General features: G+C 37.5%; 60 protein-coding genes, 1 tRNA gene, 1 pseudogene and 2 riboswitches (2 of these 64 running past the window's edge). Of the genes and pseudogenes, 9 read left to right on the forward strand and 53 right to left on the reverse strand.

From position 1 onward, the window contains the following. From dltC to AB3I34_RS08620, 6 genes are all read right to left on the reverse strand, one after another. Positions 1–35, reverse strand: the beginning of a protein-coding gene (dltC, locus tag AB3I34_RS08595; RefSeq protein ID WP_002356389.1) for a D-alanine--poly(phosphoribitol) ligase subunit DltC. The gene continues 202 nt to the left of window position 1, outside the view; 35 of the gene's 237 nt are visible here — the first part of the coding sequence; its start codon is at positions 33–35; its stop codon lies beyond the left edge, outside the window. Positions 36–67: 32 nt separating this feature from the next. Then, on the reverse strand, positions 68–1,273 hold the full coding sequence (gene dltB, locus AB3I34_RS08600; protein ID WP_002382500.1) for a D-alanyl-lipoteichoic acid biosynthesis protein DltB: 1,206 nt from the start codon (positions 1,271–1,273) through the stop codon (positions 68–70). Continuing rightward, complete coding sequence (gene dltA / locus AB3I34_RS08605; protein ID WP_002368807.1) at positions 1,270–2,790, reverse strand: D-alanine--poly(phosphoribitol) ligase subunit DltA; 1,521 nt, start codon at positions 2,788–2,790, stop codon at positions 1,270–1,272. Before dltA ends, dltB begins: the two co-directional genes overlap by 4 nt. Positions 2,791–2,804: 14 nt before the next feature. Next, a complete protein-coding gene (locus AB3I34_RS08610) occupies positions 2,805–2,954 on the reverse strand; it encodes a teichoic acid D-Ala incorporation-associated protein DltX (RefSeq protein ID WP_002356384.1) in 150 nt (49 codons plus the stop codon). A 203-nt stretch (positions 2,955–3,157) separates the two neighbouring features. Beyond that, positions 3,158–5,254, reverse strand: coding sequence for an ABC transporter permease (locus AB3I34_RS08615; RefSeq protein WP_010712766.1), 2,097 nt, complete (start codon positions 5,252–5,254; stop codon positions 3,158–3,160). Continuing rightward, entirely contained in the window at positions 5,244–6,011 is a 768-nt protein-coding gene (locus AB3I34_RS08620; protein WP_002356382.1) for an ABC transporter ATP-binding protein, read from the reverse strand. Before AB3I34_RS08620 ends, AB3I34_RS08615 begins: the two co-directional genes overlap by 11 nt. Positions 6,012–6,416: 405 nt before the next feature. On the opposite strand from AB3I34_RS08620, the gene nrdD reads away from it, so the two are divergent. Continuing rightward, positions 6,417–8,600 (forward strand): anaerobic ribonucleoside-triphosphate reductase, encoded by a 2,184-nt coding sequence (gene nrdD / locus AB3I34_RS08625; protein ID WP_002385686.1) that lies wholly within the window; start codon positions 6,417–6,419, stop codon positions 8,598–8,600. Between the two features lie 33 nt (positions 8,601–8,633). Continuing rightward, positions 8,634–9,230, forward strand: coding sequence for an anaerobic ribonucleoside-triphosphate reductase activating protein (gene nrdG / locus AB3I34_RS08630; protein ID WP_002376495.1), 597 nt, complete (start codon positions 8,634–8,636; stop codon positions 9,228–9,230). A 44-nt stretch (positions 9,231–9,274) separates the two neighbouring features. Here the strand turns inward: nrdG and dinB are convergent, their stop codons facing one another. Continuing rightward, positions 9,275–10,390, reverse strand: coding sequence for a DNA polymerase IV (gene dinB, locus AB3I34_RS08635; protein WP_287045479.1), 1,116 nt, complete (start codon positions 10,388–10,390; stop codon positions 9,275–9,277). 149 nt (positions 10,391–10,539) lie between these two features. On the opposite strand from dinB, the pseudogene AB3I34_RS08640 reads away from it, so the two are divergent. After that, positions 10,540–11,127, forward strand: a pseudogene (locus AB3I34_RS08640) (IS30 family transposase); the annotation flags it as partial. A 161-nt stretch (positions 11,128–11,288) separates the two neighbouring features. Here AB3I34_RS08640 and AB3I34_RS08645 read toward each other — a convergent pair. From AB3I34_RS08645 to AB3I34_RS08730, 18 genes are all read right to left on the reverse strand, one after another. Next, positions 11,289–11,774, reverse strand: a complete 486-nt coding sequence (locus AB3I34_RS08645; protein WP_010712768.1) for an immunity protein YezG family protein — start codon at positions 11,772–11,774, stop codon at positions 11,289–11,291. A 16-nt stretch (positions 11,775–11,790) separates the two neighbouring features. Beyond that, positions 11,791–13,461 carry a DNA/RNA non-specific endonuclease gene (locus AB3I34_RS08650; protein ID WP_085444108.1) on the reverse strand — a complete coding sequence of 557 codons (1,671 nt, stop codon included), beginning with the start codon at positions 13,459–13,461 and terminating at the stop codon, positions 11,791–11,793. Then, positions 13,455–13,817 carry a hypothetical protein gene (locus AB3I34_RS08655; RefSeq protein ID WP_010712770.1) on the reverse strand — a complete coding sequence of 121 codons (363 nt, stop codon included), beginning with the start codon at positions 13,815–13,817 and terminating at the stop codon, positions 13,455–13,457. The genes AB3I34_RS08650 and AB3I34_RS08655 overlap by 7 nt, the downstream gene beginning before the upstream one ends. Before the next feature lie 2 nt (positions 13,818–13,819). Then, complete coding sequence (locus tag AB3I34_RS08660; RefSeq protein WP_010712771.1) at positions 13,820–14,095, reverse strand: TIGR04197 family type VII secretion effector; 276 nt, start codon at positions 14,093–14,095, stop codon at positions 13,820–13,822. 216 nt (positions 14,096–14,311) lie between these two features. After that, positions 14,312–15,070 carry an iron export ABC transporter permease subunit FetB gene (gene fetB / locus AB3I34_RS08665; protein ID WP_002356377.1) on the reverse strand — a complete coding sequence of 253 codons (759 nt, stop codon included), beginning with the start codon at positions 15,068–15,070 and terminating at the stop codon, positions 14,312–14,314. After that, positions 15,054–15,716: an ATP-binding cassette domain-containing protein gene (locus AB3I34_RS08670; protein ID WP_002395630.1), complete on the reverse strand. Its 663-nt coding sequence runs from the start codon at positions 15,714–15,716 to the stop codon at positions 15,054–15,056. Before AB3I34_RS08670 ends, fetB begins: the two co-directional genes overlap by 17 nt. 14 nt (positions 15,717–15,730) lie before the next feature. After that, positions 15,731–16,603: a 16S rRNA (cytidine(1402)-2'-O)-methyltransferase gene (gene rsmI, locus AB3I34_RS08675; protein ID WP_002356373.1), complete on the reverse strand. Its 873-nt coding sequence runs from the start codon at positions 16,601–16,603 to the stop codon at positions 15,731–15,733. A gap of 112 nt (positions 16,604–16,715) precedes the next feature. Then, positions 16,716–17,063 carry a DNA replication initiation control protein YabA gene (locus AB3I34_RS08680; RefSeq protein ID WP_002356372.1) on the reverse strand — a complete coding sequence of 116 codons (348 nt, stop codon included), beginning with the start codon at positions 17,061–17,063 and terminating at the stop codon, positions 16,716–16,718. Beyond that, entirely contained in the window at positions 17,056–17,895 is an 840-nt protein-coding gene (locus tag AB3I34_RS08685) for a stage 0 sporulation family protein (RefSeq protein ID WP_002356371.1), read from the reverse strand. The genes AB3I34_RS08680 and AB3I34_RS08685 overlap by 8 nt, the downstream gene beginning before the upstream one ends. Before the next feature lie 116 nt (positions 17,896–18,011). Then, positions 18,012–18,962, reverse strand: a complete 951-nt coding sequence (holB, locus tag AB3I34_RS08690; protein WP_002384059.1) for a DNA polymerase III subunit delta' — start codon at positions 18,960–18,962, stop codon at positions 18,012–18,014. A gap of 1 nt (position 18,963) precedes the next feature. Then, complete coding sequence (locus tag AB3I34_RS08695; protein ID WP_002356367.1) at positions 18,964–19,293, reverse strand: cyclic-di-AMP receptor; 330 nt, start codon at positions 19,291–19,293, stop codon at positions 18,964–18,966. Between the two features lie 19 nt (positions 19,294–19,312). After that, positions 19,313–19,951 carry a dTMP kinase gene (gene tmk / locus AB3I34_RS08700; protein WP_002356366.1) on the reverse strand — a complete coding sequence of 213 codons (639 nt, stop codon included), beginning with the start codon at positions 19,949–19,951 and terminating at the stop codon, positions 19,313–19,315. Between the two features lie 208 nt (positions 19,952–20,159). Further along, positions 20,160–20,756: a recombination mediator RecR gene (gene recR, locus AB3I34_RS08705; RefSeq protein ID WP_002356363.1), complete on the reverse strand. Its 597-nt coding sequence runs from the start codon at positions 20,754–20,756 to the stop codon at positions 20,160–20,162. Positions 20,757–21,068: 312 nt separating this feature from the next. Beyond that, a complete protein-coding gene (locus AB3I34_RS08710; protein WP_228759704.1) occupies positions 21,069–21,359 on the reverse strand; it encodes a hypothetical protein in 291 nt (96 codons plus the stop codon). Between the two features lie 31 nt (positions 21,360–21,390). Further along, the gene (gene tenA / locus AB3I34_RS08715; RefSeq protein ID WP_010712772.1) at positions 21,391–22,074 is read right to left on the reverse strand and encodes a thiaminase II; all 684 of its coding nucleotides are present in this window, start codon (positions 22,072–22,074) and stop codon (positions 21,391–21,393) included. A gap of 11 nt (positions 22,075–22,085) precedes the next feature. Further along, complete coding sequence (locus tag AB3I34_RS08720) at positions 22,086–22,739, reverse strand: CbiQ family ECF transporter T component (RefSeq protein WP_010712773.1); 654 nt, start codon at positions 22,737–22,739, stop codon at positions 22,086–22,088. Further along, the gene (locus AB3I34_RS08725) at positions 22,730–24,088 is read right to left on the reverse strand and encodes an ABC transporter ATP-binding protein (RefSeq protein WP_010712774.1); all 1,359 of its coding nucleotides are present in this window, start codon (positions 24,086–24,088) and stop codon (positions 22,730–22,732) included. Before AB3I34_RS08725 ends, AB3I34_RS08720 begins: the two co-directional genes overlap by 10 nt. Beyond that, positions 24,085–24,648, reverse strand: coding sequence for an ECF transporter S component (locus AB3I34_RS08730; RefSeq protein ID WP_002359429.1), 564 nt, complete (start codon positions 24,646–24,648; stop codon positions 24,085–24,087). Before AB3I34_RS08730 ends, AB3I34_RS08725 begins: the two co-directional genes overlap by 4 nt. A 104-nt stretch (positions 24,649–24,752) precedes the next feature. Continuing rightward, positions 24,753–24,843, reverse strand: a riboswitch (TPP riboswitch). Between the two features lie 178 nt (positions 24,844–25,021). Between AB3I34_RS08730 and AB3I34_RS08735 the strand changes: the two genes are divergently transcribed. Beyond that, positions 25,022–25,807, forward strand: coding sequence for a TraX family protein (locus AB3I34_RS08735; RefSeq protein WP_002356353.1), 786 nt, complete (start codon positions 25,022–25,024; stop codon positions 25,805–25,807). 163 nt (positions 25,808–25,970) lie between these two features. Continuing rightward, a complete protein-coding gene (locus AB3I34_RS08740; RefSeq protein ID WP_010712775.1) occupies positions 25,971–27,332 on the forward strand; it encodes an MFS transporter in 1,362 nt (453 codons plus the stop codon). 49 nt (positions 27,333–27,381) lie between these two features. Here AB3I34_RS08740 and AB3I34_RS08745 read toward each other — a convergent pair whose 3' ends face one another. Next, a complete protein-coding gene (locus tag AB3I34_RS08745; protein ID WP_010712776.1) occupies positions 27,382–28,572 on the reverse strand; it encodes an MFS transporter in 1,191 nt (396 codons plus the stop codon). A gap of 144 nt (positions 28,573–28,716) precedes the next feature. Between AB3I34_RS08745 and AB3I34_RS08750 the strand changes: the two genes are divergently transcribed. Beyond that, positions 28,717–29,073: a helix-turn-helix domain-containing protein gene (locus tag AB3I34_RS08750; protein ID WP_002356348.1), complete on the forward strand. Its 357-nt coding sequence runs from the start codon at positions 28,717–28,719 to the stop codon at positions 29,071–29,073. A gap of 92 nt (positions 29,074–29,165) precedes the next feature. On the opposite strand, the gene thiD is transcribed toward AB3I34_RS08750, so the two are convergent. From thiD to galE, 8 genes are all read right to left on the reverse strand, one after another. Then, a complete protein-coding gene (gene thiD / locus AB3I34_RS08755; protein ID WP_010712777.1) occupies positions 29,166–29,996 on the reverse strand; it encodes a bifunctional hydroxymethylpyrimidine kinase/phosphomethylpyrimidine kinase in 831 nt (276 codons plus the stop codon). Then, positions 29,993–30,628 carry a thiamine phosphate synthase gene (thiE, locus tag AB3I34_RS08760; protein WP_002368794.1) on the reverse strand — a complete coding sequence of 212 codons (636 nt, stop codon included), beginning with the start codon at positions 30,626–30,628 and terminating at the stop codon, positions 29,993–29,995. Before thiE ends, thiD begins: the two co-directional genes overlap by 4 nt. After that, positions 30,625–31,443, reverse strand: coding sequence for a hydroxyethylthiazole kinase (locus AB3I34_RS08765; RefSeq protein WP_085444109.1), 819 nt, complete (start codon positions 31,441–31,443; stop codon positions 30,625–30,627). The genes thiE and AB3I34_RS08765 overlap by 4 nt, the downstream gene beginning before the upstream one ends. Then, positions 31,427–31,915 (reverse strand): energy coupling factor transporter S component ThiW, encoded by a 489-nt coding sequence (thiW, locus tag AB3I34_RS08770; protein ID WP_002376474.1) that lies wholly within the window; start codon positions 31,913–31,915, stop codon positions 31,427–31,429. Before thiW ends, AB3I34_RS08765 begins: the two co-directional genes overlap by 17 nt. Positions 31,916–32,055: 140 nt before the next feature. After that, positions 32,056–32,144, reverse strand: a riboswitch (TPP riboswitch). Positions 32,145–32,290: 146 nt separating this feature from the next. Then, a complete protein-coding gene (locus AB3I34_RS08775) occupies positions 32,291–32,605 on the reverse strand; it encodes a YbaB/EbfC family nucleoid-associated protein (protein WP_002384048.1) in 315 nt (104 codons plus the stop codon). A 20-nt stretch (positions 32,606–32,625) separates the two neighbouring features. After that, positions 32,626–34,386 (reverse strand): DNA polymerase III subunit gamma/tau, encoded by a 1,761-nt coding sequence (dnaX, locus tag AB3I34_RS08780; protein WP_010712779.1) that lies wholly within the window; start codon positions 34,384–34,386, stop codon positions 32,626–32,628. 71 nt (positions 34,387–34,457) lie between these two features. Next, on the reverse strand, positions 34,458–35,708 hold the full coding sequence (locus AB3I34_RS08785) for a UDP-glucose--hexose-1-phosphate uridylyltransferase (protein WP_025189421.1): 1,251 nt from the start codon (positions 35,706–35,708) through the stop codon (positions 34,458–34,460). Further along, entirely contained in the window at positions 35,689–36,681 is a 993-nt protein-coding gene (gene galE, locus AB3I34_RS08790) for a UDP-glucose 4-epimerase GalE (protein WP_002388439.1), read from the reverse strand. Before galE ends, AB3I34_RS08785 begins: the two co-directional genes overlap by 20 nt. 267 nt (positions 36,682–36,948) lie before the next feature. Between galE and AB3I34_RS08795 the strand changes: the two genes are divergently transcribed. Continuing rightward, positions 36,949–37,116, forward strand: a complete 168-nt coding sequence (locus AB3I34_RS08795; RefSeq protein ID WP_002356337.1) for a DUF3042 family protein — start codon at positions 36,949–36,951, stop codon at positions 37,114–37,116. A 162-nt stretch (positions 37,117–37,278) separates the two neighbouring features. Here AB3I34_RS08795 and AB3I34_RS08800 read toward each other — a convergent pair whose 3' ends face one another. From AB3I34_RS08800 to AB3I34_RS08835, 8 genes are all read right to left on the reverse strand, one after another. Further along, positions 37,279–39,117: an FAD/NAD(P)-binding domain-containing protein gene (locus AB3I34_RS08800; RefSeq protein ID WP_010712781.1), complete on the reverse strand. Its 1,839-nt coding sequence runs from the start codon at positions 39,115–39,117 to the stop codon at positions 37,279–37,281. Positions 39,118–39,130: 13 nt separating this feature from the next. Beyond that, positions 39,131–39,481 carry a DUF488 domain-containing protein gene (locus tag AB3I34_RS08805; protein ID WP_002362343.1) on the reverse strand — a complete coding sequence of 117 codons (351 nt, stop codon included), beginning with the start codon at positions 39,479–39,481 and terminating at the stop codon, positions 39,131–39,133. 121 nt (positions 39,482–39,602) lie between these two features. Beyond that, positions 39,603–40,001: a rhodanese-like domain-containing protein gene (locus AB3I34_RS08810; RefSeq protein WP_002356334.1), complete on the reverse strand. Its 399-nt coding sequence runs from the start codon at positions 39,999–40,001 to the stop codon at positions 39,603–39,605. Positions 40,002–40,016: 15 nt separating this feature from the next. Then, a complete protein-coding gene (locus AB3I34_RS08815; protein WP_002356333.1) occupies positions 40,017–40,988 on the reverse strand; it encodes an ROK family glucokinase in 972 nt (323 codons plus the stop codon). Beyond that, the gene (locus AB3I34_RS08820) at positions 40,989–41,207 is read right to left on the reverse strand and encodes a YqgQ family protein (protein WP_002356332.1); all 219 of its coding nucleotides are present in this window, start codon (positions 41,205–41,207) and stop codon (positions 40,989–40,991) included. 17 nt (positions 41,208–41,224) lie between these two features. Next, a complete protein-coding gene (locus AB3I34_RS08825; RefSeq protein WP_002362481.1) occupies positions 41,225–41,935 on the reverse strand; it encodes a rhomboid family intramembrane serine protease in 711 nt (236 codons plus the stop codon). Positions 41,936–41,945: 10 nt separating this feature from the next. Further along, entirely contained in the window at positions 41,946–42,488 is a 543-nt protein-coding gene (locus AB3I34_RS08830) for a 5-formyltetrahydrofolate cyclo-ligase (protein ID WP_002362346.1), read from the reverse strand. Positions 42,489–42,575: 87 nt separating this feature from the next. Further along, entirely contained in the window at positions 42,576–43,346 is a 771-nt protein-coding gene (locus tag AB3I34_RS08835; RefSeq protein WP_002376460.1) for an alpha/beta fold hydrolase, read from the reverse strand. Positions 43,347–43,510: 164 nt separating this feature from the next. Here AB3I34_RS08835 and AB3I34_RS08840 point away from each other — a divergent pair, with 164 nt between their 5' ends. Then, positions 43,511–44,086, forward strand: a complete 576-nt coding sequence (locus AB3I34_RS08840; RefSeq protein ID WP_010712782.1) for a DUF805 domain-containing protein — start codon at positions 43,511–43,513, stop codon at positions 44,084–44,086. Between the two features lie 90 nt (positions 44,087–44,176). Continuing rightward, positions 44,177–45,748, forward strand: coding sequence for a membrane protein (locus AB3I34_RS08845; RefSeq protein ID WP_025189422.1), 1,572 nt, complete (start codon positions 44,177–44,179; stop codon positions 45,746–45,748). A gap of 86 nt (positions 45,749–45,834) precedes the next feature. On the opposite strand, the gene AB3I34_RS08850 is transcribed toward AB3I34_RS08845, so the two are convergent. The 11 genes from AB3I34_RS08850 to AB3I34_RS08900 all read right to left on the reverse strand — a co-directional run. Beyond that, positions 45,835–47,001 (reverse strand): CHAP domain-containing protein, encoded by a 1,167-nt coding sequence (locus tag AB3I34_RS08850; protein WP_010712784.1) that lies wholly within the window; start codon positions 46,999–47,001, stop codon positions 45,835–45,837. 88 nt (positions 47,002–47,089) lie between these two features. Then, complete coding sequence (locus AB3I34_RS08855) at positions 47,090–47,470, reverse strand: hypothetical protein (RefSeq protein ID WP_010817627.1); 381 nt, start codon at positions 47,468–47,470, stop codon at positions 47,090–47,092. 705 nt (positions 47,471–48,175) lie between these two features. Then, a complete protein-coding gene (locus AB3I34_RS08860; RefSeq protein ID WP_010712786.1) occupies positions 48,176–49,240 on the reverse strand; it encodes an FUSC family protein in 1,065 nt (354 codons plus the stop codon). Between the two features lie 255 nt (positions 49,241–49,495). Beyond that, positions 49,496–49,747 carry a hypothetical protein gene (locus AB3I34_RS08865; protein WP_002389274.1) on the reverse strand — a complete coding sequence of 84 codons (252 nt, stop codon included), beginning with the start codon at positions 49,745–49,747 and terminating at the stop codon, positions 49,496–49,498. A gap of 89 nt (positions 49,748–49,836) precedes the next feature. Next, positions 49,837–49,926, reverse strand: a tRNA-Ser gene (locus tag AB3I34_RS08870). A 95-nt stretch (positions 49,927–50,021) separates the two neighbouring features. Continuing rightward, positions 50,022–50,171 (reverse strand): 50S ribosomal protein L33, encoded by a 150-nt coding sequence (rpmG, locus tag AB3I34_RS08875; RefSeq protein WP_002356321.1) that lies wholly within the window; start codon positions 50,169–50,171, stop codon positions 50,022–50,024. A 125-nt stretch (positions 50,172–50,296) separates the two neighbouring features. Beyond that, positions 50,297–52,432 (reverse strand): penicillin-binding protein 2, encoded by a 2,136-nt coding sequence (locus tag AB3I34_RS08880; RefSeq protein ID WP_002359399.1) that lies wholly within the window; start codon positions 52,430–52,432, stop codon positions 50,297–50,299. Between the two features lie 165 nt (positions 52,433–52,597). Then, positions 52,598–54,535, reverse strand: a complete 1,938-nt coding sequence (gene thrS / locus AB3I34_RS08885) for a threonine--tRNA ligase (RefSeq protein ID WP_368027842.1) — start codon at positions 54,533–54,535, stop codon at positions 52,598–52,600. Positions 54,536–54,931: 396 nt separating this feature from the next. Then, positions 54,932–55,111 carry a 2-hydroxymuconate tautomerase gene (locus tag AB3I34_RS08890; protein WP_002356318.1) on the reverse strand — a complete coding sequence of 60 codons (180 nt, stop codon included), beginning with the start codon at positions 55,109–55,111 and terminating at the stop codon, positions 54,932–54,934. A gap of 165 nt (positions 55,112–55,276) precedes the next feature. After that, positions 55,277–56,722, reverse strand: coding sequence for a L,D-transpeptidase family protein (locus AB3I34_RS08895; RefSeq protein WP_010817630.1), 1,446 nt, complete (start codon positions 56,720–56,722; stop codon positions 55,277–55,279). 146 nt (positions 56,723–56,868) lie between these two features. After that, on the reverse strand, positions 56,869–57,263 hold the end of the coding sequence (locus AB3I34_RS08900; RefSeq protein ID WP_085444262.1) for an aminoglycoside 6-adenylyltransferase. Its footprint extends 469 nt past the window's final position; the window shows 395 of its 864 coding nt (coding positions 470–864); its start codon lies off the right edge, out of view; it ends in the stop codon at positions 56,869–56,871.

Raw genomic sequence — 57,263 nt, forward strand, 5'->3', positions numbered from 1 at the left:
TCTAAAATGTTTAATACTGTTTCTTGAATGTTCATTGTAAATTGCCCCTTTATATTTTTATTTTTGTTTATTTAAACCATAGTTTGTCTAAAAATCCTGAGAAAATCAGGAAGCTGACACAAACCGCTTGGAAAGTTAAAAAGACTGCAAATGCATGTGTAAATTTGTTTGATGGTATCTTGTCTTTATGTTTTTTCTTAAAACGTAGCCAAGCATCTGTTACACAAATTAGTGTTGCATGGTAGAGCCCATAAGCGATGTAGAACCACGTTAATCCATGCCAAATGCCCATAATTAAGAACAATGCAAAGTAACCAATATTAGAAGTCACAATCCGACTTTTAAAGACTTTCTTTTTCATTAAGAAAAACATTAAGCGCATGTAAATGTAATCACGGAACCAAAAAGATAAGGTCATGTGCCAACGATTCCAGAATTCTTTAATATTCCAACTTAGGAACGGTTTGTTAAAGTTCATTGGTGTATCATAGCCCATTAAATAACTTGTGCCAACGGCCAGTAAACTATAGCCTGCGAAATCAAAGAATAGATACAAACTGTAATTATACATATAGCCGACTGTCCACCAAGATAAACCACCTTGTGCCAAGGCCATTTTTTCCACATGTGGTAAAAAGACACCACCAAGATAATGACTGATAATAAACTTATATAAAAATCCTAGAAATAAATAAAAAATTCCTTTTTCTAAAAAGTCTAAATATTTCTCCGCACTCGGCGGATTTTTCAAATCTTTTTCAAAGCGCCGATAACGATCGATGGGTCCTGAAGAAATAGTCGGGAAAAACAAGAGAAACTGAATGTAACGAAACGGATGATATTCTTTCATTACGCCATCCCGTAAATCCATGACCACTTGGACCGCTTTAAAGGTTAAATAAGAAATCCCTAAAAAGCCAAGTAAAGTTGTTTTGCCTGTCATGAAGGGAGAAACTTTCACCCAAACAAGCGGTAATATAGCTAAAAAGACAGCCAGATAAAAGACCCAACCTGCATTTTTATTTTTTCGATAAGCCGCATAGCCCCACGTTAGTAACGTTTGATAAATAACATATACAATCAGAGCGACTCCTTGTTGCCAAAATTCGCCACCAAAACTGATATATAGAAAGACCAGTGTCACGAGTGTTTGGTACCAAGGCCAACGTGTCCCTTTAATGGCTAAAGTTAAAATCATCGGCAACAAGGCCGCAATTAGCAGAACAAAGTAATACGGCGCATTATAGGGAATCATATGAGGAAAATTCATCATGTGGCATTCACCTCATTCATCAACCCTTTCCGATCAATTTTGCCATTACTTGTCAAAGGTAATTGTTCAACATATACAAATTTTTGCGGAATCATATAGTCCATTGTCAACGTGGCTAATTCTTGTTTAATTGCCTTAGTTAATTGAAAATCACTTGAAAATTCATGTGCTTGCGGAACGACATAGGCAATTAATTGTTGGACTTTATTTCCTTGATATTTCGGCACAACGACTGCTTGTTTCACGTAGGAAACATTCGTTAAGTGATGATCTACTTCTTCTAACTCAATGCGGTAGCCATGCAATTTAATTTGAAAATCTAAGCGTCCCTCATACTGCAATAGGTTATCGACTAACTTTCCAGCATCGCCTGTGCGATAAGCTGGTACGCCATCTAATTGGAAAAAAGCTTCAGCTGTTTTCGCAGGATTATTTAGATAGCCTTTGGAAACACTTGGTCCAGCAATGACGATTTCACCAATTTCACCTGCAGGTAATTTTGACATACCTTCCATAATATAAATTTGCGTATCCTCTTTCACATACCCGATTGGTAAACGTTGAACACTTTTTAAAACTTCTTGAGTGATTTCAATGGCACTAATCGCTACAGTCGCTTCTGTCGGCCCATACGTATTATAAATATGCGCAGTTGGGAAACGAGCGGCTAATTTCTCAGCCGTTGGTTTTGGTAATTCTTCTCCACAGAATAAAAACGTGCGCAGTGCTGGTAGATGTTCACCATCGAAGCTTGGTTCCATTAGACACAATTCAATAAAGGACGGTGTTGAAACCCAGACGTCGATTGTTAATTGTGGCAAACGCGTAAATAATTGTTTAAAATCGTTAATGATTTCATTGGGTAACGGAGTTAATGAGCCGCCTAACGCCAATGCGGGATAAATAGACATCACCGATAAATCAAACGAATAAGGTGCCTGTGCTAAAAAGCGGGCCCCTTCTTCTAAACCAAAATCTTGCAACAACCAATTCGTAAAGCTAACTAAATTATCATGGCTGATTTGCACACCCTTTGGTACACCAGTTGTCCCTGAAGTGAAAATGATATAGTAATTACTTGCTCCTGTGACAGGCGTCAACGCAGGCGCATGTCGGGGTGCATGCATCATCATTTCTGTTAATTCTTCCGCCGTAATTACTGGCACTTCGGTGGCTAACTCAGGCCATTCATGCACAGCAATCACTGCGGTTGGTTTGGCTACGTTTAGAATTAGTTCAATGCGTTCTTTTGGTGTATGTGCATCAATGGGGATATAGCTAAAACCAGCTTTCGATGCGCCTAGAAAACTCACAATCATTTCAAAATCTAATTCTCCGTATACGACAATCGCTGACTTGTCCGTTTTCAGCTCGGCTAAATAAGCGGCTAGATTGTCTGACTTTTCTTTTAACTCTCCATACGTAGAGACTTTTTCTTCGGTTAAATAAACAGGACGTTGGGGTTCTTTACGTGCCCATTCATCAATCGTTTGAATCATATTAATTACTTTTTCCATATATAGCCGCCTCCTTAAAACTCGTTATAAATGAAGGTTCCTCCATTGATATTCTTGTAATGATAAAGATAAATTAATGCAATGACAATGAAAGAATAAAATAACGTTTTACCGATGAATTTAAGACTTTCGTTATTGAGAATTTTCTGAAAAGTTGTTTTCATTATCATTCACCTCCTAAGGTTAATCGCTATCCATTATTTTATGCTATATTTCAGCAAAGTCCATTGAAATTTCTTACAATTTAATAAAAAAACTAACAATTTCGTCACTTCTTAAATTTTCATGATTTTCATAAACGGAACTCTCATAATTTTTTCGCATAAAGAAACTGTAAAAACCGCTTCACAACGGCTTTTACAGTTTTTTAAAAATGGATGTGTCGAATCATCCGCGCATAAATGGCAGACGTTAAAATATAAAAAATTAGATAAACAATTATTAAGATTCCACAAGAAAGATATACTAACAAATATCCTGGACTCTTAATAAATTGGCTTAACAAATAAATAGCAAAGGTGGTATGCAAAATCCCAATGACCATCGGCGGAAAGAAAATCAAACTATTCTGTCGATAAATTTGCTTAGTTATCGCTTTACTAGAAACACCCATCCGTTTTAAAGTCACGTAATCTTGACGCTCACTTACAGCTGAAAACAGTTGTCGTAACATCAAAATACTGCCCGTAATAAACAACGCTAAAATTGCCACAAACATGGAGACATATAAAGTCAAGCCGTTAATTTTTCGTTCATAGCGTAAAGAGGCGTAGCGATCATTCATATTTAGCCGCCAAGTTTCTGTGACATCATCTTGCGTATTCTTTGCCTCTTCGTTAGGCATTTGTTTGGCAAAACCACTCAACTGCTGGTTATTTTTTTCATACTTATACAAAATTGGCGCTTGCCATTCTGTGGCAATCTGTTTATTTACAGCTTCATAAAGTTTTTCACGGCTTTTCGTGTCAACATTTACGGCGTTAATCTGATACTGAATGGAATTTTTTGTCACTTTCTGATAAAGGGCATCGGAAACGACAATCGTTGGTAAGGAATATTGCAATAAAAAATTGCCTAGATAGTTAGGCAGCACTTGTTGTAATTGTGCCTTCTCCCCTTCAACAAATTGCAGTTTCGATTCATAACGAGACATACCACTTAAAATATTGGTAAAGCTATCCATATAGATAACACTTTGGTCATTTTTTAAATGTAAATCGTTTAAATAAGGATTAATTTTTTGATAGTTACGGTAGTTGGAGAAAGATAAAACATTAACTGCTTCAATCGTTTCTTGTTCCTCTGGCGCTTGACCAATTCGCAAACTGCGTTCAATTCCAGTAATTTTATAAGAAAGTGTCACTTCATTTTTTATTTTGGTGTCCTTCGCTTCATCGAGAACTTTCTTCAATTTAGGATAGCTTTCCTGTGAAACTAAAAAGTCCACGGGGCCATCACTGTTGACCGTGTGCATACTAATCGTATACACAAAAACCATCACGCCGATCCCACTCAAGGCCGTCGCAATTAACAAGGTCAAACCAGTGAGTGTTTTGCTACTTTTAAATAAGTAGCGTTTGGCATTGCCTAAAGTAATCATGCGTAAATCTTGGTAATACCATTTTTTTCTATGATTAAATAAGCGAATGATAAAATACATGGTATAACGGAAAAATAAATACGTTCCCACCACACAGAGACCCAAAATGATAAAAGGCGTCAACGTAATAATCATTGGAATCGAGATATCCAATGAATCATTTAATTGTTTATACACAATACCTGTCGCTAAATTACGAAAATCAAACGCGATAAAATAACCGGCCAGTAAACAAATAGGACCTAAAATACCTAGAAACTGCCGCCGTTTCGTTAAACGACTATAATTAATTTGACCAATTTTTTCTTGGTGCATAAGCTGCGACAATGGATAACGATAAATCATCCAAATACTTCTTAAGCAGACAATCAAAATCATAAATGCAAAAGCTACACCGGTTTCAATAACGGAACGCCAAGAAATATAGAAGAAACTGGGCACTTCTAAAAACATAACTTTGGCTAAAATCATTGAAAACAACTTGGTGAAAATCACTCCTAAAATAATCCCATTAATTAGTGAAACAAAGCCTAAAACTAAATTTTCCACTAAAAAAATTAGTGAAACTTGGCTCTTTCTCAAACCAATTAATCGATACAAGCCAATTTCTTGGCTACGTTTGCCAATAAAAAAGCGATTTGCTGCCAACATAAAGCCTAAAATAATAATGGTGACTAAGGTACTACCGAGTCCTAAAGATCGCTTAATTTCGATATCACGGCCTGCACCTGCGACAAGAGGCTGGTTGTAAGCGATCGCACGGAAACAATAATAAACGACCGCTGCAAAAGTCATACTAATGTAATAAACCAGATAATTAGGTACATGAGCTTTTAAATTTTTTAATGATAGTTTAAAAATCATTTGCGCGCCCGCCTCCACCAATCGTTGCTTGCATATCTATCACACGATTAAAAAATTCCTTACGTGATCCTTGACGAACAACTTCTGAGAAAATCGCACCGTCTTTAATGAATAAGATGCGATTGCAAAAACTGGCCGTGTACGGGTCATGTGTCACCATCAAAATTGTGGCATCATCATGTAGATTAATTTCAGCTAAATATTTCAACAATTCTGTTGCTGATTTTGAATCCAGCGAGCCAGTTGGTTCATCTGCAAAAATAATTTTAGGGTTCGTAATCAAAGCACGAGCAGCTGCTACCCGTTGTTTTTGTCCCACAGATATCTCTGGTGGATAAGCAGATAAAAGCTCCTGAATCCCCAAAATCGAAGTCACATGTAACAAACGTTTATCCATTTCTTCTAATGAAACTTTTTCTACAGCTAAAGGCAACAGAATATTGTCCTTCACATTTAACGTATCAATTAGGTTAAACGATTGAAAAATAAACCCCATTTCGTTTCTCCGAAAATCACTTAATTGATTATCTCGCATTTTTAAAATGTCTTGTCCGGCAATGCGCACGATTCCTGCGGTTGGCAAAATAATCGAGGATAAGACATTCAACAGTGTCGATTTACCAGCACCACTGGGACCCATAATCCCCACAAATTCGCCTTCATCAACGGTAAACGAAATATTATCTAATACTTCTGTTTTATTATTTAAACGACCATATGTCTTGCTGACATGATTTACTTCTACAATTTTTTTCATTTTTCTCGCTCCAACGTTTTGTTATTACTCTTATTTTACCAAGAAAAAATCTGAATGAACATCGTTTTATCTTACAATATCGTTCGGTAGTCAAAGAATAATTGGCATTTCGTGAATAAATCTGCAAACAATTATTATTTAATAATTGTTATTTTTTAGTGTTGCTTTTAGCAATTTGGCAAAAAACTCTTTGCTGTTTTTTAATTTGGACAAAGAATTTTTTTCACGCAAAAAAATTTGCTCAATCCTTTTCTTCATTTGTTTTCATATTTTTTCAAAACAGCACAAGCACAATATATAGTGTTTGTCTAGTGATATTTTACTAAAAATACGCAATATATCGATTGAATTTAGCCGATCTTTGTATTAGGATAGTTACTAACGAGATATAAGGAGCTGGATAAAATGATGAAGATTACTGATGAAAAAGCCGAGGATGTTAATCTCTCAACAATTAAAGTCGTCAAACGAGATGGTCGTTTAGTGACTTTCGATGATCAAAAAATATACGACGCTTTGATCAAAGCTGAACAAAAAATACATGACCAAGTCACTCCTTTGACACATCAAAAAGTCCAATCGATTGTTGCCGATGTCAATCGAGAAATTGCCGAACGTTTTACCAATAACGTAAAAATTTATGAAATTCAAAATATTGTGGAACATACTCTGCTATCCAACAATGAATATGCCTTAGCCGAAGAATACATTCATTACAGAACCCAACGTGATTTTGAGCGTAGTAAAGCGACTGATATTAATGTATCTATCGGCAAATTAATTAATAAAGATCAGACTGTCGTGAACGAAAATGCCAACAAAGACAGTGACGTTTTTAATACGCAACGTGATCTAACCGCTGGGATTGTTGGAAAATCAATTGGTTTAAAGATGTTGCCTTCACATGTGGCTAATGCCCATCAAAAAGGCGACATTCATTACCACGATTTAGATTATCATCCATATACGCCCATGACAAACTGCTGTTTAATTGATTTTAAAGGCATGCTAAACAATGGCTTTAAAATTGGGAACGCTGATGTCGAATCACCAAAATCAATTCAAACGGCCACTGCACAAATTTCTCAAATTATTGCCAATGTAGCTTCCAGTCAATATGGTGGTTGCTCTGCCGATCGGATTGATGAATTATTAGCGCCTTTTGCGGAACGTAATTATGAAAAACATTTAGCAGATGCGCAAGAATGGATTGAAGGAGAAGAACGCCAAAAAGCATTCGCTCGGAAGAAAACGAAAAAAGATATTTTTGATGCCATGCAAAGTCTTGAGTATGAAATTAATACTTTATTTACTTCCAATGGACAAACCCCTTTTACTTCTCTGGGATTTGGTTTAGGTACCAACTGGTTTGAGCGAGAAATTCAACGGGCGATTTTACAAATCCGAATTAATGGTTTAGGGATTGAAAAACGAACAGCTATTTTCCCAAAACTGATTTTCACAATTAAACGCGGCGTCAATGCGCAACCTACTGATCCAAACTACGATATTAAACAACTGGCACTTGAATGCGCAACAAAACGCATGTATCCTGATGTTTTAAACTATGATAAAATCGTTGAACTAACAGGTAGTTTTAAGGTACCAATGGGCTGTCGTTCCTTTTTACAAGGCTGGAAAGACGAACAAGGTGAAGAAGTAAATGTTGGCCGAATGAATTTAGGCGTTGTGACCTTGAACTTACCAAGAATCGCTTTAGAAGCGCAAGGAAGTCAAGAAAAGTTCTGGCAAATTTTAAATGAACGTTTGGCGATCGTTAAAGATGCTTTGGTTTATCGGGTTGAACGTGTTAAAGAAGCTAAACCAGCGAATGCACCGATTTTATACATGTATGGTGCATTTGGAAAACGTTTAGCTACACAGGATGCCGTAGATGAACTGTTTAAAAACAAACGTGCCACGGTTTCACTTGGCTATATTGGCTTGTATGAAGTGGCTTCTGCCTTTTACGGCGGTGCTTGGGAGGACAATCAAGAGGCCAAAAACTTTACACTGGATATTTTAAAAGAACTGAAAAAAAATGCCGACAACTGGGGCAACGAATACGGCTATCATTTTAGTGTCTACTCTACACCGAGCGAAAGCTTGACTGACCGTTTTTGTCGTTTAGATACTGAAAAATTTGGCATCGTCGAAAATATTACAGATAAAGAATATTACACAAATAGTTTCCATTATGATGTACGCAAAAATCCAACGCCTTTTGAAAAACTTGATTTTGAAAAGGATTATCCAAAATACTGTTCTGGTGGTTTTATCCACTACTGTGAATACCCCATGTTACAGCAAAATCCCAAAGCACTTGAAGCTGTCTGGGATTACGCTTATGACAAAGTTGGCTATTTAGGAACCAATACGCCAATTGATCATTGTTATGCCTGTGGTTTTGAAGGGGACTTCCATCCAACTGAACGTGGCTTTGAATGTCCAGAATGTGGCAATCATGATCCTAAGACTTGTGATGTCGTTAAACGGACTTGTGGTTATTTAGGTAACCCGCAAGCTCGCCCAATGGTACACGGTCGTCACAAAGAAATTTCCTCTCGTGTGAAACATTTAAAAAATTAAACTCGATTATTCCTATAGAAAGAAGTTTTGCTGATGCGTAATCCGAAACCACAAGAATGGAAAACCGAAGACTACAGCCAAAAAAAGATTGCCGATTACAAAGCGTTCAACTTTGTTGATGGCGAAGGTGTACGCAATAGTTTATATGTGAGCGGCTGTCTCTTTGCTTGTGAAGGTTGTTTTAACAAAGCTGTCCAAAATTTCAATTACGGAACGCCGTTTACAGAATCTTTAATGAATCAAATTATTGAAGATTTGTCCCATGACTATGTCCAAGGTTTGACTCTTTTGGGTGGTGAACCTTTTCTGAATACAGATGTTTGTCTTAGTGTAGTCAAACGTGTGCGGGAAACATTTGGCTCAACCAAAGATATCTGGTCTTGGTCAGGGTATACCTTTGAAGAACTACTTTTAGAAACGTCTGATAAGCTTGAACTACTCCATTCAATTGACATTTTAGTTGATGGGCGCTTTGAACTGGCAAAACGTAATTTAAATTTACAATTTCGTGGCAGCAGTAATCAACGGATTATTGATGTACCCAAATCACTTGCTGCTGGCAAAGCTGTTATTTGGGAAAAATGTCATGACGCCGAAACGTCTTATGAACAAATCAAAAAATCAATTTAAAAAAGTTAGCCCTTTAGCCATCTCTTGAGGATGTGTCTAAAGGGCTAACTTTTTTCCCATAAAGGTAAAACAATGTTTTCATACGCTAGTGGATCTAAATTCGTTAAGGTAATGCCTAATAAACGGATTCCTTGTTCTAAACCTAAAACATCTTCCCAAATTAAATTTGCTTGATAGAAAAGTTCTTCTTTTTTAGAAATATATTCAGGTAATGTCACACGTTTCGTAATCGTCGTATAGTCAGTATAACGAACTTTTAGGACTACTGTTTTGCCATGTTTTTGCACTCGTTGCAATGCACGCTCTACTCCTGCTGCTAATTGTCTCAATTGAGCCGTAACCTGCTCTTCCGTCGTTAAAGGGGTGCCGTAAGTATGTTCTTTCCCTACCGACTTACGATCTCTAGTCACTTGAACTGGCGCATCATGGATACCGCGGACTTTACGATACAATGAATAACCCATTTTACCGAATAACCGAATCAACGTCATCTCATCTTGCTTGTATAAATCTGCTCCAGTAAAAATCCCTAGTTCATGCATTTTAGGCACTGTTTTTTTGCCGATTCCGTGGAAATCTTCAATCGGTAATGCTTTCAAAAAATCTTCGGCCTCTTCTGGTAAGACAACCGTCAGGCCCTTTGGTTTCTGGAAATCTGATGCTAACTTGGCTAAAAACTTATTGTAACTAACACCTGCCGAGCAAGTTAACTGCAATTCATGCCAAATATCATATTGAATCATTTTCGCAATTTTAATAGCCGACTTACTGTTGACCTTATTTTCAGTTACATCTAAATACGCTTCGTCAATAGATACTGGTTCAATCACATCTGTATAGCGGCGAAAAATTTCACGTATTTCTTGAGAAATTTCACTATATTTCTGATAATTACCTGGCTTAAAAATGGCACTTGGACATAGTTCATACGCCTTTTGAGCACTCATAGCCGAGTGAATACCGTACTGTCGAGCAATATAATTCGCTGTAGTCACCACTCCTTTGCCCCCAGTATCACTTGGATGGCGCGCAATAACTAACGGATGTCCTACTAACTCTGGATGATCTCGTTCTTCAACTGAAGCAAAAAACGCGTCCATATCTATATGTATAATTTTTCTCGACGTATCTTTTTTTAAGGGAAAACGTAATTCGCTCATCATTTTGATTCGCCTCCTTCTTCTATTATATACGAACGTCCGTTCTTTTTCAAATGACAGATTTACAATTTAAGTGCAACACAAAAATCATAGATAAAATTCTTGTCTAATGGTGTAGACTAACACGAGCATTTGGGGGAATTTTATCTATGAATTTATATACACATCTTACTACACAAAAGCGAGAGATAATATTTTTATATCATAGTTTTGGTTTTTCTTTCAGAAAAATAGGTCGGTTAATCAAATGGTCGCCCTCAACAGTTACGAGGGAAATTAAACGACATTCCGCAAAAATAAAACCGTATTCTCCTTCTTTAGCGCAGAAAACTTATCAAAAAAACAAACAAAAATGTGGTAGAAAACGTGTCTTGGATACTTCTCCGCTTAAAGAAACGGTTTGTAAACTTTTCCTAGAAGATCAATGGTCTCCTGAACAAATAGCGAATAGAATTAAAATGGAAAAACATACAACGATTAGCTACAATACTATTTACCATTCCATTTATCGTGGTTTGTTTAATAAAGGATTCACTAAAGACAGTCGTGGTATTCGTAGAAAACTTAGACGAAAAGGAAAAACTAGAAGCAAACGATTAGAGGAAGGCCGTGGAAAATTCAATGATACTCCTACAATACATGAGTATCCACTTGAAGCTGAGAATAGAAAGAACTTAGATCATTGGGAAGCCAACACAGTTATTGGTGCAAAAGGAAGAGCCTGTTTCGTTACATTAGATTAAAAATAATAAAATTTAACATTTTATAAAACTACGAAATAAGTACTAAAAAATATCATTTTACATCAAAAAACTCTCTTTTAGTTTGACTGAAAGAGAGTTTTTTATTCGATTAAATAAAAAAATATTTTAAATATCGAAATAGAAAAAATGAAATTCTATTCAAATCCAAATTCCAATGGTGGATTTTCTACCTCTTTTTTTACTTCCTCATACCAAGCCATGAAAATATCTGAACTATGAAGATCATCAGTGTTAGAATACTGTAAATCATATTTATATTCCATTTTTAAATGTTCACTTTTTATATCATATACTAACTTAAATTGGGTAGGAACAGGTTTATCATATTCTTCAAATACTCTTTCTAGCTTCTGCAAACATTCTAATCCTGCATCTAAAGTGGCTAATTGTTCATCATCAGATACATCATATTTTTTTTCATTGTTTTCAAGAGCATCGTTTACTTTACTCATAAAAACAATTTTATTGTTAATTTGATAAAATACATTAAAAGAAAGTACTCCTTCTTCAATCGAAGCATATAAATAAATTTTATCAGCTCTTCCTTCAATGTACTGAAAGGCACTATCAACCATATCAACTTGTAAATCTGTTATTTTATCTTCGAATATTTTAGTCATATATATTCTCCTAAAATTAATTTGTATTTTTTATAATTTCATTGGTCCAATTACCATCAATTTTGTAATCAATTTTATATGTTGATGGTCTGAAAGAATTTCCTTCATAATTAATTTTCACTTTTACAAATACTTCTTTTCCTTCCTGGAGCGCCTTCTTCCAGATTCGTTCTAATCGTCCATATTCTTTCAAATTTACGTTTTTAGCTTGCGACAATAGATTGTTTAATTCTGGAGAACCGCCAAACATATCTGCAAAAATATGTCCCGCATGGTCATCAGGTTGTTTATCTGGTGTATTCGGATTGTGTCGTTTTCTACCTTGATGTGTCTTGAGTTTCAAGTTAGCATCTGCATTTGAAACCCTTCCCAACTCATCTGTCTTATACCCACAATCATGTTCCCCTGATTTGTATTCATTATTCGGTTTCAAATCTTTATGCTGCTGTCCATAATTCCGTGCAAAGCTATAGCTCACCGAAGAAGTCGCCACACCCATTTTCCGAATAGCGTCTGTGACAGTAATGGCTCCTGCGCCCATAGTTGTGGCACCCGCCACCATTCCTGCTTGGCTGACACCAACAGCTGCCAGCGTTCCGCCAGAGAAATACGTGCCTACCAAGTCCAAACCAGTAATCCCTAAGCCAGTTAAAGTTGTCACTACGCCTGTTGCCAGTTGCAACAATGAGTCATTCAATGATTCCCATTGTTTTTTGTCTAGTTCTTTGTTGGCTTGCTCGGTCAATTCCTTGTCATTCTTGCCATTTTTCAGGATAATCACGCCATTACCTGCACCAAAATTAACCGGCATCACTCGTAAAATGTTGCCTTTATCATCAAACAATAACAGCTGATTCAGTTCTTGAATGGCTTTGTCCCATTGCTTCACAGGAACGTTTTTTAACGCTTCCTGCATAATCTCTTGATAATATTTCTGGGCTTCTACAGGCAAGTTTAACTCAACCATACCTTTGGTTAACGCAATTTGTTTCTGTTCATCAGTGACACTTTGTTTTTTCACGGAAGTAAACCAAGAATGATCAAAACCAACTGGTAATGTATACTTTCCTGTGGCTGAATCCACTTTGGTACCATTAAGTATTTGAATGGATTGTGTCACGATTTTCAATTGTTGTAAACTATTTTCAAAAAGCAAAGCGGTTTGATGGTCAAATTGTTTGAGTCCATTTAGCTTTTGTTCGGCTTCTCTCAACTTGTCCAGTAAGGCAACTTTGGCATTATGGAGACGTTGTGTGTCCATATGAATGGCGTGAAGAAGCGGTTTCGCCAGTTCGCCAATCAAAGAAGATTCCAATTGTCTCGCCATGTCAATTTGATAATCAATGGTTCGAAGCTGACGTTGTAGCGAACGAATCAATTCTTGTTGCAGTTCTGAATCAATCAGCGACCAGCGTTCCACCGCCATTTCAGCATGACGATATCTTGCTAAATCCTGTTCTAACGATTGAATGGCTTGATCAGCTCGTTTGATTGTGGGAATAATGACTTGTTCAAAAAGTCCTTTACCAGCGGTATACGCAGCTCCTGAAAGTTGTTTGCCATCCACTGACTGAACCAAATGTTGACTGCCTTGATTTAACTTTATGGTCAATTCCCGTGCTTGTTGAATTGTGGTTTTCATACTTGAAACCAGCGCTTGCGAATCTGCTCGAACATATCTTACCATGGCATTTGCCCTCGCTCTCTGAACAACGCTTCACGGTCATCAGCTAATTTCAGTTTTAATGAGCGATAGTGTTGAACAAGTGTCTGTTGCTGACTCTGACAGGAATTTCTAACATCACGAGTAACCGCTTGCAAAAAATCGCTCATTTTCTGAGCGTCTTCATCACCTAATGAATGTAGTTGTTGAAAAATATCCGTGTACTTAGCTTCTTCTCTTTTTAATTCTTGAACCGTGCGCTCTAATTGTTCCATTTGCTGACGTTCTTCACGGCGTAACGTCTCTTCCTGTTCTTCCACTTGGGCAATTTTTCTTGTGATTGTGGCGTGGAGTTCATCGTTTCTCTCTTTTTCACTCATATCTATTTGTCACCTCCAAACTGCTTTGCAGATTGTTGGTCACGATAAGTAATTTTTTCAGCAATTTGGGGGAATTTCTCGGCTTGTTTCCAGACACAATTGGCTAAATCTGTTAAGTTTGTTAAAGCTTGAGCATTTACTTGTTTGCCTTTGGTCATTCCTGAAACTGTACTTCCTGAAAAGGTCACCTTTGGGGCTTCTAAATGTTCGTTGATACCAGTCAACTTTGAGACAGCACTTTGGGCTGAACTCGTACTTGAAACAATCTTTCCTTTCATAATGGTTCTCCTTTATTAAATTTATTTCACTTGAAATTTAAGCTACTTTCATTTTACTAAACTTTGGTAATGAAAGAAACAAAAAGAGAATAATTATGACCTTTTTACGATAAAGTGTTGCACTTAATTTGACAATTGGAGATTGAAACTTCTTTATTTCAACCAGAAAAAGCTGAAAATCCGTGAAGTTATAAACACAGATTTCCAGCTTTTTAATTAAACGACCAATTGTTTTTGTTGATTATAGTAGCCTTTATAGGCAAGATAAGTTGCAATCACTGAACCAATACTTGTTGCTGATAGCAACATAAAAGTCACCATAATCTGATATTTTATCGCATGGACAGGATCAACGCCCGCAAAAATCAAGCCTGACATCATCCCAGGCAAACTAACAATTCCGACAGTTTTGGCAGAATCAATCGTCGGTGCCATTCCGGTTTTCACACTTTGTTGGATAATTGGTAAAGAGGCGAGTTTGATAGTTGCACCTAATGCCAGCTTCTCCATTACCGCTTGCCGTTGGTTTTGAAAAAGAGTATCTAAATTGCGATAGCATAAACCAATTGCCACCATCGAATTGCTGGCAATCATCCCACTGATAGGAATGATTTGAGAAGGAATAAATTTAATAGAACCAGAAAAAATCAAAATACCAATGGTAATTCCTGTACTACAACCAATCGCAATGAAAGAAATCAAAAAGCCCTTTTGTAATTGCTGGCTGCGTTTTTTTGCATTAAAGGCTGCGTTGGAAACAATCACCAAAACCATGATGAGCGTTAAAATCAGGTTATTGACTTGAAAAACATATTTTAATAAATAGCCGACTGCGACTAATTGAATGACTGCTCGAATCACACTAATAATAATATCTTTGGTAAAACCTAATTTTTCTTTAGTACTAATAATTAATGCGACCACCACTAGCATGGCTGAAAAAAATAAGGACAAATTATTAACTGCTAAATCCATCTGTCGGCGCCACCTTTCCTGCTACAATACGAATCACTTGCTGTGCTTGCTGAATTTCTTCGGTATCATGCGTGACACGAATCAGCGTGACTCCCTGCTCTTTGTTTAATTGGTTTAACAATTGATTGACAATTTGTTTGCTTTCTTCATCTAATCCCGTTGTAACTTCGTCTAATAATAAAACATCTGGTACAAAAATAATGTTCCGGAGCAAAGCAACCCGTTGTCGCTCACCACCAGAGAGTTCGGCTGTTTTCTTTTCAAGATAAGCAGCGGGCAATTTCACTTGTTGGAGCAATGCCACGACTTTTTCCTGATTAAACGCTTCTTGTCTGACGGTAAATGGAAATAACAAATTATCATACACGGTTTCACCAAATAAAGTTGGCTGCTGAAAACAATAAGAAACCTTTTGGCGGTATGTTTCGATTGGCATTGTAGTAATTGGCGCTTCTTGATAAAAAATTTCGCCTTCTGTAGGACTTAATAATGAAGATAAAATTTTTAAAAATGTACTTTTCCCGCTACCTGAAGGACCAACAATTGTTGTATTGCTACCTGTTTCAAATGACAAATCAATATCAGAAAGAATGCTACGACCATTTACTTGATAAGACACGCCTTCTGCTCGCAATAAATTACTCATGTTTCTCTCCTTTTTTAAATGGAATGATATTCTTTATATACTTCTTGTTTTTTTACATTTCTCAATTTGGCCACTTCTTTGATTGCCTCTTTTGAACTCCGTCCCTCTTCCTCCATTAAAACTTGTACATGTTCCTTGAGGGAAATAGCCGGCATTGCTGCTATTGTCTCTTTCTCACCAGTAAATCCGCTAACTAATAAACAACACTCGCCTTTTAGCGTATTTTCTGCTAAATATTCTGTTAGTTCTCCTAAGGTACCTCGTAAATACTCTTCGTGAAGTTTCGTTAATTCCCGACAAATCACAGCAGGGCGTTCTTGACCATAGACTTCAGCAAACGTTGCTACCGTTTTAGCAATCCGATAGGGGGACTCATAAAAAATCTGTGTCGGCCGTTCTTCTTTTAATGCTGATAACACGTCTTTCTGTTCTTTTTTCTTTCTTGGTAAAAAACCATAAAACGTAAATGGCTGTGGTAAAAGACCCGAGGCAATCAAGGCGGTCATTCCTGCCGTAGGTCCTGGCAAGGCAATCACTGCCAGTTCTTCTTCAAGACATGCTGTAACCAATTCATGGCCAGGATCACTAATTGAAGGCATACCTGCATCGCTAACTTGGGCAATCGTTTCACCACTCAGCAATCGTGTAATCAGTTGAGGAATTCGCTCTTTGTAATTATGTTCGTGTAAACTAATTTGTGGTGTTGTAATCTCAAAATGATTTAGCAATTTTTGTGTGTTTCTTGTGTCCTCACTAGCAATCACCGTTGCTTCTTTCAATATGTTTAAACAACGAATACTCATATCTTCTAAATTGCCGATCGGTGTTGGGACAAGATACAATTTTCCTTTTGTTGTTTGCTTATCAAAACTTTTCTGTTTTTGCATAGCGCATCCCTCATTTTCCTTTTTCATTCTATAAATAGATAAAGGTTTGATTTGACAATCGATTGACTGTCAAACCAAACCTTTCCTTTTTATTTGCAGTGTTCCACTAGACTTAACGCGTACGTTCCCCATAAATAACATCAAGACAAAAGGCACATTCTTCATCATTTTCACGTCTTGAACCATATAAAATATTGCAGACATGGAAGCCCTCTTCATAAAGTTTTTCCAAATTCATACGTGATTTTGATAGCTCTTGTTTTTCAGTTTCAGTTGTATTTCCTGCTAACTTATTCAGTTCTTGGAGATGCTCCCGTAAGCGTTGGTTTTCGATTTCCAACGTGGTATTTTTTTCTACCAACTCATGGAGTGCTGCTTTAATTTCTCTTAATTGTGTCACGGAACTGTCTAAATCAGTTTCCAACGAATTTAATCCATCATAGAGCGAACGTTTATCCATTTTGATCACCTTTTTCAGCAGCAACTTTCGCAGTAGCTTCTTTGATTTCTTCGTAATCATAATCCGCTGCGATTTCACGACCATGCAGACGAACTTTGACAATCCGACTTAATAGATTCAACCCGACGACTTTGCCTTTGCCATCTGGTGTTATTACTTCTTTTCCATAATCTGGTAATTCTTTTTTAGCGGCTTCATATTCGTCGTTTTCATATTTCAAACAACACATTAAGCGGCCACATAATCCCGAAATTTTGACAGGATTTAAAGATAACCCTTGATCTTTAGCCATTTTGATTGAAACTGGCATAAAATCTCCTAGAAATGTTGAGCAACATAGTTGTCTGCCACAAGGGCCAATGCCACCTAATATTTTCGCTTCATCTCGGACACCAATTTGACGTAACTCAATTCGCGTCCGGAAAATAGCCGCTAAGTCTTTGACTAATTCACGAAAATCAATTCGCCCATCTGCCGTAAAGTAAAAAATCATTTTGCTACGATCGAAGGTATATTCTACTCGCACTAATTTCATTTTTAAGTCATGAGCTCGAATTTTTTCATTGGCAATGCTTTTGGCAGCTTCTGCATCAGCCAAATTTTTTTGTTCTTTTTCTAAATCATTGGCTGTTGCTTTATTTAAAATGGGTTTTAGGTCCTCTGGTAAATCGTCTGAATCGACTGTTTTTTTAGGAATAGCAACAGTAGCTAATTGTTTTGACTGTTGAGATTCAACGAGTACTTTCTCATTATAAATATACTCAGATTTTCCAGGAGCAAAATAATAGATATGACCGGCTTCACGGAAGCGAACTCCTACTACTTCTACCATTTTATTCCTCCTAATCTAGTTCAAGTGAACGTCGCTTCAATCGGTTAAGGAACTTGCTGAAACAACTAAGTTCCTACTATATTATGAAACTGAATGCCACTTGGCACTTTTTTACTTTATGATTTAGGGTGAATCATTTGGATAACTAATTGTTCACAAACATTTTGCCAACTAACATTGGCAGTCCATTTTTGGCGTGCTTTCAAAATTAGCGCCAACCGTTCCGCCTGCTCTTCCGTTACTTTTTTGGCTTGCTGTGTCGCAACACTTTCTTCCAATAATTGACGGTAATAAACCATGAGCAAGTCAAAGCTAAGCGCTTGTTGTTCTTTTTCCTTAAATACTTTGACCATTTTCTTCTGAACGTAGATAAATGCCTGTAAATCATTACTTTTTAGATAATTAAACCATTGCAAAATGATTTCCCTAGCTTCATTAAACCATTCATCTTGAGAGATTTCAACTGCTTTCTCAAAACTATTTGTCAGCTCAGCTAAAAGGGTTGCAGTCTTTTCACCAATCCCCTGTTTGATTAAGCGATCAATTAATGTTTTTTTGACTAATGGTTGAAAATGTAAGGTTTGGCATCGTGATTGAATCGTTGGTAAAATTCGAGAAAGCGAAGTGGTTTCTAAAATAGCTAAAATTTGTCCTTCTGGTTCTTCTAAAAATTTTAAGAGACTATTGGCTGCGCCGGTACTCATTTTATCTGCTTCTTGAATTAAGAAAACTTTTTTAGCAGTCTCGACCCCACTTTTAGAAAACTCCGCTTTTAATTCACGGATTTGGTTCACTTTGATGGTTTGCCCATCTGGCGCAATTCTTAAAACATCTGGATGTTCATTTTCATTAATCCGCACACAATTATGGCATTCGTTACAAGGCTGTTGATTTACTAAATTCGTACAAAAGACATGTTTCGCCATCCATAAGCCAAATTCTTGTTTTCCAGTTCCTGTATCTCCTTCAAAAAGATAAGCATGGGCAAGACGACCATGCTCAAAACTTTTTTGGAGTTGCTTGTACAGCAAAGGTTGCATTTGCTGTAGCTGTTGTGCTTCATTCATCTTAATATTGATGGAATCCTTCAACTGGTAAGACGAAGCAAGTAGCGCCGCCTACTTCAACTTCCACAGGATAAGGAATTTGGCCATCCATTGTGATATCTAAAGTCACAGGTGTTGAAACATATTGTTTTCTTGATTGACATGTTTCTTTAATTAAAGCTAATGTTTCGTCGACACGTTCATCATCAATCCCAATAATAAATGTGCTGTTTCCCGCTTTTAAGAATCCACCTGTTGAGGATAATTTTGTAGCACGAATATTGGCATCAATAAATTCGTTGGCTAATCGGTTACTATCTTTGTCTTGTACAATGGCTAAAATAATCTTCATGGTCTACACCTTCCTATAATTAAAAGTTTTCTGGATAACGTTCAATAATCGCCTGATACGTTGCTTCTACGACAAGTTCTAAACTCATCCGTGCATCAATCTTTTTGATACGTTGTGGATTTTCTTCTGCTAATTTCAAATATTCATGACGAACACGTTGATGAAATTCTAATCCTTCTGAATCTAAGCGATCAATTTGCTGTGTTCGATTTTCTTGAATCCGCCGTAAGCCAGTATCTGAGTCAACGTCTAAATAAATTGTAAAATCTGGTGAGACACCTTCTGTCGCAAACGCATTAATTGAAGCAATGGGGGCAATCCCAATTCTACGCCCAGCGCCTTGGTAGGCTAATGAGCTGTCAACAAAACGATCACATAGGACTAAATGACCCGCTTCCAAAGCTGGCAAGATTTTTTCCACTAAATGTTGACGACGAGCAGCTGCGTAAAGTAAAGCTTCTGTTCGCTCATCCATTCTGTCATTTCTTGGATCTAAAATAACTGTTCGAATCTTTTCGGCAATCGGTATGCCGCCTGGTTCTCTTGTGGTGACAATTTTTCGTTTTGACTCTTTAGCTAATCTTTCAGAAACTTCCTTCAAAACACTGGTTTTGCCAGCGCCATCTGGACCTTCAAATGTGATAAAAATACCCTGCACGTGCGAAAACTCCAATCAATTTTTACTTGTATCTATTATACTTCATCTTGCTCTATCAGTCTAATTGAAATCCTTATGTCCTATTTAAAGTGATGCATCCGCTGAAAAAAAGAAACTGAAAAAGAAGTACGGAAAAGCTTGAACTGCGACATTTTCTCACAGAAACGACCTACTTCGATTTCAACTTCTTTTTCCAACGATGTTTCTTTTAAATTTCTCGACGTCCTTCGACTGCTTTTAGCAAGGTTATTTCGTCTGCATATTCAATATCGCTGCCGACAGACAAGCCGTGTGCCAAACGAGTAACGGTGATTCCAGCTGGTTTAATGAGCCGTGATAAATACATCGCCGTCGCTTCTCCTTCAGTGGTAGCGTTGGTTGCTATAATAACCTCTTTCACTTCATCATCGTGCAATCGTTTGATCAAAGAGGCAATATTAATATCTTCTGGTCCTGTTCCTTCCATCGGTGAAAGCACCCCGTGGAGCACGTGATACAAGCCTTGATATTCACGCATTTTTTCCATTGCCATAACGTCTTTTGGTTCTTCCACTACTAAAATAATACTACGGTCACGATTTTTATCTTGGCAAATTTCACAAGGATCTTCTTCAGTAATATTTCCGCAAATACTACAGAAATGGAGATCTCTCTTGACACTAATTAGCGCTTTTGCAAAAGCATTAGCGTCTTCTTCTTTCATATCAATTGTATAAAAAGCAAGCCGTGTCGCTGTTTTTTGACCAATTCCTGGTAATTTCATATAACTTTCAATCAATTTTGCAATCGGTTCTGGATAATTCATGAGGCTTCTACAGTCCTTTCTTAGCAAGGCGTTTCTGTTATTACTGAGCGAGTTACAACAGATTTTGCGTCACTGAATATCTTATCACGCCCTGTCAAAAAAGCAATATTTAACCGCTATTTAAAGAATCAAAAAAAACTTCCACTTTGTTGTGACAAAATGGAAGTTTTTTTTATTTTGCTCAAATTAAAAATCGCAATAGATAACGTACTAGTAATAATGGTAATACACCTTTCAAGAAAAAAAGAACTAATTCTCTTAGCTGAAATTCTGTACCTTGATACCGAATTCTACCTTTCAATCTGGTAATATTCAAATCATACAATCGTTCCTGAAATTTTTTTCACCACAGATTGGACAAATAAATTTGTACAAGCTTTTTTGTGTATTCAACGTCTCTTTGCGGATATGAATACTCCACTTGATTTTTTCCTTTGTTTCCACAGTACTTAACTCATATTTTTCACCACAAGCCGTGCAACAAAACCTATGCGTTGTGCGTACCTCATTTGCTTCTTTACGCAGTTTCCGTAAGATCAAAATCCCTTGATAAACAAAATTTCCAATGCCAACAATAAACAATAGTATACCAACACTTTTCATAAATTTATCCTCCTATTTTGATAAATTTATTTTACCACATGTTCATCTCTTCTTTTTGTATCCAGGTTTCGTGTGTATAGGCCATTTCCCAAAAAGCGTATTCCATCTCACTGCTGATAACAAAAGCGGTGATCATAGCTGCTTGTTCTTGTGGTGAACTTTCTTCATATAATTGGTCTAACAGTTGGCGTTCCTCTTGGACGTGTTGGTACGCTTCCTCCCCAGCATAGGTTTCGATCCAACGTTGGTACAGTGGCTCTGGTGAGTGTTGTTTGACTAACTGTGCACCAATTTCTTGATAGAGCCAAGAACAAGGCAACATACTTGCTGCGGCCGTCTTAGGCGTTCCTTCAATAAGTTGGCGATACATATGAGAAACATAGTGATAAGCGGTTGGTGCAATCGGTGTCGCTGCAACTTCTTCTTCCGTAATCGCTAGTTCTTCAAAAAAAGTTTCACGAATAGCTAATTCGCCCAACGCGAGATTTTCCGCATTTGTTAAGAGTAATTTTTTCAATCGAGGTTGTTGCGTTTGTGCCGCAATCAAGCGATAAAGTTGACTAAAGTGTTTTAAATAGTAATGATCTTGAATTAAATAGTAGCGAAAAATCGTTGGACTCAAGGTTCCTTCATGTAACTCTGTGATAAAAGGATGCTGAAAACTTCCTTGCCAAGAAGCTTGCGCTTGTTCTTTGGCATGTTCTGTAAATGTCATAGGTTTCTCCTTTACGTTAGAAAAATAAACAAATTGGTAAAAATGATGATCAAAATAGCAAGCCCAAGACTGACTTTTGCTGACACAAAATGCTCTTTTCGACTTCTGGCGGCTCCTTCTTCATAGCCATGGGCAGACATTGCTTCAGTATATTTATCTCGCCAAGAAACAGCGACGAGCAGTGTTTTAACATAAAGCATCGGTGACCAAAAATGAAACGTTTTGCCACGGAGTAGGCTTGCTTCTTTTAAATCATTAATTTCTCTTTTCACTTCAGGTAAGGCGTGAACCACCACTAAAATTCCATAAACAAAGTTCGGTGCTAGCCCCTTTTGTTCCAATAACAACAATAATTCTTCAAAATCAACGCCTACAGCAAAAGCTAGTCCTAAACCGGCAAAGGCATACGTTCGACTAAACAAAAGCCAGGCTTGTTGACTACTCGTACCATGCAAATAAATAGACCAAAACGTCCCGATTGCTGGTAAAAGTGGCAAGAAAAATAACCAAAGCAGTAAGCGGGATTTTCGCTGGCCTATTAAAAAAATGACACAACCCATAAAAACCGCCAAATTTGCCAAAATTGACTGAGAAAAAGATAATTCAAAGGTCAAAATAAGAATCAAAGAAGCATAAATTGCTGCATTTGTTTGCTTTATTTGCATGTGGTTTCCTCCTGCCAGATAATCAGTTGTTGCTGCAGCAATTCTATTCGGTAATTACTCACGCCAGAGAGAGGTTCTAGCCGATGCGTGACGATTAGAAAATCTTGTTGCGCACTTTTTTCTTTGATCCATTCAACAAAATAATTGCATGCTCGCTCATCTAATCCAGCAAAAGGTTCATCTAAAAGTAAACAGTCCAAATCTAAGCTCAGCAAACTAATTAATTGCACCATCTTTTTTTGCCCTTCACTTAGTTGAAAAACACTGTGCTCTAGTTTTTCTTTTAAACCTAAAAAAGTTAAGGCTTCCTCTTGTTTTCTTCTTTTTTCTGCTGTCATGTTCTGACCAAACAAAAGCTCTTCTCGTAAAGTCAACGTGACAAACTGACGATTGGCTTGTTGCACCGCTAATGTCATGTGTTGATACAATTTTTTTGAAGCCCGCAAGCGGCGGCCCGCCAAGAACATTTTCCCTTGATATTTTTGTCTCTGAACGATGGCTTTTAATAAGGTGGATTTCCCCGCCCCATTTGGCCCCGTCAACGTGGTAATTCCTTTAAAAAAAAGCGCTTCTTTTTCTTCAAGTAGCACTCGTTTTCCCTGAGATAAACGAAAATTTTTCAATTGGAGCATTGGTTGTTTTACCGCAGAATTTGTAAGCTGAAATGTCTGCGGTTTTGTTTTGATAAACGTCAATGGTTGCTTTTCAAACTGGCCGTTTTTCAACGTGACGACTTGGTCCACAACATCAGCGTAATCGCTGAAATCGTGGTCGCACACCAAAATCGTTTTGCCTGCTTGATGGAGTCTTGCTAAAATTTGAATAAATTGTTTTCGAGAGGTTGGATCAATACTTGCAAAAGGTTCATCTAATAAAAGAATATCTGGGTTCATTGCTAGCAGAACTGTCAACGCCGCTTTTTGTTTTTCACCACCAGATAACGTCGCTAATTCTCGTGTGAATAAGGTTTGAGTCTGAACAAGTTGAAGCGCTGTTTGGATTTTTCGGTTCATTTCTTCAGGCGGGATTCCTAGATTTTCTAAAGCAAAAATCAGTTCTCGTTCCAAGGTTTTCATTGTAAATTGTTGACTGGGGTTTTGAAACAGCATGCCAATTTTTTGCGCCTTTTCACGAGTTGATAATTGTCGGCGTTCCATTCCTTCAATCAAAATTTCTCCTTGGTAGTCAAGCGGAGCAAATCCGGCAATCAATCGTAAGAGCGTTGATTTTCCACTACCACTATCGCCAATTAATAAGGAAAACGTTCCTTGAGGAATTGCTAAATTTGTCTTTTCAAACAAGGGTTGTTCTCGTGAAAAGGACACAGCTTTTAATTGGATACTATTCATTTTGCCTTCACAGCTAACCCTTGCGCAGACTGATACATTCGTAAAATAACTTTCGTTAAGAAAATACCAAAGAAACAAATAGAAACGAACCGAACGCTAATTAAAGCAATGTTCATCCCCAGACCGTAATTGCCATAACCAAACTTAAAGTATTCATACACATAACTAAAAATAGTCGTCCCAATCGCACTATAAAATAACGTTAGTGTATCGTACCGTTTGTAGCGTGTCACAAAAAAGCCACTTTCACTACCTAGACCTTGAATCACACCAGAAATTAATACACTAGGTCCGAAATACGAACCATAAAGCATTTCTGCCAAAGCGGCTAAAACTTCCGCCAAAACAGCACTTCCCGCTCGTGGAATCAGCATCGCTGCAATTGGTGCCACCATGGTCCACATTCCAAATAAAAGCTCATTGGCAAATGGACTCAGTCCTAATGGTAACAGCGCAGCATTCAATAACGCATAGAGGAACCCTGCCCCCATAAAAACACCGCCAAACAAAAAGGCTAAAAAAGCGAGTAAGACGACTTGTTGCAATGACCATTTTTTCAATAAAAAAACTCCTTTCTCTTAACAAAAAGCAAAAGGAGTGACTTAAATAAACCCTGATAAAAGAAAACACACTCATCCTAGGACAGAATGAGTGCGTGAAAAATCAAAGTAAATCGGCATTTCCCTGCGACAGTACTAACTGCATCAGGTTCAATGGGTATCATCTCAGCCATAACAGCACCCCAAATGTTTTTTATTAAAATGTACTTTTACTATAGCATAGAATAATTATAAAAACTAGTCTTGACACTTTTTTCTTTCATCAAAAGCTGAAGAAATCAAACAATTTTGTAAGATAACTGTTAGGCAAATAAATGGTTGGTTTTTCTGGACTTTGTTATATTGTTCTTTATGAAAGAGAGGCGTTTATACTATGGGTAAAACATTAACTGGCTTTCATTTGAAAGTCATTGGGGTTATTTCAATGGTCTTTGACCATCTATTGCAATTTTTTAGTTTTTTAGGCGTGCCTGGTTGGTTCGGATGGATTGGACGAATTGCTGCACCTATTTTCTTATTTGAAAGTTCTGAAGGCTTCATTCACACAAGCAATCGGCGAAAATACATGTTCCGGTTATTGTTAGGCTTCTGGATTATGGGGATTCTGAACGGCATTTTAAATGCGTATTTTTCAACAGGTGGCTTAATTATCAATAATATTTTCGGGACGTTATTTTTAGGTACGGTCTACATGCAGTCTATGGACTATTTTAAACAAAAACAAATTGGTAAAGGGCTTCTTTGGTTTATTGTGCCTTTATTAATCAGTGCTCTACCTCTCGTTGTTTTTAGTTCTCCAGACATATTAAGCAACCCTGCTATCTTAATTGGTTTCCAAATTTTCAATCTGATTGTGCCATCACTAATGATGACAGAAGGTGGGTTTTTATTTGTTCTCTTGGCTGTGGCTTTTTATTTATTCCATGGCAAAAAGTGGTTACAAATTTCAGCGATTGGCGTTGTTGCGTTGATTTCAGCAGCCAGCTATAATTTCCAAGAACTATTCGGGGTGAACCACCAATGGATGATGATTTTAGCAGCGATTCCAATTGTTCTTTATAATGGTGAAAAAGGCCGTGGCATGCGGAATTTCTTTTATATTTTCTATCCAGCTCACATTGCTATTTTTGCAATTATTAGTTTCTTCATGCAACGTTAATTATTTTCTGCTTGACGATTGCCTAAAAACTGTTTACAATGCAACATGTAAACAAATCGTACAGATAACACGCAAGTTGCGTGTCGAGAGAGAGGCGGTTTCTATTCTTATAGAAACTGCTTCTATTTTTTTACGAAAAAATGAAAACTATAGAGGTGATTAAATGGAACAAAAAAACGTACGATTATTCCCTGCCGTTTTAGCGACAGGAATTATGTCTTTTGCTGGCGTATTAATTGAAACAGCAATGAATGTAACCTTTCCGACATTAACAAAGGAATTTGGTGTTTCTACCGGTACCGTGCAGTGGGTGACAACGATTTATTTATTAGTTATTTCTATCATGGTGCCCTTATCCAATTATTTATTAAAAACCTATTCGTTAAGACGCTTATTTATTGTTGCGAATCTTTTCTTTTTGATTGGTTTAGCGATTGATGTCTATTCGCCATCTTTCAGTATCTTGTTATTAGGCCGACTCTTCCAAGGGGCTAGCACTGGGATTGCTTTGCCACTGATGTTTCATATTATTTTGAACTTTACTCCGCTAGAAAAACGAGGAACGATGATGGGGGTAGGCACATTGACCACTTCAATTGCTCCAGCCATTGGTCCAACGTATGGTGGAATCTTAACATCTTCCCTATCTTGGCACGCCATCTTTTTATTCTTAATTCCTGTTTTACTACTTTCTTTGTTTATGGGATTATCTGCTATTCCAGAAATACCTGTTAAAAAAACCACCACTCTTGATTTGGTTAGTTTAATTGGTATTGCCCTGTTATTTAGTGGTTTGTTGATATTTTTAAGTAAAATTGGCACATTGTTTGGCTGGCTTTCACTTCTGGCAGCCGTTATTGGCTTTGTTATTTTTTATAAACGAGCAACGACGGCTGAACAGCCACTAGTTCGTTTGACAATTTTAAAAAATCCCGCCTTTGTTTTATTTTTATGTGGCTTTTTAGTTTGTCAATTCTTATTGTTAGGTATTTCCTTTGTCTTACCAAACTTTGTTCAAATCGTCCTTGGAAAAAATGCGTTTGTAGCTGGGCTAGTCATGCTGCCAGGTGCTACAGTCGGGGCCATTTTGGCACCACTTTCTGGACGAGTGTTGGATCAATACGGCGCTAAAAAACCTATATTATTTGGCTTAAGTTTGGCGACAATCGGTTGGCTAGCTTTAACAATTTTACTAGAGATGCCTGTTTTATTAGGATTCGTCGCTGGACATGTTACCTATATGATTGGTCTAGGTTTTGCATACAGTAATATGATGACGACTGGTATGAGCTTGTTAGAGGAGAAAGATTTTGGCGACGGCAATACGTTATTTAATACACTTCAACAATTTTCTGGCGCTATTGCGACGGCCATCGTAGCGACGATTATTAATATCGCTCAAGACCACGCAGATAATTTTGCTCAGGGGACAACGATGGGCTCCCTCATTTCTCTGATTTTCTTGTTAACCTTATTAGTAATTGTTTTAATTGCTTGCTGGAATTATTTCCGCAAAAAAGCTTAAAAAAAGCAGCTGGTCCGTTCCGTAGTGACCAGCTGCTTTTTTTAGTTTTCTAAAGATAGTTGTTTTTTTGTTCTTCTTGCTTCCGAATATAAAGTACGAACAAGACAGCAATTAGCACGATAAAGCCACCAAAAATCGGTGTATATGTTACTGATAAATGATCTGTGACCACCCCACCTGTCATTGAGCCGACGGTAATCCCAATATTAAAGGCTGCAATATTAAAAGCTGAGGCCAAAGTGATATCTTCTGGAACATACTTTTCCGCTAATTCTACAACATATAGTTGTAAACCAGGTACATTCATAAAGGCAAATAGCCCCAACATCAAACTTGCTAATAAGCCTAGAAGACTGTTATCCATTAAAACAGTAATGAATAAAAAGACTAAGGACAGAATTAATAAGCTAAACATTTTTACTAACGAATCTAAAGGTTTTTTATTTGCCCAGTGACCACCTACTGTATTGCCAATTGCGACCATTATGCCATAAACAACTAAAATAATCACTACCGCATTGGCTGAAAAGCCTAAATTTTCCAATAACGGTGACAAGTACGTATATGCAGCAAACGTTCCACCATAACCAAAAGCAGTAATTAGAAAAGAGAAAACGAGGGGTTTGTTCGTAAAAATCCGCGTGATTCCTTTTAAGTCAACCTTCCCTGGTATCGGTAAATTTTTGGGAACTAAAAAATAACTAGCAATCAGTCCCACCAAGCCAATACTGGCTATAAAAAGAAAGGACATATGCCAAGCTGTTTGTTGCCCAATAAACGTCCCTAAAGGTACGCCAGTCACTGTTGCAACCGTTAAGCCCGTAAACATAATAGCAATGGCACTGGCTCGACGTGACGGCGGCACAACATCTGCGGCGATGACAGTCGAAACAGACATGAAAATGCCATGCGCCAATGCAGAAAGTATCCGCCCTACCAATAAAATAATAAACGTTGGCGCAAACGCAGCAATTAAATTCCCACTAATGAAAAGAAGCATAATCCCCAGCATTAATGAGCGACGATTCCATTTTCCTGTCAAAATTGTTAATAACGGCGCCCCAATCGTCACACCTAAAGCGTATAAAGAAACAGTCAAACCTGCTTGGGAAAGACTAATATGAAAACTTTTAACAATCATTGGTAATAAACCCACACTAATAAATTCTGTTGAACCGATTGCGAAAGCATTGATAGCTAATGCAAAGAGCGTTAAATTTGGTGAAATTTTCTTTTCCATTCTCTTCCTCCTAAAAAACATTTGAATTTCAACAAAAATTACTATATACTAAGATTGAAATTTTGATAAGTACCTACTTTTTTGTATCATAGGTACCTTTTAGTAACTTTTGTTTATTATCAACCTATTAAGGAGGAATGTTTTTTGGAAACTCGTACATATGCGATTGGTGTCGAAGCAACGATGGATGTTATTGGCGGCAAATGGAAACCAATTATTCTGTGTAATTTACGGCACGGTGCCATGCGCCCCAGCGATTTAAAACGCGGCATTACTGGCATTAGTCAAAAAATGCTGACACAACAATTACGGGAACTCGAAGAAGACAACATTATCGAGCGGAAAGTTTACAACCAAGTTCCACCAAAAGTCGAATATTATTTAAGCGATTATGGTCAAAGCCTCTCTGCTGTCTTAGATAACTTATGTAATTGGGGAGAATCCCACGTGGCTCATTTGCAAGAACAAGGCCAAGAAATTTATTTAAAATGTGAAGATTAGTGAACAAAACGTTTATAAACTATATTAAGAGGGAACTTTAAGCTATTTAAAGCCTGGGGAAAAATCTAAAATGATTTTTCCCCAGGCTCTTCTTATGCTTTAATAACTTGAATATCTTGCGTTAATTGGGCCCAATGATTAGTAGGTCCGTGGCCATGTCCAACAGAAATTGCTTGGCTAATGGCCCCTTGTATAAACTGTTTGCCAATCACAATCGCCGCTTCTAACGGCGTACCTTTTGCTAACTCGGCTGCGATACACGCTGAAAAAGTATCTCCTGTTCCATGAGTATTTTTCGTTACAATTCGTGGTGCACTTAGCCAAAAGCTCGAACCGTCTTCCATTAACACATAATCAGCCGCTTGTTGATTTGTGCTATGTCCGCCTTTCATAATAATATTTTTTGTGCCCAATTGTTGTAATTTTTTTGCTGCGGTCTGCATTTCTTGTTCTGTCTTGATGGTCGTCTCTAGTAAAACTTCCGCTTCTGGTAAATTAGGTGTCACGACCGTTGCTAATGGCAACAGTTGCTCTTTAATCGTTTGAACTGCCTCGGCTTCTAACAAATGATGTCCACCTTTAGCCACCATTACAGGATCGACAATCAACGGACCAAAATCAACTTTCTGCAAATTGCGAACAACAGCTTCGACACGCTCACTATCTGCTAACATCCCCGTTTTCGCTGCCCCAATTTTAAAATCAGCCGCCAGTGATTGAAATTGTGCATCAATAAATGAACTAGGAATCGGTAAGCTATCTTGCACGCCATACGTATTTTGTGCCGTCAATGCAATGACAATATTTAAGCCAAATGCCTGCCGTGCTTGAAATGTTTTTAAATCTGCTTGCATGCCAGCTCCCCCACCAGAATCAGAACCAGCAATCGTGACTACTTGTGGGGTCAAATTACATTCGGTCATTTTCTCGCCTCCAACATTCGCTCCGTTACACGCATCAACCCTTGAACTTTCTCGGTTATCTGTTCAGCCAGCATAATTTCACTGACCAGTGAAACACCAGCCACTCCCGTTCCCATAAGTTGTTCTATATTTTCTTCTTTGATCCCACCAATCGCCACAACAGGAATCGTGACTGCTGCAGCAATTTCAGAAAGTGTCTGCAAAGAAGTTAACGGACTGTCCTTAGTCGTTGTGGGAAAAATTGCGCCCACGCCTAAATAATCGGCGCCCTCGTTTTCCGCTTCAACTCCTCGTGCCACCGTTTTGGCTGAAACACCTACGATTTTTGTGGACCCAACCAGTTTTCGCACAAGAGCAACCGGTAATTCATCATCCCCTATATGCACACCTGCCGCATCCACTGCCAAGCAAATATCGACACGATCATTAATAATCAACGGAATCTGATACGCATCTGTTACCGCTTTAACTTTCACTGCTAATTCGTAAAAGCGCCGTGTTGACACTTCCTTTTCACGCAGTTGGACCAATGTCACTCCACTGCGACAAGCAGTTTCAATTCGTTTTAAAAATTCAGTATCACTAAAATCATACCGGCCTGTCACCAAATAAACTTTCAATTGCTCTCTCATAGCACTCGTCCTTTCACCGCCTCAAACCAATCCTTCTCCTTCATTAAAAGAGATAACTGATTTAACGTATTTTGGCGAAAATCGGCCAGCCCTTGGCTCTTAGTCTTGGCTTTTTCTCCGCAAAGATTAAAATAGCTCACTGCGGCTACTGCCGCAGTCATCGGCGCGTTGCCTTCACCTAATAAAGCGGCAACTAATGCGCCGACTAAATCGCCCGTGCCAGTGAAACAATCCAACTCAGGCACGCCATTTTGTAAGACAATCACTTGCTCTTGGTTAACCAAAACATCTTGAATCCCTGTTGCTAAAAATACCGTCTGGGGAAACTTTTGTGTTTGTTGACGTAAAGCTTGAATCAGCTCCTCAATTGCTTCTTCACTTTGATCCAAAGGGCTGCCATCCACTCCTCGGCCATGACTCACCAACTGGCAAAAAGTCCGCATTTCTGAAAGATTCCCTTTCACAACGATTGGCTGATTGTGCACCAGCTTTTCCCCGACTTCATTACGAATATCACTAGCGCCATAACCAACTAAATCGACTACGGTCGGTTTATTCACTTGCCGAGCATAATCACTAGCTGCTAACAAGCTCTGCTCTCGTTCTTGTGATAAATGGCCTAAATTCAAAACCAAGGCACTGGTTTGCTGAAACAACTGCGGAAATTCCCGGGGATCATCTGCCATAATGGGCTTAGCATCAATATAAAGTAATGCATTCGCCATAGACTCACACGTAATTTCATTCGTAATGCACTGAATTAATGGTGCCGTTGTCAGTGGAAAAATCGTTTCAAACTTAACGCTTGTTTTCATAAAAGTACCCTCCCAAAAATAATTCCTGTGTTTGTTTAAATACCCGAGTTTCTTTCAGTTTTACTAAGACAAGCCAAGCAATCACTGAACCAATCAGTGTGGCACCAATAAATCGTGGTGTATAAATGAACCAATAAAAATTCTGCTTACTGCCAGTAAACCAAACCATTACAGGATAGGACAATAACGAGCCAATGATGCCTGTACCAAAAATTTCTCCTAGCATCGACCAGCCTAATTTTTGTCCCCATTGATAAAATAAACCAGCAAAAAACGCGCCAAAGACGGCACCTGTTAACGCTAATGGCGGAATACCTAAGAATGTCATACGGATTAAGCCGCAGACAAGTGCCATGATCGTTCCGTAAAGAGGACCTAATAAAACTCCGGCAATAATGTTCATGACACTGGACATAGGGGCCATTCCCTCAATTCGCATTAACGGCGATAATACGACGTCCATCGCAATCATTAAAGCTAGTAACGTAACTCTGTGGATTCGATTTTTTTCCACGTAAAAAAACTCCTTTCTGCGAGAAGCAAAAGGAGGCGCGACTGAAAAAGACAGAAAAACCCAACCACAAATAAACGTAGTTGGGTGCAATAATAGGTCAAAATTTCAAGACATTTCCCTGCGCCAGTCCTAACTGTTTCAGGTTCCATGGGTATAATCTCAGCTAATAGCACCCCAAATGTTTCTCTTCAATTGGCTTTAGTATAGCATAGTTTTTTGGAAGCGACTACTAAAATTGCCAAAGAGTTTTCCCACAAAAATAGAAAAAACGTCATGCCCAAAAGTTCGATTTTTTGGGCATGACGTTTTTCATACTTTCGTTTGTCTTATTTTTTAGAATCCTGGCATTCCTTTGGTGTATTTACCTAAAGTTGCTTCGGTTTCTTTTTCAATTTTTACTAACGCATCGTTGACAGCCATAATGACTAAATCTTGTAACATATCAACGTCTTCAGGATCAACCACGTCTTCTTTAATGATCAAATCTTTCATTGTGCGATCACCAGTAAATGTCGCTGTCACAAGTTGATTGGTGGCTTCACCGATAAATTCTTTTTCATTTAGCGCTTCTTGCGCTTTGGCCATTTCTTTTTGCATTTTTTGTACTTGTTTCATCATGCCTTGCATGTTGCCCATTCCTCGCATCATAATTCCTCGACTCCTTCATATTAATCATCTAGTACTTCGACAAGCTCTTCACCAAACATAGCGATTGCTTCATCTACTACTGGATTTTCTTGTGAATGTTCATTTGTTACAGGCGGTTCGTCCGCTAGACGAGCCATTTCATTTTCAGGTTCAGAATGATTCAAACTGCCCTGATTTTGGTTAATAAAACTTTGTCTTAGTTTTGGCCAGCTTTCTCTAGTAATGCAGACCATCTCTGGTGTATAGTCCATCAAACGGCTTAAATTATTATTGAAAGCTAACTGCATCTCTTCATCATCTGTTGCACGAGCACAAACAATCTCATAGTCAAATGCCACCACGATGCCCTTAGGACTCGCTGCGACAGGTTCACTAGCCTTTAGCATCGCTCGTTGAGTCACAGATAATGTTTGCAGTAAGTCTTCCCAGACATTTTTCACATTCATTAAATGTGTTCTCGTCGCTTCGTTTAAGACTTGATATACCCGTTCTGTGGGTACACGGAACGAACTTTTTGGCGCTTGTGGTCGTGCTTGTTGACGTGGCGCATCTGCTTCTTTGGCAGCTACACCGTGTTTCTTTAATTCAGCCAGTTCTTTCTTCAGTTGCCCGATTTGATTTTGCAAATCTGCTAATTCTGGATTTCCCTCTGCACTACCACCTTGATTAGTTGTTTCTGGCGTGTTGTGTTTATTGGGTTGCACCGTTTTAGCCAATTTGACAGTGGCTACTTCCAGATAGATATTCGCATTGTTGGTAAAGCGGATTTCATTTTGTGTGTCACTTAAAATTTGGATTAGTTGGTAGATTTTTTCAGCAGGCGTTTGTGTAGCTAGTTCCTTAAATGCTTCTGTCAAAGTTCCTGCTTTTTCTGCTAATAACTTCGGTGCTTGCTGATACATCAGCAAATCTCGACAATATAATAACAAATCTTCTAAGAAACGGCGCGCTTCTTTGCCTTCGCCTAAAATACTTTCCAAGCCTTCTAATGCTCGTTCAACATCACCAGCGACACAACACCGAATATAATGATCCATCATTTCATAGGTTAGGCTGCCTGTCACTTGCATTGCATCTTCCAGTGTTACTTTTTCATCACTAAATGAAATCGTTTGATCCAAGATACTCAAGGCATCTCGCATCCCACCTTCCGCAGCACGCCCAATCACATAAAGGGCTTGTTCCTCATAATCGAGAGCCATTTCCTGCATGATATGGGCCATATGATCGACGATATCTTGCGTACTAATTCGCTTAAAATCAAAGCGTTGCGTCCGTGAGATAATCGTTAACGGAATCTTGTGAGGTTCAGTCGTTGCTAAGATAAAAATAACATTTTGTGGTGGTTCTTCCAAGGTTTTTAAAAGTGCATTGAACGCGCCTGTTGATAGCATATGAACTTCATCAATAATATAAACTTTGTACTCGGCTTGTGTCGGTGCATACTTTGCTTTATCACGAATATCACGGATTTCTTCCACGCCATTATTACTCGCCGCATCAATTTCAATGACATCATTTAAACGACCTTCCGTAATGGCTACACAGGTTTCACAAACATTACAAGGTTCACCATCTTGACTATGTTTACAGTTAATCGCTTTAGCGAAAATTTTTGCGGCACTGGTTTTACCTGTACCACGAGGGCCAGTAAATAAATAGGCATGAGATGTTTTCTTTTGCACTATCGCATTTTTCAGTGTCTGAGTAATTGCTTTTTGTCCTACTACGTCATCGAAACGTTGTGAACGCCAGACCCGATAAAGTGCTTGATAAGCCATTTTTTACCCTCCCTTATTTTTCATTCTTATCTATTATACGTGATTTTTAGTCATTCGGCATCTTTTTTCTTTTAACGAGTCACTGGCGCAACCATTGCTAAAAAAGCCGCTTTTCCTTCACTTGTTTCTGCAAACGCACTGGCTTCTTTTAATCGCTGTTGATACGCTGAAGCGACCGTTTCAAGTGCCTGCGTTTTCTGGTTGTTCCAAGTCGTTAAACCTTGGACTTCTGCTAACGTTAACGAAGGCTTTGCTTGAGGTCGACTAAAAATTAAGTCCATGACATATAAAAGTTCTTTTCGTCGGGCAACGATTTGTATCTCATCCGTTGGCAGTTTCAGCGTTTGCCACTGCTCAAAAATATCATTTGCGGCTTGGGCAACTTCTGACGCATTCGGTCCCTCTAGGCGAAATGTCGCAACTGGCCAATTCACCATTCCTGCGTTGATTAAAGGATAGTTAGCTAACTCAACATATTCTGAAATGCTCGCTTCGGCTAATGGAAATTGTTTCAGCCCCGTTTGATAATAGACATGCTCATTTTGTTCAAAGTCAGCATCAATCCCAGCAAAATAATGAGGAAAGACCTCAACAATTTTCAACAATTGCTGAAAAGTCTTAATTGAACGTTTCGCTGACTGATGTTTTTCAAACGCAATCACACCTTGTTGCTGATATTGTGCCTGTTTTACAAAGGAAAACCCCCAGCTTTCGCCATCTAAGTTCATTCGAATCACTCGATGGTTCGTAGTCGCAGGAAATTGCTGACTTCCCTGGTAGCCTTCTGTTGCCATGCACCATTCACAGCGGGGATAGTTTTGTGCAGAGAGCGTTGCTTTTGGCGCCTCACTGTGGACCTTATTTGCTAAAAAATCACCATAGACTGTTGAAAAAACAACAGGTTTTTCCTGTTCAATGACCGTACCGTTTTTTTGACAAAGTTGGTAAAAATACTCGGTAGCCTCTTGTGGCTCTTTAGCATAATGTTGTGCAAAAAAAGCATTAACCACAGAAGGTGGCGGTGTTAACAAATCCATCAATTGCACCATGAACTGTTCTTTTTGTTGCTCTGTTTTTACAAGTTGGTTGGCACTCGCAATTTGACACAATTGTTCCGCCAAATCAGCGGCGGGTGTTGCCACAGGCCGTATGTCTACTTCGCCTAATTCTTGTTCACCAATCATTGATAATAAACGGTTCTGAAGATATAAGCGATCCAATTCCATCCAACCACCTGCTTGAATAGCAAGTGTGGTAAAATCGGCAATCATTTGACTCGTGGTCATCGATTCATTCCTCCTATTACTTTTCTTGATATCCATGTGGATGAGCTTGATGCCATTGCCAAGCGGTAGCGATAATGTCCTTGACCTCAGTTACTTCTGGTTGCCAGCCTAAAACTCGTTTGGCTTTTTCACTAGAAGCAATTAACGTACTAGGATCCCCTGCTCGGCGTGGCGCGATTGTCGCAGGGATTTCTTGACCTGTCACTTCGCGAGCAGCATCTAACATTTCTTTAACAGAATAGCCGTTGTTGCTACCCAGGTTAAAGACGTCACTTTCGCCGCCATTTTTCAAGTATTCTAAAGCCAAAATATGTGCTGCAATCAAGTCTTCAATGTAAACATAATCTCGAATGCACGTGCCATCTGGTGTATCATAATCATCCCCAAAAATGCTTAGCTCTGCTCGTTGGCCCAATGCCACTTGTAAAATAATTGGCACAATATGCGTTTCTGGCGTGTGATCCTCACCAATTGAGGCATCTTTTTTTGCTCCTGCAACATTAAAATAACGCAAAGCAACATATTTCATTCCATAAGCGTTGTCGCACCATTTCATGATTTTTTCCATCATTAATTTACTTTCCCCATACGGGTTTTTAGGATTCGTTGGGGTTTCTTCTGTAATAGGCATTGCTTTTGGTTCGCCATAAGTGGCCGCTGTGGAAGAAAAAACAATGTGTTTCACTCCAAATTCTTGCATGACTTCCAAGGCAATTTGAGTGCCATGAACATTGTTATTGAAATACATTAACGGTTTCTCCACGGATTCTCCTACTAAAGAATTGGCCGCAAAGTGCAACACCCCTTCAATTGATTCCTTTTCAAAGACACTACGTAAAAAAGCTTTATCACGAATATCGCCTTCATAGAAAGTCGCTTGTTCATGAACTGCTGAACGATGTCCCGTTAATAAATTATCAACAACCACAACGGCATATCCTTTTGAAATTAATTGATCGACGGCATGTGAGCCGATGTAGCCTGCGCCACCTAATACTAAAATAGACATAAATACGCTCCTTTTACTCTCTAATTTCTTTTTCTATTGTACCATTAAATAAGGTTTACTTCTGAATTATTTCATTTTGTAAACAGGATTTAATTTGGCCATTTCTCCTTATTCATTTTTCCTATAAAAATACAGAAAAGACTTGGTAAATTTTAACAAATCTCTAAATTAGTCGTAGAGTTTATGAAAAATCATTGTAACTATTGGATTTTTTTGCTTTTTTCCGTCATAATAGAAACAAATACAATTTGAAAGAAGGAATGAACGATGAAAAAATTTGTATCAGGTATGTTAGTCGGTACTGCTATCACAGTTGCTGCTTTAGCCGGTGTGGCTACAACTATTAAAAAAACAGTCATTGATCCAATTGAAGAAAAAGAAGATATGATTGAAGAAAACCGTAAAAAAGCGATGCGTAAGCGTATTGCACGTTAAAAAATAGCTGTGACGTTGAGATAAAAAATCTAACGCCAAGAAATCAACAGGAGCGCTTCTGGTTCGGTTGATTCTCTTAAGCATAACAAGTGGTCATCCATCAAAGCGATGGATGACCACTTGTTATGCTTTCTTTTTTACCAAAGGAGCTGACTATTTTTCTTAACTATTAAAAATAGTAGCAGCAATCCGATCCATATCACGCATATTCCAAGGATCCACACCAGGACGAGCTGCAGCGGCTGTTAACCAATGAATCCCTTCTGTTGGAATACCACAACTAAAAAGGCCTGTCGCCACCTGCCCATCTTTTGTGATGACTTGATTCGTGGCAGGCACAATCAAGAGTGCACCTGTTTTGACTATTTGACCATCAGCTAATGCCAGTTGATGGAGCGTAGCTAGCTTATCGGCTAACAACTGCCTCGTTAAAGGATTCAAACTTTTTTCATTATTAACTTTGGGAATGCGTGCTTCAATTAAAAAGTGACTATTATACCGATTTTCCGGAAACAAATTAGCATAAGTAATAAATTGACCCGCTTTCATTTCGACACGCATTTCTGGCCCCAGAATCGTGACCAATCCCAGTTCAACTAACGCCTGTAGCTCTTCTGTTCTTTCAACAGAAGGTCCCACTGACAAAAAGGTATTCAATGGGGTAAACCAATGCCACAACCACTTTTGACTCTCGTCATTCGTTAATAATCCTTCATCCAAAACAAAGCGAATCTGATCTCTTAAATCTTTTAAACTGTCTAAAGCAGTGGTCAAAGGACCGCTAAGATTGCCTTTCTCTGCTTCTTGAATATCCCATTTTAAATACTCTAGTAAAAACGAACGAAAACTTTCATGAGTGGTTTTCTTTGTTTCAGGATGTTCTAACGCTTGCCAATCAAACCAATCTTGTTTTTCAAAGTGGGCTAAGCTTTCCGGCGCTCCCTTGGTTTGAATAAACAGCTGTTGAAAGGCCTCTTTAGAAAGATGCGGATATTTTTCTTCGATTAAGCAAGTGTAATACACATATTCCACTTCTTTTTTTAAATACCCAAAAAACTCTGCGCCTGTAACCTGTATTTTTTTACGACATTCAGCTAAATACGTTTCGGTTAAAAAAACAGGCTGATAGGCTTCCCCGTAGCCTTTTTGATTAATCCCTCGAGGATGAGAAGGAAAACCGCGACCAGAACCAGCAATAATAATAGGCTCTCTTCCAGAAGGTTCATAACGTAAGCGGCCATTTTGACGAGAAAAAACACCCCCGCGGCCAATCGTCAAGGCAGATAAATAGTCAAAAAATGCCAAACCTAAGCCTTTTAACACAACGGGTTGTTTTGCGGGTATATTGGCAAGTGCCAATAAAGCATCCGCCGCATTTTTAGGAGAAGAATAAAACAAACGATGCTCCTTGGCGTAGTCCGCAAGCTCTTGTTCAACAGTCGTTAATTCATTTTCTTGGTGACCCAAAGCTAAAATTACTTTGTCTGCCGTAAACTCAATGGATTGAGTATACACATAATAGTTATCCTCTCCTGCCCGCACAGCAGTTACTGGCTCTTTAAAAAACGTCAGCGATGTTTGTTCGTTACACCTTGTGGCTAAATACGTATAAAACCATTTTTGGTACATGCCATAAAAAGCCCTCGAGCAGTGATCATTCGGTCCAAGGCGATGACATTCTTTCAACAACTCAAGATAATTATAGGGTTGTTGCTGTTGAATGTACTGCGCAGCTTCTGTTTGGGTCCATTCATAGAGAGTGGGGCCCTTGACAATTGGTCCTTCGCCACTAAAAGATTCATCTGTAAATAAAGTGACTTGATTAATCACGGTGTTCATTAATAAATAATTAGGTTGCTCTGCTCGCCAAATTTTCCCACCTGGACCGTATGGATCAAACAACGTGAGCTGAACATTTATTTCCGTTTTACGAGCCCATTCAATGACTCGTTCTGCAGCTGATAAGCCTCTGGGTCCAGCACCTACAATTGCAATTTTCATCCAATCACCTACTCTATTTTTCTAATAATTCTTTTAAGACAACCGCTTGATTATGCACTGTATCTTTCGCCCCATAGACCAGCGTGACTACTGGCTGATTTTTTACAATCGTCTGTAACTGTTTAAACGCTGTGGCAGTTGGCTCATGTTTCAATTCTTCTTGGTATTTTTGTTTAAACTCAGGATACTTATTTGCTTCATGATTAAACCATTTCCGTAGCTCTGTACTTGGGGCCACTTCTTTGAGCCATTCATCTAACTTTTCAGATTCCTTGGATTTTCCTCGTGGCCAAACACGGTCAACTAAAACACGGTAGCCATCTTGCTCTGTCGGTGCTTCATATGCTCGCTTGATTTGAATCATCTGCCTTCACCTCTTCTCTTTATTGTAGCTCAAAAAGTGAGGACTGACAAAAAGCAACATCTCTATTAAGCTTTCCTATACAAAAAGAGTTGGTCTCAATGAAGACCAACTCTTTTTGTTATTAACTATTTCTCTTTTTCACTTTCCCAGTCCAGCCATCATAGCCGCCTTTTAAAATATAAATATCAGTATAGCCATTTTTGCGTAATAAATTAGCTGCTCGGATACTTAAAGCTTTCTTCTGATCATAAAGATAAACAGGTTGATCCTTACGAAGAGAACCAATTGTTGTTTTTAACATGCTGTATGGCATGCTGCGCGCCCCTAAAATATGCCCAGCATCAAATGTATCTTTCTCACGAACGTCAATCACTTGTGCTTTACGCATTGTTTCTTTAAATTCTTCTTCCGTCAACATTTTTGCTGAACGTTTCACCATAATTTTCAAATATAATTCATTGAATACCATCGCTAGTACAATAACTAGCAAAATGCCATTGATTACCCATAAAATACTCATTCTAAAAAGCCCTCTCTATTTCTCTTTTGAAAATTGTAATGCTAGTGAAGCGGCACCAATGACGCCGGCCTCATTACCTAGCTCTGCTAATTTGATTTTTGTACTATTTCGAACTTGCGGGAAGGTAAATTCTTGGAAATATTTTTCGACACGACTACGTAAAAATTCTCCTGCTGCAGAAACACCTCCACCGATAACCACGCTATCTGGATTTAACGTGTTACCTAAGTTTCCTGTGGCTAAGCCTAAATAGAAACAAACACGATCCACAACCATTAATGCAAAATGATCGCCTTTTTCAGCAAATTCAAAAACGTCTTTACTTGAAACATCTTGTCCATCATCAATCGCTTGTTTCAGTTCAGAGTCACCTGCAAACTCTTCTGATAAATGACGTGCAACACGAACGACACCAGTGGCACTAGAAACGGTTTCTAAACAGCCACGTTTCCCACAGGTACAGTCAAAGCCGTTAGGATCAACCGTCACATGTCCAACTTCACCAGCACAGCCAGCAACACCGTGGAGCAATTCTCCCGCTGCAACAATGCCTCCGCCGACACCTGTTCCTAAAGTAATAAAAATCACGTCGGGATTGTTTTCCCCCGCGCCCTTCCAACGCTCACCTAAAGCGGCAACATTGGCGTCATTATCTAAGGCAAACGGAATTCCTAAAGCAGATTCGATTTGTTCTTTGACAGGCTGTACAGTCGTCCAGTTTAAATTATAGGCACCTACAACAGTTCCTTTTTCAATGTCGACACTTCCTGGTGTTCCCATACCAATTCCCACAAAATCTTCTTTTTTCATATTATAAAGATCTATACGGTGACGAATACTTTCAATAATTGATGGCACAATATGCTTGCCATCTTCTAAAATATTCGTTTCAATACTCCATTTTTGTTGAACAACGCCATCGGTTGTTAAAATAGCAAATTTGATGGTCGTTCCACCTAAATCAATCCCAATAATCTTCTTATCCATTTAGTCGATTCCTTTCTGCTTCCCTCTAGATTCTTCTATTCGATGCTCTCTTTGCAAAATATGCCGGGCCTGTAAATACGTATCTCGGTCTACCAATTGACCTTCATACAATTTTTTTAATTCAATCATCATTAACTCAATATCATAAATCCGTGCACCGACATAAATATACATCCCAAACTGTTTAAAAAGTTGTTGTACATCATATAACGTTTCCATACGAAAACACTTCCTTATTATACAGGTAAACCGTATTTTTTAAAACCCAATAACAGACAAATTACGACAAGAAAAATAAAAATTAACGTGGCCATAATTCGCTCGTGCTTATTAAATGCTTCTTCACGATTTGGAACAGCAAAAGCCGTCGCGACTAATAGTCCACCGATTAGACCGCCAACATGACCCATCATATCTACAGAGCTACTAAACAAGTTAAATAACAAATTAATCACAATAAACATTGAATAGCGTTGCACCATATACATAATCGCTGGATTGTCTCTAAAGTGGCGTCCTAAAATAACAAATGCGCCAAACAAACCAAAAAGCGCTGTACTAGCACCCGCTGAGACACTGTTGGGTGTCCCAAAGGCAAAACTGGCGATATTTCCAGCAATCCCACTCAATAAATAAATTCCCAAATAGCGCCAATGTCCATAAATTGCCTCAACCTGTGCGCCGATATAATAAAGAGTAACCATATTCAAAATAATATGCATAAACCCAATATGAAGAAACATTGGCGTGATAAACCGCCAGTATTCATGATTTTGAGCTACCAGTGGACGAACCATTGCTCCCCAATTAACTAAGTTTAAAATATTTTCTGATCCTCCAGTTAATTCCAATCCAAGGAAAACAATGATTGAAATACCTAAAAGGGCATACGTAATGAACGGCTGATTTTTTAGCCGTTTCAATTTCATTTCTGTTTGATAATTCATTCCATTCCTCCTATTGTATAAATAATTGTTCGATTGGCTGATCAAACGCTTCTGGTTGCCATTGTTCATGGAGTTGTTCACTGAAAACTAAACTACATGCATGGCCCGAAAAATGTTCCAAATAACGATCATAAAAACCACCGCCGAAGCCTATTCGATAGCCAGCACGATTGAAAACAATCCCTGGCACAATCAATAAATCAATCGCTGTAGCTGTTATTTCTGCCGCTGTTAACGGAGGTTCTTCCACGCCAAATGCACTGGTGTCATAAACCGTCTCTGGAAAGACTTGATAAAAGTGCATTTTGCCTCCTTTAAATGTTCGCGGCACCGCCACTTGCTTGCCTTCTTGCATGGCCCGTTCGAAAATTGGCTGTGTTGATAATTCTAGCGGTAACGACCGAATCATTCCGATTGTTTGTGCTTGTTGCCATTGCTGACTAGCAAACAACTGTTCATAGAGACTTGATTCTTTATGTTGTTTAATTTCTGGATGTTGTTTTAGCCATTCCAGGGCAGTTAAGCCCACTTTTCTCAACTTGTTTTTCTCCATGTACACCTTCAACCCCTTTTCTGTTAAGTTTATAGAAAGTGTTCTTAAAAAACAAGCTGATTCCCCTTTTCTCTTTGAAAAATCCTGTTATTTTTCTAATGTTTTTGACGCTTCTTTAAAAAAGTCAACAACCAAATCCATTGTTTCTCCTTTCACTAAATGCCGCTCACCGACTTCCGTTATAAATTGCGTATTTCTCGCATACGTTTTCCCAGACACTAATTGTTCAAAATCAGCCATGTCTTCATAGGGAATTTTTTCATCTTCCGTTCCATGCCAAAACAGCATCGGTCGTTCTTGCAGTCTTTCTGGCGTTTGTGATAAATCGTATTGATGCACCCAACTTAGCAACAGTGGCAAGTCTTTAGGTACAAAAATAGCAAATTCTTTCGCCCGTTGAATCACTCGCTGAATATAGCGCGCCGGATAGGGTGTTCCCATTAAGCAAGCAGCAGCTTCAATCTCAGGATGTTGGGTTATAAGAGCGCTGGTAGTAATACCGCCCATGGATACACCACCCACGCCAATCCAATTTTCTTTAATCAACCCTAATTTATGAAAATGATGGATAATTACTGGAAATTCAATCAAATTATATTGAATGCTACTCCAAAATGTAATCGATGGAATCGTGGAAATAGGTCCTGTTTTTCTTTCTCCGTGGTTCATGGCATCTGGTAAAATGACCCGAAACCCCTCGTGTGCTAATTTTCTCGCTTGTGTTAAAGATAATTCTTTAGCTGATTGCCAACCATGATAGTAAACAATTAAAGGTAATGCTTCGTTTTTTTGCTCTTCTGTTGTCACTTCTAATGCTGGAATTTTTGCTATGTAGCGATGTCTAATACTGATTTTCATTCATGATTCCTCCATTATAAAATATCTTCTCTTATTTTACCGTTTTTTGATAAAACCTGCTCTTTATATGATTTATCAAAAAAACACAAAATATGCGAATTCGCATTTTCCTATTTTATTACTTTCCGTTATAATCATTTTATTAAATACAAAGGGGTGTTTTTATGGTTAAAATTGAGGAAAAAGGTAAAGTAACATTTGGACAAGCTTTTAAAGATTATTTTCGTGGATATGTTGATTTTAAAGGTCGGACCACACGTGCTGGTTATTGGTGGATGACATTGGTATTAAGCATTTTAGCACTTATTTTTTATATTGCCATTGTCGGCAAAGCCGTATCAGCAATTTTAGCAGCTGAATATTTTGAAACCTATGATTTTGGAAACTTATTACCGTTGATGCTTTTTGCACTTGTTTTATGGTTAGCTTTATTATTACCAACGTGGGCAATGTGTGTACGTCGGTATCGTGATGCTGGGATGACAGGTTGGGGCGTGCTTGTTTTATATCTACTTTCTATTGCCTGTAGCTATACACAAGTTTTCTCTGTTATGTCAACACTGAAATATGATGTTCAAACAGATACTGTGATAACAGGTGGCAGTCCCGTCTTCTTATTTTTCACTCTTGTGATTAGTCTGTTTTTCTTCTTACTAACAGTCTTACCGACAGATAAACTAACAACAACTAGCCAAAATAGCGTCTTACGCTTCTTCTTCCGTTACAAAGAAGGGAAGTAAGGAAAAGTTTTAAGCCTTTCTTTTAAAAGAAGGGCTTTTTTCTTATTTTAAAATCTTTATGATAAAATAAGAACTAGTCTAGCTAAAAAAATGGAAGGAGAAAATATGGCTAATTTTAAACGGATTCTGAATCTAGAAAATTATATTTTTACTTTTTTTATTTTATTTGTCTTTTACGGCGCAATTAACTCTCCCTATTCGCTGGTAAAAATTCTTTGGGAAAAGCCTAAGCACTTGCTTGTTTTACTTCCTCTATTAATTATTCTATTGTTGATTATTTATAAAAACAAAAAATTTCTTTACACTAAGATTCAAGCGCTCTGGCACTTAATAAAAGCCCATGATCGTGTGGTTATTATTGGTAGTTTGATCAGTTTATTTTTACTACAACTTTTACTCCTGACGCAGATTACTGTGCCGATTGGCTGGGATGTTTTTGACAACTTTCATAGTATTACCACTGAAAATAAGGATTATTCAAAAATCGTACTTTCTTTAAACCCCAATAACGAATTTTTCTTTTTCATGATGTATTACCTGAATAAATTTTTGCGTTTCATTGATGTAACAGGGAGCTGGAGCAACACTTGGTTTAGTTGGCAAGTGGTTAATTGCTTGTTTATTAATAGCAGTTTACTTCTCTTTTATCATGCCTCTAAACGTGTCTTTAATCCATTAACGGCCTTCGTTGCTTACAGTTTATTTTTTCTTTCTTTCGGAATGTCTCCATGGTTACTCACGCCTTATACAGATACGGCCGTCTTATTGTTCATCAACCTAGTCTTTTTTGCATATAGCCTTTTTGACCAAGTTTCCCCTCCCTTCGTAAAATATTGTTTATTACTGTTTATTGGAATTGGCTTAGCTTGGTGTTTTTTAATGAAACCTTCGTCTATTATCTTTTTTATTGCATTTAGTTGTATCAAAGTGCTGCAACTTCTTTTAGTAAATCGGAACAAACAGTCTATCGTAAAATTAACCGTGGTTGCCCTCTTTTTACTGACTGGTTTCGTCAGCGCATATTATAGTTTTCAATTTTTTGTGGAAAAACAAACGATTACGGAAATCGATAAAGAACAAGCCAAGCCTTGGACACTTTTTGTAATGATGGGTTTGACGGGAACTGGCGGTTACAATGATGCAGATACACAAGCAGTAAATCAGTTGCCTACACAAGAAGCCAAAAAAGCTTATACCATAAAAATGATTCAAGACCGTTTAAAAAATAAAGGATTCTTCGGTTATCTCCGTTTTCTGGCTCAAAAAAATCGTCATAATACTGCCAATGGTGATTTTGACTGGGGTTGGGATGGCGGTGATTTAATCCCAGAAACACCTTCTAAAAATCGTTGGCAAGAACACTTGCGGTCACTGTATTATCCGCAAAATCAAAAAAGTAACTATCTACGAATTTATATGCATTTTTTCTATTTACTCACATTACTAGGTCTATTGTTCAGTATCCCTCTAAAAGATTCAAAAAATAACTACGCGATTTTAAAATTAGCTTTCATTGGAGCTATTCTGTATTTATTACTCTTTGAAGGCGGCCGCTCTCGCTATTTAATCCAGTTTATGCCGTTTTGGTACTTGTTATCAGCGAGTGGTTGGCTGGGGTTGAAAGAGAAAATCAATGCAAAAATCATCTGTAAATTAGAATAAGTAGTCACTATGTATTATATAAATAGAAAAAAAATAGAGCGGATTTACCGCTCTATTTTTTTAACATATCACTAGGTTCTTTTTTACTACTTTTTAACATCCTGTTCTAGTACCCAAGACATTAATTCTTTTAATAAAAATGCTTTTTTAGATTTGCTTTGTGTGACATTTTTAATTTCCATCACTGTATATGATTTTCCTTTAAGACTACTTGGAATTGTTTCCCCAGTCTGATATACACTAGCAGTCTCCAATAACATAACTTTATCCCCAATTTTAATATCCGTCGCTTGTGCATCATCTAAAAATGCTTTTTCGTCGATCCAACCAATATTATCCATGTAATAATATGCACCCTTTTTCCCAGTCACTTTTACTTCTTTATTGATATAATCAGCGCTGACACCAAATCTTGTCACCCCTTTAAACCAAGGGAATTGGTCAACACTGAAACCAGCTCTTTTAACAACCATTGTTTTATTGATAGTCTCAACTTCTTCAAACCCTTTAAAGTCTGTCCAGCCTTTTGTTTGAGGACTATATAAGTAACTTCCCATTTGCTGTGTCAAATCAATAACTCTTCCAGCAAAACTATCAATGCCATTGATTTTAATGTAACCTTTCTTTCCCCAAGGTAATGTATCCACAGTATATTTTACATCTTTTTTCACCATAACTCTCTTATTAATCTCTACCATTTCTTCTTCTCCCTCTGGTTTTGTATTTTGATTTGGATTCCATCCAGTATAATAGCGACTTAAGTCAATGAAAGTAACACCCGTTAAACTGTTAAACGTACTCAATGGATGAGTAGTTATTACAGTTCCATTGTTAGGATATACTCCATCTAATCCGCCAAATGTCGAACCAAAATTAGCTTCACCTGTAATTACTGTATTTCCATCAATACCTAGAACGATACCAGTATGTCCAGCACCTTGTGTATAGTAATTGTTATTCCATGGTGTTATTGAAAATAAAGAAAATGCCTTTGGAATGTTACTCTTTACTAATTTTCCTTTATTTGCATTTAACACAAAATCTACCGTTTGATAACCATTCCCGCTTTGTGTTGGCAAAGTTAAATTAGTACAATTCTTTAAGAACCATGTAGTAAATAGAGTACAATTTGAATGTGATGATGGTGAACCACCATAAGTTCCAAAATAGACACCTGGATAAGACGGCAAATTAGTATCTAAATACTTCTGCATAAATGTTTTTGCTTGATTTTTTGTTAAACCTGTTGCCATTGTTGTTCCTCCTATAAGTTATTCCGTGCGTCCACGGAGAACATATGTTCATGAACCTAGTATAGTTGAATTGACCTGTTTCGTTTTGTCAAATTTCGTACCAGCCTAGTCGATAAGCAATTTCATGGATAAATTCTGTATCTCGTCGAGCAATTGTAGACTCGCTCAAAAACGTCTCACAAGCAACAAATTCATTCTTTTTATATGGATAACCATTTTTATATTTCACTAAAAAGATATCCTGTACATCCCTTGTAGAATCAGCTAAGATATCTTCTACCGTTTGTAAAAATAATTTATGAAATGCAATTTGACTGATAGTTATTTTTTCAGTTGGTTGCTCTACAGGGTATTCTAAAAAAGGATTACGATTCATTAACATAACATCCTCGTACTCTTGTAATTTTTTTTCAACATGTTGATAATCCCATAATAATTGTCGAATATGTTTTTTTATTCCAGCTTTCATTGTACCTCTCCTCTAACCACTTAATATTTTATTTGTAGAACTTTTACAGATAATAGAAATAGTATGTTCATCCTCCATGTATTCCTTTTATCCATCTACTCTTATTTTTGATCACATTCATTTTCAAAATCTAACTTATTCGTTTGTACCTCTCCTATTTTTCCCATTTATCAATAACTGTCCACCTCCTAGATTATTTTATATACAAAAATAGACCACTCCTTAAGCGATCTATAATGACAAAACTTATTCTTTTTCTTAGATTTAAGCGATTCTGTTTTTCCACTTAAATATACTTAACTTGATTTAAAAATATTGAACATTCTATTTTTGAAAACTTAGCTATATAAACAAGCATCTATAGTGTTGATAATTCATTTTCAGCGATTCTTTATACTACTAATTTATCATGTTGACTATACTAAAATTTCCCAATAAATTCCCAATATGAAGTTACTTCTACTTATCTTCCAAAAATACAATTTTACTACGTAACTTGTGTTCACTGAATTCATTTGTTTATATCCTACTTTATACTCACTTATACTATCCTTACCTATACTATTCTGTGTAGCCATTTGGTAGCCAAATTAGTAACCAGTTTCTGCCATTTTTAAACTCTTATTTACCCAAAATATAGTCAATGGTTCTATTTTAAAATAAAAGGAGCCTAACATTCTTTCAAGAAAGAATGTTAGGCTCCTTTTATTCAGACAATTTCAGCCACTCCTTGCGATTGCAATAGGACATAGTTTTTACAAAGACAAAATGATAAAGCAAACCGTAAGCTAGCCCCAACATATTTAACAAAATTCTTAAGTAAAGACTTGTTTCTAGCCCAAATATCATAGAAGCTGCCATGATAGCACCAACACAATTAAAAATCGTTTTACTTTTATAAGATGTGCATAAGCCTAAACAAAGTCCACCTAAAATACCAAGTAGGTTCGTTGGTAAATAAAATAACAAGATAGCCGATACTAAAGAACCAATAACGACCCCTACTATTCGTTCTTTGGCTCGTTCAGACAATTTAAACGTATCATACCCAGAAAATAATGACGAACTAGCAAATGTTGCCCACATAAAGCGGTCAATCTGAAGGTGCGTTCCTATAAAAAGTAATAAGCTAATGCCTAAAGCGTAATAACCAAACCAAATATTTCTTTGATTAAAAAAACCATTTTCTGTAACCATCTGTATAAAAGTAATCTCTTGATCCAACTTTTTATGTTTCATATGATAAACAAAAGCTAAAAGTAGATAAGCAAACACTAATACAAAGAAAGTTTGTTCTAATTGCTGAAACGATTGATAGTGAACCGTGCCAACTAAATATAAGTAGGAGAACGTATACAAGCCCGGATTACCCATTTTAGGGTTTTTACCAGTTAAGAAAAACAATGCCAGCAAGCAGATAAAATGAAGACCCCATTGTAAAAATGATACAGAAATCAGTGAAATTAGTGGACTAACACCTAGAATTGTTAACACGATTCCTAAACTAAGCAAGGCCTGTTTTTCCCTGTAGCCATATGAGACGAAACGGATACTCAACAGCAAACAAAATAATACAATTGAAAAAGGCGCTACAGCTTTTCCAAAGAAAAAAGTAATCGTCGACACCCATAAAATCGCAAACGAAACTAATAAAATATCCCTTATTAACAAGGCGCGCCAAAAATATCTCCGCTGTTTTTTAGTGTCCGCTTGATGAATTTTTTGTTTTAAAATAAATGGATCTAACTGCAATAATTGATAAAAAGTCACCTAAAATCATCTCCTAAAAATCGACTCTTTTCAATTCATTATTCCAACTTTTCCTTCTATGAAATCATAAGAAAAGTAGTTGTGACGAACATTTTACTACAACTTTTTTTCTGAATCAATACATGCTTTATTTCTTAATTCAATACCTCTCCCGATACGATTTGCTTACTTCATAAAAAATAAGCCTAGAAAAAATCAAAACGATTAATTCTAGGCTCAAAATTAAATAACTGTTGAACAAAAGCTAGCACTTTTTTACATAAACTTTTCCAACAGATCCATTTCTTTTTCTAATTCTTTTTCATCATACTTATCATACTTACCAGCTTCGTGTGCAATTTTTTTAATCTCATGAATGGCTTTTTTTTCAACAATCCATTTCTTCATACTATGTTTTTTTGTATCCTCATCTAGCGAGGCCAACTCTTCTAAACTTGCATCCAATTTGTTCAAAACGTCGGCAATTTTTACTAATGCTTGCGCTTCTTTTTCTTCATAGTTTGACATAATAGACACCTCTTCTTAAGTATTTTTCTACTTTAAGTGTACGTCTCTGTCGTTTTATTTGCAACTAATAACTCAACTGCTTCTCAGTACGGAGGATAAGGGATTCGAACCCTTGCACGATGTTACTCGCCTAACGGTTTTCGAGACCGTCCCCTTCAGCCAAACTTGGGTAATCCTCCCTCTACATTCCATCTACAAATGAACATGTAATGAATCAATAGATAAAAAGCCTAGACCCTTACACAACAAGGATTCTAGGCTCTATCTAACTAAATTATTTAGTTTCACGGTGTAAAGTAACTTTTCTTTCACGTGGGCAATATTTTTGTTTTTCTAAACGATCAGGATTGTTACGTTTATTTTTATTTGTTAAGTAGTTACGTTCTTTACAAGAAGTACACTCTAAAGTGATGTTTACGCGCATGTTTTCCCCTCCTACTAATAATTGATCTTTCCAAGAGATTTCTTAGACTTGAATATCATACCATTTTTTTTGTCATTTGACTACCCTTTTGGGCAAATTTGTAAAGTAGTTCTACTTTACAAATTTTATTTTTTGTACATTTCCATATACGCTTCTAAAACTTCTTTGGCAATCGTTTGATTTGGTTTGGAAGATTCATCATTTAAGTGTGGTAAAACAACGCTAATTGCAATTTCAGGATTTTCGTACGGCGCATAAGCCACCAAGTTACTATTAACCGTTGTATGGTTTACTCCATTAGCATCTGTTGCTTGCGTTTCGGCGGTCCCTGTTTTAGCAGCAATCGAAAACTTGTCTGATTTTAAACCACGTGCAGTTGTAAAAGGACTAGTTCCATTTACTACATTATAGAAACCTTGTTGAAGAATTCCTATCTGGTCTTCAGAAATATTCACCTTATTCAAAACTTTTGGTTCAATTTCTTTTAAAATTTTTCCTAAAGCTCCATTTTCATCATTGCCATAGATTCCTTCTACCACATGGGGTTGTACGCGGATGCCATTATTTGCGACAGTGGAAACGTACTGTGCTAATTGTAACGCGCTATAGGTATCATATTGCCCAAAAGATAGGTCAAGAAGATTACCGCCTTGTGGCGCAGATGACGAATCCTTAAAGTCCTTGTTTTGAATTCCTGTTGTTTCTCCTGGTATATCAATTCCAGTTTTCGTTCCCATACCATATTCTGCAAAAGCTTTTCTTAATTCTTTAAAGACAGTGTCATCTCCTACTTCATAAGGGAAAATCATATTGGGATAATAATTCACACCCATCATTTTAAAGACTAATTTCATCATATAGGCATTCGAAGAATATTCTAACGCTTGCTCCGCAGTTAATTGCATGGTTGTTCCGCCAGAAGCATTCCACCAAGAAGCTTTTGGATTACTACCTGCTAGTAAAATAGCTTCATCTGTTAAAACATCATTGCCTTTAATGACGCCTGTTTCATAACCCGCTGTTAAAGTACCTGCTTTCACAACTGATCCAGGAACTTCAGAATTCAAAATAGGTGCTAAAGGATTAGGTGTGACTTCTCCAGTTGCTAAATCATGATGAAATCCGGACATCGCTAAAATAGCTCCTGTTTGAGGGTTCATAGCAACGACATACGCATTTTCTGAGTATGGTCCAATGGTTTTGACTATTTGTGAATAGTTTCGTTGTAAAATTTCATCAACTTTGTTTTGGAAATTTGAATCAATCGTTAATTTTAAGTTGGAGCCTTTTTCCCCTTTGGAAATTGGGGTTTGTGAAACAATCTTTCCGTTATTGTCTAAAACGACTTCTGATTTTGCTTTTTTACCTTGTAGAACGTCTTCATATTGTTTTTCTAAATAGCTAGTTCCAACACGGTCATTTCGTGCATAGCCTTTTTTCAAATATTCATCGACTTCTTCGGCTGGCAATCCTTGTTTTTCAGTTGAAACGGTGCCCAACAGGCTACGTAATGCGCCACTTTGAGAATAATCACGCGTCCAATCAGTCCCTGTTGAAACACCAGATATTTCCGCTGTGTGTTCACCAATTGTCGCAATTTCACCTTCTGTCACACCTTCATTCTTGATGAAGACCGTGTTCATTTGTGACGCTGCATTCATTCGTTTAAAAATCGTCACTGCTTGTAAGGTTCGGTCATCAAATGCAATTTCTTCAGGGGTGACTTTTTCAACTGCTTTGGCATATAATGTGCCTTCGTCCGTAATTTTGTTGCCTTTTTCATCTTCTTTATCTTGATCGGTTAAACGGGCTTGGGCTGCTTTTAAATTTTCAGGATTCGCTAACCAATAATCTTTTTTATCACGGTCCGTTAAGTTTGGATCAACTGGAACGTTAATAAGTTCGTTGACTTTATTCGCAATCGGTAAAATATCTTTTCCTTCAATATTTTTTCCTCGTGTGTATGTGATTGCTAAATTAGCTTTGTTAGAAACCAAGACTTTTCCTTGTGAATCATAAATTTGTCCTCGAGGGGATGGTGTCGTGATTTGTAGTGAAGAATTGGCAGTGATTTTTTTGTTAAACTCTTCTCCTTCTACAATCTGTAAATACCCTAAACGAACAATTAATGAAACAAATAAAGTAAATATCACAAAAAATAATAAGTTCAATCGAAAAGGAATATGTGGCTTTCTACCTCGTTGACTCTTTGCTGCGGCATCTGTTTTTTTTATTTTATCTATAAATGAGTTTTTCTTCATACCTCTAGTCCCTTCACTAAAAAGTTTCGCATTCTCATTGTAACAAAAAATAGTCAAAAAATCAGGATTATTCCCAGCTCTAAGGAAATATTTAATTATTTTTTTGTTAAAAAAAAGTCAAAAGGACTTCTGAATTCAGAAGTCCTTTTGACTTTTTCTCTTTTTTTAACGGCTGTAATTGTGAACTTCAGCAGCCATGCTGTCAATGAAAATTGATAAATCTTCGACAGACGTTTCTTTGCTTCCATAACGACGGACGTTCACCGTTGCGTCTTCCATTTCTTTGTCCCCGACCACTAATTGATAAGGTACTTTTTGGGTTTGAGAGGCCCGAATTTTGTAGCCCATTTTTTCGTTACGATCATCGACTTCAACACGTAAGCCTTGTGCTTGTAAACGTTCTTTGATTTCATAAGCATACTCAGAATGCGCTTCTACAGAAACTGGGATAATAGTTGCTTGAATTGGTGCTAACCAAGTTGGGAAAGCGCCTTTGTAAACTTCTGTTAAGTAAGCCACAAATCGTTCCATTGTTGAGACAATACCACGGTGGATAACAACTGGGCGATGTGTATTTTCACCATCTTCGCCAACATAAGTTAAGTCAAAACGTTCTGGTAATAAGAAGTCTAATTGGATGGTTGATAATGTTTCTTCCATTCCTAAAGCTGTTTTTACTTGAACATCTAACTTCGGACCGTAAAAGGCAGCTTCGCCTTCTGCTTCAAAATAATCTAATTCTAATTCATCCATGGCAGCTTTTAACATCGCTTGCGCTTTTTCCCACATCGCATCATCATCAAAATATTTGTCTGTATTATTTGGATCACGATAGCTTAAGCGGAAACGATAATCTGTAATGTTAAAGTCAGCGTAGACTGCCACCATTAACTCCAAAGTACGTTTAAATTCGTCTTTAATTTGGTCAGGACGAACAAAAGTATGGCCATCGTTTAAAGTCATTTCACGAACACGTTGTAACCCTGATAATGCGCCAGATTTTTCATAGCGGTGCATCATCCCTAATTCAGCGATTCGAATTGGCAATTCGCGGTAACTATGAATGTCATTTTTATAAACCATCATATGGTGTGGACAGTTCATTGGACGTAATACCAGCATTTCGCCATCGCCCATATCCATTGGTGGGAACATATCTTCATGGTAATGATCCCAGTGACCAGATGTTTTGTATAATTCCACATCGGCCATGATTGGTGTATACACATGTTGGTAACCTAAGCTAATTTCTTTGTCCACAATATAACGTTCAATTGTACGACGAATGGTTGCGCCTTTTGGTAACCAGAAAGGTAACCCTGAACCAACTTCTTGTGAAACCATAAATAAATCTAATTCTTTTCCTAATTTACGGTGGTCACGTTCTTTGGCTTCCTCGCGCATTTTGATAAATTCTTTTAAATCTTTTTTATCGAAAAAGGCAGTGCCATAAATCCGTTGCATCATGTGATTGTCAGAGTTTCCGCGCCAATAAGCACCAGCTACTGAAAGTAATTTAAAGACTTGAATCCGTCCTGTTGAAGGGACGTGAACACCACGACATAAATCGACAAAATCGCCTTGATCATAGATAGTGATGATTTCATCTTCTGGTAAATCTGTAATTAATTCAACTTTGTAAGGATCATCAGCAAATAATTCTAACGCTTCTGCACGTGAGATTTCTTTACGAACGATTGGGTTATTTTCCTTCACAATTTTCATCATTTCGGCTTCAATTGCAGGTAAATCATCCGCTGTCACAGGGGATTCCCCATTATCTGTATCATAGTAGAACCCAGAATCAATCGCAGGACCTACGCCAAATTTAATGTTAGGGAAAAGACGACGTAAGGCATTAGCCATTAAATGAGCTGATGAATGACGTAAAATTCCTAAAGCATCTTCATGATCAGGTGTCACGATTTCAAGCGAACCATCTTCTACGATAGGACGATCTAAATCGATTAAAACACCATTGAATTTACCAGCTAAAGCTTTTTTGGCTAAACTGTTGCTAATACTTTTAGCAACATCAAATGTTGTAACCCCAGAATCAAACGGTTTAACAGCGCCATCTGGAAAAGTAATGTGAATAGACATAATAAAATTCTCTCCTTTTAATTTTTTTGATTTGAAGCGTTTCATTGTGTTCCTGTTTTTCACAATGAAACGAAACAGCCACCTGTTCCCCTTGTTAAAAAACAAAAAGTCCTAGTATTCTAACGAATACTAGGACGAAAATATCGTGGTTCCACCTAATTTTGAACACAAATAATCTGTGTTCCTCTAGCGTGTTAACGGTGCGACCGCCTTTGTTTCAACAAAGGTTTCGAAAGTGGTCATCCCTTGTGCCAATCTGGAAAATTTTCAGCCAAGATTTTCCTCTCTAATAGATCGCGGGCAAGTTCAGTTGTCTTTCTCATCAATCATTTATGCACTTATTTAACCACTTATTTTCAGAAAAAGCAAGTGATTCAACAGAAATTCTCTGAAAACTTATTTTTTCCATTCGCCGCCTTGTGCATAGCGGTCTTTTTTCAATTCATTGACAATCACATGGATATTCTCTTTTGGTGCACCAGCGTTTTTTGACACAGCTTCTGTAATATCTTTGACCATATTAGTTAACTGTTCTTCTGTGCGGCCTTCAATTAATTCTACATGTACAAATGGCATCTTCGTTCCCCCAATTTAAATTGCTTGTTCTGTTTGTATCATAGAGCGGGTTATGACGCTTGTCAATAAAAAATTGGAGACGTCAGTCGTTACGGTTGACGTCTCCGATTTTTACTTTTCAGATACATAGCTAGACCAAAGTGCGGTCTTGCCTAATATCTCTTTTTATACTTCTTCGCCATAATCTACAGGTTTATCAAATTCACCTGGTGCATCATCATAGATATGTCCGTAAATAATTACCGGCATTCCGTCATAGGATACATCAAAGATTTTTGAAACTTCTGTTCCTGGCGTATTGATACAGCCATTACTACCAGCATCGGTTTTAAAGGCTTCTTTATCGCCATACTTATCCAATTTATGGTCAGAATCATGAATCCCGATTTGTGTGACAACGCCCCCTTGACTTAATAACGGCATCCAATATTTTACTGGCACACTGTATCGAGAACCATCAAGCATTTGACCTTCTAAATTCACATCGGTTGTCCGATATAAAATTGTATGGAATCCTGGTACTGTTGCGGTTCCTTTGTTATATCTGCCAGTAATGACATCTGTGGTGACTATTTTTTTGCCATCAATGAAACAATACATTTTTTGATCTTTTAAATCAATTTCAATGTAATTATTGGCTATTTTACTATTTTCTTTGGTATCGCCAACCAACGGAGCAGTGATTGCATTCGTTTGTTCTTGGCTATTCAGCGCGTTTACTAGTAGTTCTTGCGTTTTGGCCCCATCAATCGACCAGCCATAACTTCCGTTGTTTTTAAAACGACGTGTCGTGCCGTGAACATCTGTAAATAAAACTGGTTGATTAGCAGAACCATATGTTGTTTCTAATTGTGTCACCCAAGTAGTTAGTTTTTCTTTGTTGATTGTGCCATCATCATTCAGCACGTTTTGAATTTGTGTTTTATCAAAGGCTACTTTTTCACCATTAATATCAACTGTAATTGTTTTATTTAACTTGTTATTGAGCGTTGTCAATGTTGCCTTTAACGTTTGATCCTCTTTTGTAATTTCAGGGGCTTTATAAAAATCTTTGGCATTGTATTGATAGTTGCCTTTTCCCGCTTCAACATCCGCAATAATCTGCTGATTTAAGCGCTGTGTGTCCACTACTGTGCCTTGTTCTTCAGGAACAATTTCAAAAGTGCCATTGCCTCGACGGATACTCGCATTTTTGCTTGGTTTCCCCTCTGGAAAACTTAAAGTCGCTAATTTGGCTTCTAGTTCTTTTTTGAATGCCTCGTTTAACGGTAGCTTCACCTTGCTACTGTGTAAATGGTCTTTTAAAAATTTTTGATCCAATTGGTATTTTTTAGGAAGTTGAATTTTTTCTTCTTTTGCACCCGTTTGAACCACAACTTCTTCGGTTTGATTAACTTGCGCTAATTTTTCTTCTGCGGCATTTACATTTAACCAGCCTACAGAAACTCCATTTACTTTTGTGGTTGGTAAAAAGTGACTTTGAAAATAAACATAGCTGCCCCCAGCAACCAGAGCTAGTCCAACCAAAGAAGTAATAATTACTTTCTTTTTATTATTTTTTCCTGATTTTTGACGACGTGTATTACGCATTTGCATTTCTTCTTTTTTCATTTGTTCATCCTTTATATTAATAATTTTAGGTTTATTTCTTAGAGTCTAGGCAACAAACAACTGCGGTGATCTACAATCAAAAAAGGTTCCCTTTCTCTCGCAGATTAATTTTTTCAATTATACACTATTTTTACGTTGTTTTCAGCTTATTTTCCTTGTAAATCCTTTAATCTTAAAGAATTTGTATACTCTGTGACTTTTTTTGCTTCTTGTAAATGATACGTAAACTGGGCCATTTTAGCAAAATCCTGAGCGACGACGTCAAAAAAGGCTTGTGTCTTTATTAAGCTGTTCCAACAAGCTTCTTTACTAGAAAAATCCAGCAACGATGCTAATTGATCCATCGTGTCAGGAGTGACATAATTTTTCAGATACTTAAATTGTTTCCCAACAGAAATTGGCTCCGGTTCCTGCCAAGCCGCTTGCCAAGAAAGCAAGCGCAACAGTTCCTGCTGACAATATTCATAGAGATGTGTGACAGCGTAAAATAGTTCATTCCGACAAAGTCCCTTAACTACATACGTACCAACCCACCAAAATT

The organism is Enterococcus sp. C102(2024), from assembly GCF_040888205.1.
GTDB lineage: Bacteria > Bacillota > Bacilli > Lactobacillales > Enterococcaceae > Enterococcus > Enterococcus faecalis.

What these genes read in the sequence shown, in the direction of transcription:
- AB3I34_RS08865 (WP_002389274.1), bottom strand. Translation starts at nt 49,747, where the DNA reads ATGTCAAACTATGAAGAAAAAGAAGCGCAAGCATTAGTAAAAATTGCC.
- AB3I34_RS08695 (WP_002356367.1), bottom strand. Translation starts at nt 19,293, where the DNA reads ATGAAGATTATTTTAGCCATTGTACAAGACAAAGATAGTAACCGATTA.
- AB3I34_RS08710 (WP_228759704.1), bottom strand. Translation starts at nt 21,359, where the DNA reads ATGAAAAGTGTTGGTATACTATTGTTTATTGTTGGCATTGGAAATTTT.
- AB3I34_RS08785 (WP_025189421.1), bottom strand. Translation starts at nt 35,708, where the DNA reads ATGGATATCAAGAAAAGTAATAGGAGGAATGAATCGATGACCACGAGT.
- AB3I34_RS08855 (WP_010817627.1), bottom strand. Translation starts at nt 47,470, where the DNA reads ATGAAAGCTGGAATAAAAAAACATATTCGACAATTATTATGGGATTAT.
- dltA (WP_002368807.1), bottom strand. Translation starts at nt 2,790, where the DNA reads ATGGAAAAAGTAATTAATATGATTCAAACGATTGATGAATGGGCACGT.
- AB3I34_RS08720 (WP_010712773.1), bottom strand. Translation starts at nt 22,739, where the DNA reads ATGCAAATAAAGCAAACAAATGCAGCAATTTATGCTTCTTTGATTCTT.
- AB3I34_RS08880 (WP_002359399.1), bottom strand. Translation starts at nt 52,432, where the DNA reads ATGAAGAAAAACTCATTTATAGATAAAATAAAAAAAACAGATGCCGCA.
- rsmI (WP_002356373.1), bottom strand. Translation starts at nt 16,603, where the DNA reads ATGCAAAAACAGAAAAGTTTTGATAAGCAAACAACAAAAGGAAAATTG.
- AB3I34_RS08685 (WP_002356371.1), bottom strand. Translation starts at nt 17,895, where the DNA reads ATGGTAGAAGTAGTAGGAGTTCGCTTCCGTGAAGCCGGTCATATCTAT.
- AB3I34_RS08840 (WP_010712782.1), top strand. Translation starts at nt 43,511, where the DNA reads ATGGTTAAAATTGAGGAAAAAGGTAAAGTAACATTTGGACAAGCTTTT.
- AB3I34_RS08895 (WP_010817630.1), bottom strand. Translation starts at nt 56,722, where the DNA reads ATGAAAAAAGAAGAAATGCAAATGCGTAATACACGTCGTCAAAAATCA.
- dltB (WP_002382500.1), bottom strand. Translation starts at nt 1,273, where the DNA reads ATGATGAATTTTCCTCATATGATTCCCTATAATGCGCCGTATTACTTT.
- AB3I34_RS08620 (WP_002356382.1), bottom strand. Translation starts at nt 6,011, where the DNA reads ATGAAAAAAATTGTAGAAGTAAATCATGTCAGCAAGACATATGGTCGT.
- thrS (WP_368027842.1), bottom strand. Translation starts at nt 54,535, where the DNA reads ATGTCTATTCACATTACTTTTCCAGATGGCGCTGTTAAACCGTTTGAT.
- AB3I34_RS08830 (WP_002362346.1), bottom strand. Translation starts at nt 42,488, where the DNA reads ATGGAGAAAAACAAGTTGAGAAAAGTGGGCTTAACTGCCCTGGAATGG.
- nrdD (WP_002385686.1), top strand. Translation starts at nt 6,417, where the DNA reads ATGATGAAGATTACTGATGAAAAAGCCGAGGATGTTAATCTCTCAACA.
- nrdG (WP_002376495.1), top strand. Translation starts at nt 8,634, where the DNA reads ATGCGTAATCCGAAACCACAAGAATGGAAAACCGAAGACTACAGCCAA.
- AB3I34_RS08815 (WP_002356333.1), bottom strand. Translation starts at nt 40,988, where the DNA reads ATGGATAAGAAGATTATTGGGATTGATTTAGGTGGAACGACCATCAAA.
- AB3I34_RS08725 (WP_010712774.1), bottom strand. Translation starts at nt 24,088, where the DNA reads ATGAATAGTATCCAATTAAAAGCTGTGTCCTTTTCACGAGAACAACCC.
- AB3I34_RS08820 (WP_002356332.1), bottom strand. Translation starts at nt 41,207, where the DNA reads ATGGAAACGTTATATGATGTACAACAACTTTTTAAACAGTTTGGGATG.
- holB (WP_002384059.1), bottom strand. Translation starts at nt 18,962, where the DNA reads ATGAATGAAGCACAACAGCTACAGCAAATGCAACCTTTGCTGTACAAG.
- fetB (WP_002356377.1), bottom strand. Translation starts at nt 15,070, where the DNA reads ATGGATTTAGCAGTTAATAATTTGTCCTTATTTTTTTCAGCCATGCTA.
- AB3I34_RS08670 (WP_002395630.1), bottom strand. Translation starts at nt 15,716, where the DNA reads ATGAGTAATTTATTGCGAGCAGAAGGCGTGTCTTATCAAGTAAATGGT.
- AB3I34_RS08795 (WP_002356337.1), top strand. Translation starts at nt 36,949, where the DNA reads ATGAAAAAATTTGTATCAGGTATGTTAGTCGGTACTGCTATCACAGTT.
- AB3I34_RS08850 (WP_010712784.1), bottom strand. Translation starts at nt 47,001, where the DNA reads ATGGCAACAGGTTTAACAAAAAATCAAGCAAAAACATTTATGCAGAAG.
- AB3I34_RS08645 (WP_010712768.1), bottom strand. Translation starts at nt 11,774, where the DNA reads ATGACTAAAATATTCGAAGATAAAATAACAGATTTACAAGTTGATATG.
- AB3I34_RS08800 (WP_010712781.1), bottom strand. Translation starts at nt 39,117, where the DNA reads ATGAAAATTGCAATTGTAGGTGCTGGACCCAGAGGCTTATCAGCTGCA.
- AB3I34_RS08775 (WP_002384048.1), bottom strand. Translation starts at nt 32,605, where the DNA reads ATGATGCGAGGAATGGGCAACATGCAAGGCATGATGAAACAAGTACAA.
- galE (WP_002388439.1), bottom strand. Translation starts at nt 36,681, where the DNA reads ATGTCTATTTTAGTATTAGGTGGCGCAGGCTACATCGGCTCACATGCC.
- thiW (WP_002376474.1), bottom strand. Translation starts at nt 31,915, where the DNA reads ATGATTGCGATGGACGTCGTATTATCGCCGTTAATGCGAATTGAGGGA.
- AB3I34_RS08845 (WP_025189422.1), top strand. Translation starts at nt 44,177, where the DNA reads ATGGAAGGAGAAAATATGGCTAATTTTAAACGGATTCTGAATCTAGAA.
- AB3I34_RS08735 (WP_002356353.1), top strand. Translation starts at nt 25,022, where the DNA reads ATGGGTAAAACATTAACTGGCTTTCATTTGAAAGTCATTGGGGTTATT.
- AB3I34_RS08835 (WP_002376460.1), bottom strand. Translation starts at nt 43,346, where the DNA reads ATGAAAATCAGTATTAGACATCGCTACATAGCAAAAATTCCAGCATTA.
- AB3I34_RS08650 (WP_085444108.1), bottom strand. Translation starts at nt 13,461, where the DNA reads ATGGTAAGATATGTTCGAGCAGATTCGCAAGCGCTGGTTTCAAGTATG.
- tenA (WP_010712772.1), bottom strand. Translation starts at nt 22,074, where the DNA reads ATGACATTTACAGAACATGCCAAAGAACAAGCGCAAGCTTCTTGGCAA.
- AB3I34_RS08660 (WP_010712771.1), bottom strand. Translation starts at nt 14,095, where the DNA reads ATGAAAGGAAAGATTGTTTCAAGTACGAGTTCAGCCCAAAGTGCTGTC.
- dinB (WP_287045479.1), bottom strand. Translation starts at nt 10,390, where the DNA reads ATGAGCGAATTACGTTTTCCCTTAAAAAAAGATACGTCGAGAAAAATT.
- thiD (WP_010712777.1), bottom strand. Translation starts at nt 29,996, where the DNA reads ATGACCGAATGTAATTTGACCCCACAAGTAGTCACGATTGCTGGTTCT.
- thiE (WP_002368794.1), bottom strand. Translation starts at nt 30,628, where the DNA reads ATGAGAGAGCAATTGAAAGTTTATTTGGTGACAGGCCGGTATGATTTT.
- AB3I34_RS08765 (WP_085444109.1), bottom strand. Translation starts at nt 31,443, where the DNA reads ATGAAAACAAGCGTTAAGTTTGAAACGATTTTTCCACTGACAACGGCA.
- AB3I34_RS08805 (WP_002362343.1), bottom strand. Translation starts at nt 39,481, where the DNA reads ATGATTCAAATCAAGCGAGCATATGAAGCACCGACAGAGCAAGATGGC.
- AB3I34_RS08825 (WP_002362481.1), bottom strand. Translation starts at nt 41,935, where the DNA reads ATGAATTATCAAACAGAAATGAAATTGAAACGGCTAAAAAATCAGCCG.
- AB3I34_RS08745 (WP_010712776.1), bottom strand. Translation starts at nt 28,572, where the DNA reads ATGGAAAAGAAAATTTCACCAAATTTAACGCTCTTTGCATTAGCTATC.
- AB3I34_RS08680 (WP_002356372.1), bottom strand. Translation starts at nt 17,063, where the DNA reads ATGGATAAACGTTCGCTCTATGATGGATTAAATTCGTTGGAAACTGAT.
- dnaX (WP_010712779.1), bottom strand. Translation starts at nt 34,386, where the DNA reads ATGGCTTATCAAGCACTTTATCGGGTCTGGCGTTCACAACGTTTCGAT.
- AB3I34_RS08890 (WP_002356318.1), bottom strand. Translation starts at nt 55,111, where the DNA reads ATGCCATTTGTACATGTAGAATTAATTGAAGGCCGCACAGAAGAACAG.
- AB3I34_RS08610 (WP_002356384.1), bottom strand. Translation starts at nt 2,954, where the DNA reads ATGAAAACAACTTTTCAGAAAATTCTCAATAACGAAAGTCTTAAATTC.
- AB3I34_RS08740 (WP_010712775.1), top strand. Translation starts at nt 25,971, where the DNA reads ATGGAACAAAAAAACGTACGATTATTCCCTGCCGTTTTAGCGACAGGA.
- rpmG (WP_002356321.1), bottom strand. Translation starts at nt 50,171, where the DNA reads ATGCGCGTAAACATCACTTTAGAGTGTACTTCTTGTAAAGAACGTAAC.
- AB3I34_RS08615 (WP_010712766.1), bottom strand. Translation starts at nt 5,254, where the DNA reads ATGATTTTTAAACTATCATTAAAAAATTTAAAAGCTCATGTACCTAAT.
- AB3I34_RS08810 (WP_002356334.1), bottom strand. Translation starts at nt 40,001, where the DNA reads ATGAGTATTTTATGGGTAATCAATGGCATTTTGCTAGTTATTGTACTA.
- recR (WP_002356363.1), bottom strand. Translation starts at nt 20,756, where the DNA reads ATGAATTATCCAGAACCGATTGCAAAATTGATTGAAAGTTATATGAAA.
- AB3I34_RS08655 (WP_010712770.1), bottom strand. Translation starts at nt 13,817, where the DNA reads ATGAGTGAAAAAGAGAGAAACGATGAACTCCACGCCACAATCACAAGA.